Raw genomic sequence first — 56042 nt, forward strand, 5'->3', positions numbered from 1 at the left:
GCGAAATAAAGGAGGAGGCCGCAGGCCGGGGGACATTCGCGGAGAAAGGTACCCCGTCGGCGGGTGCGCCGCCCCGAACAGACAGCGCAAAAAAGGGCGCCTCTCGATCGAGGCGCCCTGAAGGAAAACTCAGCGCTCGATAGTCAGCGCCACACCCATGCCACCGCCGATACACAGCGACGCAATGCCCTTCTTGGCGTTCTGCCGCTGCATTTCGTGCAGCAGCGTCACAAGAATGCGGCAACCCGACGCGCCGATGGGGTGACCGATGGCAATGGCGCCGCCGTTCACGTTCACCTTGTTCACGTCCCAGCCCATTTCCTTGTTCACAGCGCAGGCCTGCGCGGCAAAGGCTTCGTTGATTTCGAGCAGGTCGAGGTCGGCCGCCTTCCAGCCGGCACGCTGCAGCGCCTTGGTCGACGCGGGCACCGGGCCCATGCCCATGATGGCCGGGTCGAGGCCCGCGGTGGCATAGCTTGCGATGCGGCCCAGCGGCTTCAGGCCCAGGGCGGCGGCCTTCTTGGCCGTCATCACCATCACGGCGGCGGCGCCGTCGTTCAGGCCCGAGGCATTGCCGGCGGTCACGCCGCCGGCCTTGTCGAACGCGGGGCGCAGGCCCGCCAGGCCTTCGGCGCTCGTCTTGCGGTTGATGAACTCGTCCTTGTCGAAGACGAGCGGGTCGCCCTTCTTCTGCGGAATGCTCACCGGCACGATTTCGTCCTTGAACTTGCCGGCATCTTGCGCAGCCGCAGCCTTGGTCTGGCTGCCGAGGGCGAGCTCATCCTGCGCGGAGCGGTCGATGCCGAACTTCTTGGCCACGTTCTCGGCCGTGATGCCCATGTGGTACTGGTTGTACACGTCCCACAGGCCGTCGACGATCATGGTGTCGACCATTTTCCAGTCGCCCATGCGCTGGCCGTTGCGAGAGTTTGGCAACACGTGCGGCGCCATGCTCATGTTCTCTTGCCCGCCGGCAATCACGATTTCGCTGTCGCCCGTGGCCACGGCCTGTGCTGCGAGCATGACCGCCTTCAGGCCCGAGCCGCACACCGCATTGATGGTGAGCGCGGGGGTTTCCTTGGCGCCGCCGCTCTTGAGCCACGCCTGCCGCGCGGGGTTCTGGCCCGCGCCGGCTGCCAGCACCTGGCCCATGATGGCCTCGCCGACCTGCTCGGCCGTGAGGTTCGCGCGTGCAATCACTTCCTTGATCACGAGGGCGCCCAGCTCCGTGGCCGCAATGCCGGCGAGCGAGCCGCCGAACTTGCCGACCGCCGTGCGTGCAGCCGAAACGATGACGATGTCTTCCATGAGGTTCTCCGTTGAAGTGATTTGAATGAAGCGGGTGCGTGGGATTGTGCGTGCGGCTGTCGGCTGCTGCTTTGGGCCATGTCAGGCGCGGGCCTTGACGTAGCGCCCCGGCGCCGGCTCGATGGCCTTGTAGGCCTTGCCGTTGCCGTAGGTCTTCGGCGCGGGAACCTGCTTGCCCGCATGGCCCTTGAGCCACTGGGCCCAGTCGGTCCACCAGCTGCCGGGGTGCTCGGTGGCGCCGGCCAGCCATTCGGCCTGCGTCTTGGGAAACTTGCCGTCCTCGCGAATCCAGTGGCTGCGCTTTTTCTTGGCGGGCGGGTTGATCACGCCGGCAATGTGGCCTGAAGCGCCCATGACGAAGCGCTTCTTGCCGGGCAGCAGCTGCGTCGATGCATAAGCCCCGCCAATCGGCACGATGTGGTCTTCGCGCGAGCCGTAGATATAGGCCGGGATGTCGATCTTGCTCAAGTCCACCTTCTGGCCGCACACCGTGAGCGCATTGGGCTTGGCGAGCTTGTTCTCGTGGTACGTGTTGCGCAGGTACCAGGTGTAGAACGGGCCCGGCAGGTTGGTGGCGTCGCTGTTCCAGTAAAGCAGGTCGAACGGGGGCGGCGTTTCGCCCTTCAGGTAGTTGCCGACCACGTAGTTCCACACAAGGTCGTTCGGGCGCAAAAAGCTGAAGGTCGAGGCCAGGTCGCCGCCCGGCAGCAGCCCGCCCTTGCCGAGCTGCATTTCGCGGTACTGCACCATCGGCTCGTCGACAAAGATGTCGAGAATGCCCGTGTCGCTGAAGTCGAGGAACGTGGTGAGCAGCGTGACCGAGGCCGCCGGCTTTTCGCCGCGTGCCGCAAGCACGGCCAGCGCGGTGCTCAGGATGGTGCCGCCCACGCAGAAGCCGAGCGCATTGACTTGCTTGCTGCCGCTGATTTCCTGCACCGTGTGAATCGCCTTGATTGCGGCGTTCTCGATGTAGTCGTCCCAGGTGGCGTTGGCCAACGATTCGTCGGGGTTGCGCCAGCTGACCACGAACACGCGGTGGCCCTGCTCGTTCGCATAGCGGATCAGCGAGTTCTCGGGCTGCAGGTCGAGTATGTAGAACTTGTTGATGCAGGGCGGCACCAGCAAGAAGGGCCGCTCGTACACCTTGGCCGTGAGCGGCTTGTATTCGAGCAGCTGGAACAGCTCGTTCTCGAACACCACGGCGCCTTCGGTGGTGGCCACGTTGCGCCCCACTTCGAAGGCGCTCTCGTCGGTCATGCTGAGGTGGCCCTGCTTGATGTCGTGCAGCAGGTTCTGAATGCCCTTGGCAATGCTCTCGCCCTGGGTTTCGATGGCTTTTTTCTGCGCCTCGGCGTTCAGCGCCAGCGAATTGCTCGGCGACGAGGCCGCCATCCACTGCTCCACGGCAAAGCGCAGGCGGGCCTTGGTTTTTTCGTCGGCGTCGATGGCGTCGGCCATGTTCAGCATGGTGCGGCCATTGAGCAGGTACACGGCCGCCGAAAAGGCAGCGAGCGGATTGCCGCCCCAGGCGTCGGACGCAAAGCGCTTGTCGCCCTCGGGCTTGGCGGCGAAGCCCTGGCGCCAGAGCTCGGTCGCCTCGGCAACATATTGCTGCTGGATGGATTGAAGCTTTTCGGGGTCGATGGAGATCTTGGGCAGCTCGGGCATCTTGGCCGACTGCGGCATTTGCCACAGCGGCGTGCCGCCGACGAAGGCCGAGGCCCCCTGCGCGGCGGATTGCTGGAACGATTCCAGCGCCTTGTTCCATCCCTCTGACAGTGCCTGCTGGAAGGGCGCGAACGCATCGGCCCCCGTGGCTTGTTGCTTCATGGTGTCTCCTGGTCCTCGCCTGAGTCGGTACGGATGGCTGCTCGTGTTTTGAGTATGCTGCATTTCACAAGGCCTTCATAACGCCGCCCACCTACTTACCGACTGAAACTTGTTGTGTTCATCCACCTGATCGTGATCGGCTGGCTCTACGTTGCCGTGATGATGGCCGTCGCCGAAGCCACCAGCACCACGGGCACCGTGCTGGGTGCCATCTTCACATTTCTTTTGTACGGATTGGCGCCCGTGGCCTTGGTGGTTTACCTGATGGGAACCCCCGGCCGCCGCCGCGCGATCAGGCAGCGCGAGGCCGAGGCGCAGGAGGCCGCACGCCGCGCCGCAGCGGCGGAAGCGAGCAAGGATTCAGGCCTTCCAGACCAGGGCGGCGAAGCGCCCGCTGACGCCGTCCCGCCGGTGCGAAAAGAACCGTGAGGGGTTGCCGACGGTGCACCAGCCGTCGGAGCCGTCATTGCCATACACGGCTTCCACGCCGGCCGCGCGCAAGCGCTGGCGTGCAAGCGCCGGCAGGTCGGCCAGCCATTTGCCGGCTGATTGGGAGGGCTGAAAGCACCCCGCCGCCTCCGGCGCATGCGCCTCGAATGCGGCCTTGACCTCGGCGCCCACCTCGAAGGCCTTGGGCCCGATGCAGGGGCCGAGCCATGCCAGCACCTTGCCCTGCTCCGGGGCAAAACCCCCGGCCGTTGCTTCGAGCACGCCGCCGGCAAGGCCGCGCCAGCCCGCATGCGCGGCGGCCACGCGGCGCCCTGAGGTATCGGTGAAAAGTACGGGCAGGCAATCCGCCACCATGATCGTGCAGGCCAGGCCGCTATCGCCGGTGGTGCAGGCGTCGGCGGCGGCGCCATCGGGCAAGGCACTGTCGACGCCCTCGAGCTCCACGACCTCGCTGCCATGCACCTGCTGCAGGAAGACCGGCCGCACGCCGATGGCCTGCCGCAGACGCGTGCGGTTGGCCGCAACGTGCGCCGGCTCGTCGCCCACGTGGTCGCCGAGGTTCAGGCTTTCATAACGCCCGGCCGATACGCCGCCAGCGCGCGTCGTGCACAGCGCCCGCACGTTCTGCGGCGCCGACCAGTCGGGCACGAGCCAGCGCGGGTCCATGCCGGCGTCCATGCCGCTCAGGCTTCCGCGTCGGGCGCCTGCGAAGGCTGGGCACGCTGGAACGCGTCGAGTTCCATGCAGGCCTCGAAGGCGGCCATGGTGCGCGGCAGCCCGCTGAAGTCGCAGTCGAAACGCCTGCCGTTGAAAATCTGCGGGACCAGGCAGCAGTCGGCCAGCGTGGGCGTGTTGCCGTAGCAGAAGGTGCTGCCGGGGTGCTGCGCAAGCTGCCGCTCGAAGGCCAGCATGCCGTCGCGAACCCAGTGGCGGTACCAGGTGTTCTTGGCCTCGTCGTCGAGCTTGAGCTCCTTCACCAGGTACTTGAGCACGCGCAGGTTGTTCAGCGGGTGGATCTCGCAGGCAATCGACTGGGCCAGCGCCCGCACGTGCGCCCGGCCGACCGGATCGTGCGGCAGCAGCGGCGGCTCGGGGTGGGTCTCGTCCAGGTATTCGATGATGGCCATCGACTGCGAAAAGCGCTCGCCCTCGTCTTCGAGCAGCGGCACCAGCATGTCGGCCGAAATGGCCGAATAGGGGCCCGTGCGATGGTCGCCGCGGGCAATGTGCACCGGCACGTAGTCGTAGTCCAGGCCCTTCAGGTTGAGCGCAATGCGCACCCGGAAGGACGACGAGGAGCGGAAGTAGTTATGCAGCTTCATCATTGCGCAAGCATAGCGCTCGCGAACAACCCTGGCCTGCCTCTGGCACACTGCCGTTTTTCTCCGTTCCGCTGAAAAGGACAGACGCAATGGCTTCCGAGTTTGTTTTCGCCCCGCCCGCGACCGTTTCGGTTCCGGTGGTCGGGCAGCCCGCCCGTTTTCCGGTGCACCGCATCTACTGCGTGGGCCGCAACTATGAAGATCACGCCAAGGAAATGGGCTTTACCGGCCGCGAGCCGCCGTTCTTCTTCATGAAGCCGGCCGACGCGCTCGTGGTGGTCGATGCGGGCCAGACCGGCACCATGGCCTACCCCACGCTCACCAAGAACCTGCACCACGAGATCGAACTCGTGGTGGCCATTGGCACCGGCGGCAAGAACATCTTGGCCGCCGACGCGCACAAGCACATCTACGGCTACGCTGTGGGCCTGGACATGACCCGCCGCGACCTGCAGGGCGAGATGAAGAAGCAGGGCCGCCCATGGGACATCGGCAAGGGCTTCGAGCAGAGCGCGCCCATCGGCCCCATCGTGCCGGTGGCGCAGGCCGGCGATGCCGAGAACGCCGAAATCTCGCTGCAGGTCAACGGCACCGACCGCCAGCGCAGCACCGTGAGCAAGCTGATCTGGAACGTGGCCGAAACCATCGAGCATCTTTCGGCCGCCTGGGAGCTGCAGCCCGGCGACCTGATCTACAGCGGCACGCCCGAAGGCGTGGCGGCGGTGGTGGCGGGCGACACGCTGGTCGGCGAAGTGGCCGGCCTGCCCAAGCTGACGGTCAAGATCGTCTGAAGCCCTGCGCTCACGCTTCATGATCCTGCGCGTCCCGATCAAGCACTGCAAGAACTGCGGCACCGCGGTGGTCTACCGCATTCCGGACGATGGCGACACCAAGGAACGCGCCGTCTGCCCCGCCTGCAGCACCATCCACTATGAGAACCCGCTGAACGTGGTGGGCACCATCCCCGTGCTCGGCGACAAGGTGCTGCTGTGCAAGCGCAACATCGAGCCGCGCTGGGGCAAATGGACGTTGCCCGCGGGCTTCATGGAGCTTGGCGAAACCGCCGCCCAGGGGGCGGCGCGCGAAACCGACGAAGAGGCCGGCGCCCACTACGAGATGCAGGGCCTCTTCGCGGTGATCAGCGTGGTGCGCGTGGGGCAGGTGCACCTGTTCTACCGCGCCCGCCTGCTGGACGACCGCTTCGACCCGGGCCACGAAACCATCGAGGCCCGGCTTTTCACCGAGGAAGAAATTCCCTGGGAAGAGATCGCTTTTCGCACTGTGCGCGAGGCGCTGGAACACTTCTTCGAAGACCGGCGGCGCGGCAGCTTCGACCGCGTGCACGAACTCAGCATCGTTTGAAACACATGACCATCCAGGCATTGCGGGCCACCGCCCTCTTCCGTGCGGCGCTCGCGTCCACCGTTGCCGTCGGCCTGGGCCTCGCGCTGGCCTCGGCGGCGCAGGCAGAAGTAGTGGGCGACGTCGACACCGCGTTCAAGCTCATCGGGCCGGACCACAAGATCGTGGTCGAGGCGTATGACGACCCCAAGGTCAACGGCGTGACCTGCTATGTCTCGCGCGCCAAGACGGGCGGCCTGGCCGGGGCCTTCGGCGTGGCGGAAGACAAGTCAGAAGCTTCCATTGCCTGCCGCCAGGTCGGCCCGGTCAGCATCACGCAGCCGCTGCCCAAGCGCGAAGAGGTCTACACCGAGCGGCTGTCGATTCTCTTCAAGCGGCTGCGCGTGGTGCGCATGGTCGACCCCCGGCGCAATACGCTCGTCTACCTTACCTACTCCGACCTGCTGATCGACGGTTCGCCGAAGAACAGCGTGACGGCGGTGCCGATCGACCGCGGCACGCCCATTCCGCTCAAGTAACAAAAAGCAGGCACCGCCAGCCCTTCACTCCTTCTCCCGCGGCCCGCACCTGCCGGCCCTGCGAGTTTGCTAGCATGCCGGCGGTAACTCGCCCGGCGTGCCGAGCCGAAGGAACCCTCAGCAACGAATTCGTTCCAACAGAGAACCATGCAGCACCTTCAGACTTTTGTTTCCCGTACCGGCGCCGCGCTACTCGTAGCGGCCGGCCTTGCAGCCTGCACCACGCCCGCACCGCCTCCCCGGGCCGGCGTGAACGTGCCACCGCCCGTCCAGCAGCCGCAGGCCATGTTCATCCGGCCCGCCAGCGGCACCACCATTGCCCGCTTCGACGGCGTGCGCAACAAGGGACTGGACATCGCCGGCAACCTTGGCGATCCGGTCGTGGCTTCGGCCGACGGGCGCGTGGTGTACGTGGGCGGCGAACTGCGCGGCTACGGCAACATGGTCATCGTCAAGCACAACGACACCTTCCTCACCGCATACGCCCACGCTGAAAACATCGTCGTCAAGGAAAACGCGGTGGTGCGCCAGGGCCAGAAAATTGCCGAAATGGGCAAGAGCGGCACCGACCGCGTGAAGGTGCATTTCGAAATCCGCAAGAACGGCACCGCCGTCGACCCCGAGCCCTACCTGAGCGGGCGCCTGCAGCACTAGGCACCCGGTGGCGGCGCAGGCGCGCCGCTAAAGCAGGCTCTCGGGCACCAGCGGGGCAAACAGCTCCAGCTTCCAGCGCGACCAGAAATCGGTTTCGGGCTCCACGTGCAGGATGGTGTCGGCGCCGTCGCCCGAGGCCGGGCTCACCCATTCGATGCCGCCGCGCGGCCCCAGCTGCAGCTGGTAGGCACCGTCGAGCCGCATGAAGCCGATCAGGCTGGTGAGCTGCTGCGCGATCTGCGGGCTGAAGATGAAAATGCCGACCTCGGTGTTGTGCAGCATCGAGCGCGGATCGAAGTTCATCGAACCGATGAAGACGATGTTGCGGTCGATCACGGCCGACTTGCCGTGCAGCCTTCCGCTCGCCGAACCGTAGATGCCGAAGCGCTTGGTTTCTTCCACGCGCTTGGGGCTCAGTTCGTACAGCGCCACCCCCAGCCGCAGCATCTCAGGCCGGTAGCGCCGGTAGCCGATGTGCACCAGTGATTCGTCGGTGGCCGCGAGCGAATTGGTCACGATGGTGTAGCTCACGCCCTTCTGCCGCACGATGCGCATCGACTCCATGCCGCCGCGGCCTGGAATGAGGTATGGCGTGGTCTGCAGGATCTCGTGCTCCGCGCCGCGTATGTAGCGCCGCACGTTGTAGAGCACGCTGTCGGTCGACTCGTCGGCGGGCAGCCCGCGGGCCTCCTCCGTGGGGCCGAGCGCCTTGGCGGGCGCGTCGGCGTAGGCTTCTGCGCGCGCCCACACGAGCGAAAGCGCGCCTTCGTCCAGGTCCTTGGCCAGCGCGTTGTTGCCCAGCAGGTCGGTGGAAGCGAGCGGATCGGGGTGCAGCGTGTCCGGCCCGCCGGTCAGCTGCTCGAAGCGGTCGCGCAACTGCTGCGGCGTGGCCCCGCCGGTCGACACCAGCGACTCAACGGGGTACACGTAGGGGCTGTTCCAGTACATGTCGAACAGCGACGAAAGCCGCGGCACCACGGTGCCGGCCACCAGCGTGTCGATGTCGATGAAGTTGGAGCCGCCGTCGCGCAGGAAGTACTCGTTGGCGATGTTGCGCCCGCCCATCACCGCCATCACGTTGTCCACCACGAAGAGCTTGTTGTGCATGCGGCGGTGCACGCGGTCGAAGTCGAGCAGCGACGAGGCCCAGCGCGTGCCCAGGCGTTCGCGCCCGGCGGGAAACGGATTGAACATCCGCACCTCGGCATTGGGATGCGCCGCCAGGCCAGCGAACAGTGGGTCGGCACCCGCGGTGTAGAGGTCGTCCACCAGAAGGCGCACGCGCACGCCGCGCTCCGCCGCGTCGCGCAATGTGCGAAGCAGGTAGCGGCCCGTTTCGTCGTTCTGCACCAGGTAGTACTGAACATCTATGGAGCGCTGCGCGCGCTTTGCCAGCTCGATACGTGCATGCAGCGAAAACTGCGCCATGGGCAGCAGCCGAAAGCCGCTCAAGCCCCGCTCCGGTGGTGAAGCCGCCGTGACAAGGCGCCCGAGCATCGTGTCCGTGCCGTTGGTGATGGCCATCGACGGCTTGCGTTCCACACCCGACGGCAGGCCCGCGCAGCCGCCCAGGAGCAGCAACGCCATGCCCAGCACCAGCCAAAGCGGCCAGGCGTTGCGCACGCCGGTGCCGGCTGGCTTGTCGGAAATTCCTGAAATTCTGGGGTTGGAGTTTTCTGCCATCGGACGGTGCGATGCGCGATGCGCGCAGGGTGGCCGGTTTCTACCATGAGCCGGCGGAAAACGACCGTTTATGGAGTCCTCCTACACCATCGGCAAAGGCAAGCTGACGCGTGGACGCAACCGGTGGCACCACATTTTTTGAACACGAACGGAAAACCAGGTAGCAGTCAGCCCGGCGGCCAGCGCCGGTGCCACTCAGCGAGGTTGTGGATGACCAAGAAGAATGAATTGCTGGCGCGTTTCGACGGCAGGCTCACGATGGTCGGCTTCGGCTCCATCGGCCAGGCGCTGCTGCCGCTGCTGTTGCGCCATTTCGGCCTGAAGGCCTCCGACATCAGGATCGTGAAGCCGGGCGAAGACCGAAGCGGCCTCGCAAAGGAACTGGGCGTCGAAGTCATTCCTGCCCGCCTCGAAGAAGGCAATTTCGCCGCCGTGCTCGAGCCCCTGCTGGGCAAGGGCGACTTCCTGGTCAACCTGTCGGTCGATGTTTCGAGCCTTGCGCTCGTCAAGCTCTGCCGCGAACGCGGCGCCTTCTATCTGGACACCTGCAACGAGCCCTGGCCCGGGCGCTACGACGACCCCGGCGTGCCGCCTTCCCGCCGCTCGAACTACAGCCTGCGCGAAGAAGTGCTGGCCTGGCGCCTCGACAAGCGCAGCGGGCCCACGGCCGTGATCACGCAAGGCGCCAATCCGGGGCTGGTGTCCGCGCTACTCAAGCAGGCGTTGCTCAACATCGCGGCCGACACGCATGCGCAGCTCGAATCGATGCCCACGAGCTACGAGGACTGGGCCGCGCTCGCCAAGCAGCTGGAGATCAAGGTCATTCACATTGCCGAGCGCGACACCCAGGCGCCAAGGCAGCGCAAGCAGCGGAACGAATTCGTCAACACCTGGTCGGTGCGGGGCTTCGTCGACGAGGGCCTGCAACCCGCCGAGCTGGGATGGGGCACGCACGAGCGGCACTGGCCGGCCGATGCGGCGCGCCACGGCTTCGGCAGCGACGCGGCCATCTATCTCGGCCGACCCGGCATCGGCACGCGGGTGCGCAGCTGGACCCCGCTCGAAGGGCCCTACCACGGCTTTCTGGTGACGCATGCCGAATCGATTTCCATCGCCGACCACCTGACGCTGCGCAAGGACGGCGAGGTGGTGTACCGCCCCACGGTGCACTACGCCTACCACCCCTGCGACGACGCCGTGCTCTCGCTGCACGAAGTGGCCGGAAAGAACTGGCGCCTGCAGCACCGCCAGAAAATCATCCGCGACGAAATCGCCGAAGGCATGGACGAACTCGGCGTGCTGCTGATGGGCAATCCCAAGGGGGTCTACTGGTACGGCTCCCGCCTGACCATCGATCAGGCGCGCGAACTGGCGCCCGCCAACAGCGCCACCAGCCTGCAGGTGGTGGCCGGCATCCTGGGCGGCATGCTCTGGGCGTTGCGCAACCCCGATGCCGGGCTGGTGGAGCCCGACGACCTCGATCACCGCGTGGTTCTGGAAGCCGCAACGCCCTACCTGGGAGAGGTGGCGGGCGTGTATGGCGACTGGACGCCGCTCAAAGACCGCAGCCCGCTCTTCGATGAAGAAAAGGATGAAGAAGACCCCTGGCAGTTTCTCAACTTCCGGGTGGCCTGATTGCTGCTGCGAAAAGAACTCGGCGTCGTCGAGAACTCCTACTACGAAGCGAGCGTGCAGCGCGCCGAGCGGTTCGAAGCTGCGCGCCCGCTCGAAGGCATTGCCACCGCCGATGTCTGCGTGGTGGGTGGCGGCCTCGCGGGCCTTTCCGCGGCGCTGGAGCTGGCTTCTCGCGGCTATGCCGTGGTGCTGCTCGAAGCGCAGCGCGTCGGCTGGGGCGCCTCGGGCCGCAATGGCGGGCAGGCCATCGTCGGCTTCGGCTCCGAGGGCGAAGCGGCTATCGAGAAGCAATTCACACCCGAGGACGCGCGCCGCGCCTGGAATGTTTCGGTCGAAGGGCTGAACCTGCTGCGCGACCGCATGGCCCGCCATGCCATCGATTGCGACTGGCAGCCCGGCTACCTGAATCTTTCGGTCAAGCCGTCGAAGTCGCGCGCACTTCGCGAATGGATGGAGCATGTAGGCCGCGTTTATGGTTATCCGCTGCAATGGCTGGGGCCCGCGGAAATCGCGCAATGGGTCGACAGCAAGCGCTTCGACGCCGGCACCTTCGATGCGTTTTCGGGCCACCTGCATCCGCTCAAGTATTCGCTGGGCCTGGCTTCCGCGGCGCGGGCGGCCGGTGCGCAGCTGCACGAGAACTCGGCCGCCCAGGTCATCGAGCGCGGAACGCGGCCCGTGGTGAAAACCGCGCAGGGCGAGGTGCGGTGCAGCTTCGTGGTGCTGGCGGGCAACGTCTACCTTGCGGAATATGGCGACGACGTGGCGCCCGAAGTGTCGTCGCGCATCATGCCCGTGGGCACCTACATGATCGCGACCGAGCCGATGGGCAAGGCGCGCGCGGATGCGCTCATGCGCGGCAGGCCGGCCGCGTCGGACACGAACTTCGTGCTCGACTATTTCCGCCTGAGCGCCGACGACCGGCTGCTGTTCGGCTCGGGCGACAGCTACAGCGCCCGAACCCCGCGCAACCTGATCGAGAAAATCCGCAAGAGCATGCTCACGGTGTTTCCGCAGCTCTCCGACCTGGGCATCGACCATGCATGGGGCGGCTTCGTCGACATCACCATGAACAAGGCGCCTGACTTCGGGCGCATCGGCAGCAACATCTACTACCTGCAAGGCTTCTCCGGCCATGGCCTGGCGCTGACCGGCATGGCGGGCAAGCTGGCGGCCGAGGCCATTGCGGGGCAGGCGGAGCGCTTCGACCTGTTCGCCCGCATCGGGCACCTGGCCTTTCCCGGCGGCACACTGCTTCGCACCCCCGCGCTCGTGCTGGGGATGATGTACTACCGAATGCGCGACCTGCTGTAGATCCAACCAGGCGGGTGCCCGGGGTGCCCGGCTACGAAGCCTCGCGCCCGCGCGGAACCTTGCCCTCGGCGGCAAGCTGCAACACGCCTTCGGCGAACTTCATGAGCTCGTCCGAGAGCGGTGCCCCGGGCGCAAGCACTCCCACGCGCTCGGCCAAAGCCTGGAAAGCAGCGCGCGATGACTCGGGCGCGGACGGCAACGGAATATTGGTGTCTTCTGGCATGAAGCCGTGTTCCCCAGGTCAGGCGCGCGCGTGCCAGCGCAGATGGCCGGAACGCCGTGCCAGCAGAAGCCCCGCCGCGGCCAGGCCGACCACGGCAATGGCCGCGGTGTTGCCCGAAGCGGCCCGCCCCATGTCGAGCGCAATTTCGCCCGTGCGCGGGCCTGCGAGCTGCAGCCTGCGCTTGGTCATTTGCGCCCCCAGGTCACCCAGCTTGTCTGCCAGGTGCTTTTCGGCCGCGGGCAGCAAGATGGTTTCCTCGTCGGCCACGTGATGCATCACGTCGCGCATCAGCGCCGACAGGGTTTCGTCATAGTCGCGCGCCTCGGGCTCCATGGTGCGAAGCAGGCCGATGAGCCTGCGCATTTCGGAATGCTCGTGGATGGCTTCGGTAATGCGTTCATCGTCGATCTTGCGCATCTCGGGGTAGAAGATTTCTTCCTCGAGCTGCGCGTGAATTTCGAGCGCCGTGCAGATGGTGTTGACCAGCCCCTTTTTCACGCGGCTCGGCGCGCTCGCCTTGTACTGGTGAAAGGTGGAAAGCACGTGCGTGTGATCCAGGCGAATCATGTTGGTCGCCGTGGGAAAAAGCCGGGAGACTAAATTTGTCATGGGTGACCTCCAAGGCCGATCGAAAAAGCGTGGCACCCGGCCGGCGGGCGGCCGGGTGCCGTTGAGGTGGCTAGGCAGCCTGCAACCCTGGCGGGTCAGGCGGTTGCGCCGGTGAGTTCTTCCATCAGCTCTTCCTTGCGGGCCGCAAGCTGGTCGCGCATGGCCACGAGGTCGAGCCCCTTGGCGGCGCGCGCCTTGACGAAGATCTCGTTGCGCTCTTCCTTCACGTGGTGGTCGATGTATTCACCCAGCACGATGACCTTGGCGTCGAACTTGTCGTCCACATCGGCGGCTGATTCGATCTGCGCAATCAGTTCCTTGGCGCTGGCGTGCTCGACTTCGGCTTCGTCCAGGAGATCGGTCTCGCTGAGCGCTTCGCGCAAGGCGGGGTAGAAAATTTCTTCTTCGATCTGCGCATGCACGGTCAGCTCGGTGCAGATCTGGGTTGCGAGTTCGCGCTTCTTCTGCTGCGCGCTGGCGGCCCGCGAATGGGTCAGTTCCTCGTACTCCTTGAACAACTTCTTGACGTTGCGGTGGTCGGTATCGAGAAGGCTGCATGCATCGGGTGCTGCTCGCTTGGTAGAGGTGGGCATCGTGGGGCTCCGAATAAGGTTGGTGGAAGCTGAACGATGGGGGGGCTCGAAACACCGCGACGTAGGAAAGCTGCCTGTGTGCGCGTAGCAGCGCCCACTACTCGCGCCCGCGCTGCGCAAGAAGGCACCCGGCTGCCAGCCCCACTGCAAAGAGGCCGTAGACCACGGCCATGGAGCCTTTCGAAAGATGGTGCTCGAAGCCGGGCGTGAGCCGGCGCGGCGTGATCGTGTAGTCGATCGTGCAGGCCACCGCCGTTGCGGCGCCGGCACTGGCCAGCGCGGCAGGCACCGATTGCGGCGGGCGCCGCTCGGCATGCAGCCAGGCGTAGAGCACCGCCCAGAAGATAGCGCTCGCATGGTGGGTGGCATAGCCCAGGGCCGTGTGCCGCAGCGTGGGCCGGTACACCTGCAGGGCCTGATCGCCCCAGAGCCAATGGCTGGTGGCATTGGTGGGCGCCACGGCGCTGCCGGCCTCGCGCCGGCCGCACAGCATGAGCGCGACGGTCGAGGCAAGGCTGGCGAAGGTTCCGGCAATCAGGCCGGTACGCAGCACCGGCACGAGTCGTTTGCTTGTGTTCATGTGGAAACCTCTATGCAGGGCTTTCTGAAACAGCCCGCGTCATGGCGCCGGTGGCTCTGGCGCCAAGCGTCATTTCCGTCATCCAGGACACCAGGAGCTGCCCGTAGGCCTGGCGGGACGACTGCTTCGACAACGCATGGTCGGCGCCCGAAATGACGCGGTAGGTGGCGGAACGCACGCGCTTGAACGCGCCCAGGTAGTTCTCGATGACGGGGTGCGGCACGATCTGGTCGTGCTCCGATTCGACGATCAGCACGTCGCCGGTGAAGGCCTCGCAGGCGGCCAGTGCGCGGTTGTCGCGCGGCCCCACCAGCGTGCGGCGGTAGGCCACCAGGTCGGACCTGCTCAGCTGCCCCTTGGGCGCCAGCCACTCGCGGTCCCGATAAAGCGCCGGCGCGCGCAGTGCGAGCCAGCGCACCGGCCGCATGGCGCTGACCAGCGCCGCCAGGTAGCCCCCGTAGCTGCTGCCGACGATGGCAATTGCGTTCGGATCGACCGTGGGGTGGCTCACCAGCGTGTCGTAGGCTGCGAGCACGTCGCGCAGGTTGTCTTCCCGCGTAACCTCCTTGCGCAGCGCCGCGTGGCGCGCGTGGCCGCGCAGGTCGAAGGTGAGGCATACGCAGCCGAGCGCGGCAATGTCGTGCGCGCGCGCAATGTATTGCTCCTGGCTGCCATCCCAGCCGTGCACGAGCAGGACGCCGGGCACCATCGTCGAAGCGGCGACCAGCGTTCCGGCAATGTGCTGGCCGTCTACGGGAATATCGATAACGTTATGTCGTGTCGCTGGCATACGGTTGGATCAATGCGTACTTGGTCAGGGCGCCGATCTGGCTGTCGATGCCACGATAGTGCACCGCCGCATCCGAAGGAATGGACGCCGCCGCGCCATACGCCTCAAAGCACGAGACGCGCAGGCGCTCCAGCGCCGGGTCGCGCCAGAAGCTCTCGAGCGCCATCATCTCGGCGCCGGTTGCGCCCCCCACCCGCCACGACTGCTCCAGCACACCCGAGCGCCACGCGCCCCCGGCGCCCACGCCCTGCGCCACGTCGTAGTTCACGCGCGACGCAAGAAAGCCGGGAAAGCAGTCGATCACCGCCTGGTGGTAGCGCCGCGCCTGCTCGATGGCCAGGCACAGCGCCGGGCTGGGGCTGGTCTTGGCAAGCAGCGCGTCGAAGTTGCCGCGCACCAGCGTCAGGTCGGAACCGCCGTATACGCTCTGGCCTGCGTTGTCGGTCGTCATGCGCTGGCGGCCGAAATAGCTCACGATCATGTGGTCGACCATCACCTGCCCCACGCTGAAGGTGTCGGGCCGCTCGAGGTTCTCTTCGATCACCACGCCGTGCAGCGCGATCTCGCTCTCGTCCATGGCGGCCAGGCTGCGGTCCAGCGCATCGGCGCCGGTGACCATCGTCTGCCCCCGTCCGCCGGTGGCGCATACCGGCTTCACCCGCACCGGGCTGTTCTCGAGCAGGCGGCGCCCGGCCCATCGCGCATCCTCGGCAGAGAAGGCCGAGAACCCGTCGAGCGCCGCATGCGAGATGTCGGCGGCAAATCCGGGCGCCCACCCTTCAGGGCAGGCTGCGGCCCGTCCGACCAGCGGATGCGTGATGGCCTTGGTGGCCACGAAAGGGTATGGAACCACGCCCCCGAACAGGTCGTGCAGCGTCGAGATGCCGAGCGACCGCGCCTGCTGCGTGCTGGGCACGGTGTCGCTCGGCACAAAGTACAACGGCGTGTTCTCGTGCGCGCGCGAGGCGTCGTATTCGCCGGCAAAGCGAAACTGCTTCAGCGCCGCAAGGCGCTGGGCGAAGTTGCTGCGCGTGGCGCGTTCGTGTTCGCTGCCGTAGGCCTGCGGATCGGCGCTCCACACCACCACGCTGCCGCCGGTGCTCTTGAGGACGGTGTCCACGAGGGCGACTCCCGAGCTGAAAGAAGTGTCCATGGCTTGCGCTCCCGGCCTAGCGTGGGTCCGCCGTTCCGGGTTCGGCCATCCTGCGGTGCTGCTTGGCCAGCAACGCCGATGGCGTGACGTTGGCAACCGCGACCTGGAGCTTGTTCTTCCACCCCGCGACCACGTCGCCTTCGCCGTTCATCATCGCTTCGAAGCCGATCTTCGCCACCTTGGACGGGTCGGCCTTCTTGTCGTCCTGGCCCACCTTGGTGTCGAGCATGTCGGCACGGTCGAAAAACTCGGTGTCGGTCGGCCCGGGCATCAGGCAGCTCACCGTCACGCCGCTGTCCTTCAGCTCTTCGCGCAGCGCAAAGGAGAACGAGTCCAGGAAGGCCTTGGTGCCGTTGTAGACCGCCTGGAAGCTGCCGGGCATGAAGCCCGCAATGGAGCCGGTGATGAGAATGCGCCCCTGCCCGCGCGCGCGCATCCCGCCGCCTATGGCATGAATCAGGTACAGCGTGCCGGTGATGTTGGTGTCGAGCACGTGCCGCGCGTCGGCAAAATTCTGGTCGAGAAAGGCATGGCCGAGCCCTCGCCCGGCATTGGCGAGCAGCGCATTGACCGGACGCTGCCCAGCCGCCGCCAGCAGGCGGTCGACCCCCTCGGTGGTGGAAAGATCGGCAAGCACGGGCTGCACCTCCACGCCCAGGCGGCGCAGTTGAACCGCGGCGTCCTCGATTTCGGGCTCATCGGCCGCAATCAGCAGATCGAAACCCTCGTTGGCGCAGCAGCGCGCCAGTTCCAGCCCTATGCCGGACGAAGCGCCGGTCACGATGGCGAAGGGCCGCGTGAAAGCGGAAGTGCTCGTCGGGGAAGTGTTCATCGGAATAACTCCTTGTGAACGATTGGCGGGGGCGCACGGAAGCAAAACCGTGCATGGCGACAGCTCCAGCCCATGGTCGAACACCTTGCGATCCGGCGGAGCGGGATAACGCGCGTCGTTGTGAAAGAGGCCTCCTACGCGCCCGCCCAAGCACCGGAGAACTCGGCGGCGACTTTCGCGGCCACGCGCAGCTTTCCTACGGGCTCGGCCATGCGCTTTGGGAAATGGTGAGGCCTCCCGCTGACTGGAGTTTTGCCGGCCCATGGCCTCATCCGCTTCCTCCCCGCCCCCCGCCCTCGCCTCCGCGCCCGCCGCCGGTCACACCGCCCTGCTGATCATCGACATGATCAGCTGCTGGGATTTTCCCGATGCGGAAAAATTATTGCCCGGCGCGCACGCCATTGCCGGACGCATCGCTGCCCTGAAGGCGCGATGCACCCGCGCCGGGGTGCCCACCATCTACGTCAACGACAACCGCGGACGCTGGCGCTCCGACTTTCCGAAACTGGTGGAGATGTCGCTCGCCTCCGGCGGGGCCGGCGCCGAAATCACATCGGCGCTGCTGCCGGGCGAAAAAGACTACTTTGTGCTCAAGCCCAAGCAGTCCGCCTTCTTCGCGACCCCGCTCGAGTTGCTGCTCGCCTACCTGAAGGCAAGGCGGCTGATCGTGACCGGCGTGGCCAGCGACCAGTGCATCTGGGCCACGCTGGCCGATGCGGGCATGCGCGACCTGGAAGCACTGGCACCCCGCGATTGCGTTGCTTCGCAAACACCGGAGCGCAACCAACGGTTTCTGCGCCAGGCGGAAGAAGCGCTGTTGGTTCGCACCACACCCGGCCCGCGCATCCGCCTGCCTGCGAAGCGTTGAGCGGGCCGGCGTCAGAAGTTCAAGACGCGCCGCCGCCGCTGGGCCCGCTCGCGGCGGACTGCTTGGAGCGGTCCGGCTCGGCCGGCTGCGAAATGATGTTGAGCGTATCGCCCGCCTTGCCGATGTCGCCCTTGGCGGCCGTGTCGCCAAGCGACAGCATGCCCACGAGCCGCCGGTCGCGGTCCACCACCGGCATGCGGCGCACCTGGTAACCGGCCATTTCATTCATCACCGTTTCGACATTGTCGCTTTCGGTGCACCACTTGACGTCCTTCGTCATCACCTCTGACAGTGAAGTGTCCAGGGGGCGCTCCTGCGCCACCACGCGCAGCACGATGTCGCGGTCGGTCACCATGCCCAGCAGGCGCTGGCCGTCGCACACCGGAATGGCGCCGATGTCCAGCTCGTCCATCGCCTGGGCGGCCAGTGCCACCGAATCGGCGGGCGAAAGGGCTCGTACGCCGCGGGTCATCAGTTCGGAAACTCGGGTCATTGCGGATCTCCTTGATTGCCTGGGGTCAGCCGCTGCGGTGCTCGGCGTTGCGCTTGCGCGTTGCAGCGGCCTTCTTGGCGGATGCGGAACGTTCGGCGGCGGTTCGCGATGCTGCCGCAGCGCCGCCCTTGTGGCCGCCCTTGCGCGACGGGGCGTGGTTCTCGGCCTTGCCGCGGCCGCTGCCGCTCTTCTTGCCGCCGCCGGTCTCGGCGTTGACGGTGGCCCAGGCACGCTTTTCGGCCTCGGCCTTGCCGACACCGCGGTGCTCGTAGCTTTCCTCGATGTGCTCGGCCTTACGCTTCTGCTTGTCCGTGTAGGACGACTTGTCACCTCGTGGCATTGCTTTCTCCTGAAGGGTGAAGATGCCTTGCATCGTGCGCCTGCCCTCTGCGCCGTGGGTCGGAGGACGCAGGACCTGCGCGTGGGAGCAGTCTGGCGGCGGCGCAACGCCATGCCGCTGTGGGATTGCGCCGACGCCTCCTGAAGCCGATTGCACGACACCCGCTGCGCCCGCACGCGCAGAACATGGGGTGGTGGTGGCCGCCCCTCGCCACCGAAGGGCGCATCGATGATGAACCTGTCCGATCTTTTCTCCCCCGACCAGCCGCTGCTTGAAATGGTGATCCGAGGCAGCGCGATCTACTGGTTTCTCCTGATCGTCTTTCGCTTCGTGCTGCGGCGCGACGTGGGCTCGATGAGCATGGCCGACCTGCTGTTCATCGTGCTCGTGGCCGACGCGTCGAGCAATGCGATGCAGGGCGAATACAGGTCTGTCACCAACGGTGTGACGCTGCTGGCCACATTGATCGGATGGAACTACCTGCTCGACCTGCTCGGCTACCGCTACGAGTGGGTGGCAAGGGTGCTGGCTCCCCCCGCCCGAGCCGCTGGTGCGCCACGGGCGGCTGGTAACACGCACGCTGCGCAAGGAGCGCATCAGCGTCGACGAACTGATGGCCAAGCTGCGGGAACACGGCATCGACGATCTCGGCTTGGTCCGGGTCGCGCTGCTCGAGGCCGACGGAAAGATCAGCGTCATCCGCAAGCGATAGAGCAACCCACCGCATCCACAGCAACCGACAAACGCCGGCGCGTCCGGCAGATGGAGTTTCAATGAAGCAGACAGTCAGCGATTTCGTGGTGCAACGCCTGTACGACTGGGGCGTGCGGCGCATTTACGGCTACCCCGGCGATGGCATCAACGGCCTGATGGGCGCGCTCGACCGGGCCGACGGCTCCATCGAATTCGTTCAAAGCCGTCATGAGGAGCTTGCCGCCTTCATGGCCTGCGCGCACGCCAAGTTCTCGGGCGAGGTGGGTGTGTGCCTGGCCACATCGGGGCCCGGCGCAATCCACCTCCTGAACGGGCTCTACGACGCGAAGCTGGACCACCAGCCCGTGGTCGCCATCGTCGGCCAGCAGAAACGCAGCGCCCTGGGCGGCGACTACCAGCAGGAGGTGGACCTTGTCTCGCTGTTCAAGGACGTGGCGCACGAGTTCGTGCAGATGGCCTCCAGCGCGGAGCAGGCCCGCCACCTGATCGACCGCGCAATGCGCATCGCGCGCGACCGGCGCGCGGTGACCTGCGTGATTTTTCCCAACGACGTGCAGGACCTGCCCGCCGTGCCGGTGCCGCCGCGCGAGCACGGCACCGTGCACAGCGGCATCGGCGCCACGGCCACCGCGGTGGTGCCCGAGGCACACGCGTTGCAGCGCGCGGCGGAAATCATCAATGCCGGAAGCAAGGTCGCCATCCTCGCGGGTGCGGGTGCCCTGCACGCCACCGACGAATTGATCCACGTGGCCGAGCGCCTTGGCGCGGGCGTTGCCAAGGCCTTGCTGGGCAAGGCCGCGGTGCCTGACGACCTCCCCTTCGTGACCGGCGCCATCGGCGTGCTGGGCACGCGGCCGAGCTCGCGAATGATGGAAGACTGCGACACGCTGCTGATGGTTGGCTCGTCGTTTCCGTATGCGGAGTTTCTGCCGCCCGAGGGTCGGGCGCGCTGCGTGCAGATCGACACCGACCCGCGTGCCATCGGCCTGCGATACCCGGCGGAACTGGGCCTGGTCGGAGACAGCCGCGCCACGCTTGCCGCCCTGCTGCCGCTGCTGGAGCACAAGGAACACGGCCCGTGGCGCCGCGGCATCGAGGCCGAGGTGGGCAAATGGTGGCGGGTGCTCGAGGCACGCGCCCATGTGGAGGCATCGCCGCTCAACCCGCAGCGCGTGTTCTGGGAACTCTCCCCGCGGCTGCCCGAACAGGCGGTGCTCACGTGCGACAGCGGCACGGCCGCCAACTGGTATGCCCGCGATGTCAAGCTGCGCCGCGGCATGAAGGCCAGCCTTTCGGGCGGCCTGGCCACCATGGGGCCCGCCGTTCCCTACGCCATCGCGGCCAAGCTGGTTCACCCGGACCGGCCGGTGGTTGCCATGCTGGGCGACGGTGCCATGCAGATGAACGGCCTGAACGCGCTCATCACCCTCGCGCGCATGTGGCGCGATTGGGCCGACCCGCGCCTGGTGGTGATGGTGCTCAACAACCGCGACCTCAACCTCGTGACCTGGGAGCAGCGCGTGCTCGGCGGCGATCCGAAGTTCGAGGCCTCGCAGGTGCTGCCTGATTTTCCGTACGCGCGCTTCGCGGAAATGCTCGGCCTGGGCGCCTTGCGTGTCGACACGCCCGAAGCGATCGGCCCCGCATGGGATGCCGCCTTTTCGGCCGACCGCCCCATGCTGCTCGAGATGGTGACCGACGCGGCCGTGCCGCCGCTGCCGCCCGATGTGTCGCTGGCGCAGGCCAAGGCCTACCTCTCGGCGCTTTGGCATGGCGACCCCGAGGCGATGCGCACCATCAAGGCCGCCGCGCGGGAATACTGGGCCAGCGCAACGGCCTGAGCCGCTGCGCCGCTAACCCACTACCCGCTGGTCCGGATGCCCGCCCTCGCCTTCGATTCTTCTTCGCTGGCGCGCGAGAGGCATGCGGCCTTGTCGCCGCCCTGACGCTGGTTGCACTTCTCCCTGGCCACCTCGTAGTTCACCGCCACTCTGGTTTCGGCAAGGCGGCGGGCACTCGCATCGCTGGGACTGCGTTGATGGTCGAGCTCGGCCGTCGCGATCTTCTCGCGGCCCTGGGCTTCCTTGATGCAGACGGTTCGTGCGGATTCGGCCTGCGTCTCGCACTGGCCCAGCGCCGCCTTGAGGTTGGCACCGATGCGTTCGCGTGCGGCGCCGTATTCCACGATGGCCGGATCTATCTCGGCCGGGTGCGGCCGGGTGTCTTGCGCACTTGCCGCGGCTGCGACAACCCACAGCAGTGCGGCAGCGAACAACGCGTAAAGCTCGTGTTGCATGATTTGCATGGCAATCTCCTGTACGTTCGCGTTCAGCCAGTGTGGGCGCCGCATCGGGCGAGCCGGTAGGACGTGCGCCCAAGCGTTCCGGGGGCCCCGCCGACGCGCAGCACCCTCGGCAGTTCCGCCCGTGGAGCGTCAGCATGTGCTTACGGATGCTTCGCGACGCGTCCTACCGATGCCGCGCAGGCGACTTCTATATTGATTTCAGACGCCGAATCCTTTCTTGCAGAACAACCACCGGCGTCAAGGAGATCATCATGAAGAAGCTGTTAATGATTTGCGCCGCGGCATCGTGCCTTGGAATGGTCCAGGTGCACGCGCAAGTGAACACCACCCCCTCGGCGGCAACCGATCCGGCCATGGCCGAATTCAAGGCGGCCCGCGACAAGATTTCGGCCGACTACAAGGCCGACAAGGCGGCCTGCGACGCCATGAAGGACAACGCCAAGGACGTCTGCATGGAAGAAGCCAAGGGCAAGGAAAAGATTGCCAAGGCCGAACTAGACCAGAAGCAGAAACCCAGTGACGGCAATGCCCGCAAGGTGGCCGAAGCCAAGGTGGAAGTAGCTTATGAGGTTGCCAAGGAAAAGTGCGACGACCAGAAGGGCGACGCCAAGGACGCTTGCGTGAAGCAAGCCAAGGCCGACCAGGAAAAGGGCAAGGCCGAAATCAAGGCCATGAAGAAGTGACACCCAAGTGACGGGAGTCATTCCACCAGCCCGCGCCGGGACGACGAAGTGGTGAAGCCCGTGCAAACGCTCGCCATTTCCGAGACCCTGCGCACGCAGCTGTCCGCCGAAAATCTCCTGGCCATCAATTCGCATGGCCAGGAGGTTCTTCATGGGCTGGACTTCGACGAGTCGCAGCTCCTTGTGGACTGCAGGGAGCAACCGCCGGCCGATGCCTCCATGCAGGAGCGATGCGCCGAGCTCGTCATCAAGCACGAGCGCGCGCGCTTGCGCATCGCCACGGTCGACGACGAACGCACTGCCGCGAAGTTCTAGCCTGGCAGCCGCCCTCAACGCAACGTTGCAAGGTACGCTGCGATGTCGCGCGCGTCCTGTTCGGTCACCCCCAGTTCCGGCATGGCCGTCAGCGGATCGACCTCTCTCGTATGCCGCAGCCAGCGCACCATGTTGTCGGGCGTGTTGGCCAGCTTTCCGGCAATGAGGGTGCGCCCCCCTATTCCCGCCAGCGGTGGGCCGACGTGTGGAGACGAACTGGTGACGCCCGGAATGGTGTGGCAGGCGCTGCAGGCGTACTGGTGAAGCGCCCGCTTGCCGCGGTCGGCATCGCCCACGCGAACCGATGCGCCATCCGGAGCCGCGCCGCACGCCGAACCCGTTGATGCGCCCTGCGCGCCGGTCGCGTCGAAGCGCGTGGCTTCGGCATATTGCTGCGGCGTCAAATCGGGAAGCTTGGCAAGAAACGCCACCACCGACCACAGCTCGTCCTCGGACAGCCTGTATTCCCAGGCCGGCATGCCGCTCATCTTGATGCCGTGCTTGGTGAGCCAATACAGCTCGCGCGGCTTCCAGTGGTGCCGTGCGTCCACCAGCGGGCCGGGCAGCGGCTGCATGCTCTTTCCGATGTCGCCCTGCGCCACGCCCGGCGCGCCGTGGCACTGAACGCACTTGTCGCGAAAGCACGCCGCGCCGCGCATCACCAGCCGCTCATCGTCGAGCTTCGGCGTCTCGATGTTGCGGGCCCGCAGCTTGACCGACTGGTGCATGGCGGTTTCGAGCAGCGAATACACAGGCTGCGTGTGCTGCACCGTGGCGGCCACGTTGTACAGCCCGCCGTACACCACCAGCGCGCCCGCCGCCGCGCCTGCAAGGCCCAGCGCGGCAATGGTGAGAAGAACGGTCTTGGGTGCACCCATCGGCAACATTCAATTGGCGGCATTGTCCGACGCGCACCGGCGCCGCCGTGTCGGCGCAAGCCGCGTTCCTGTCCGCACAATCTCGGCATGCTGGCCGCCCTGCCGTACCGCGCCGTGCTCGCGTTTGCCGTACACCCGTTCGCCTTGCTGTTGCTGGCGCTGCTCTCGAGCGCATGCACGTCGCAGGAGAGCGGCCCTTCGTTCGACCACGCGCCGTGGGCGCAGGTGGAAAGAGGAAGGCTTCTGCTCGCGCAATACCAGTGCGGCAGCTGCCACGCCATTCCCGACGTGCAGGCGGCCCGCGGACGCATGGGGCCCACGCTGGCCTCGTTCGGGCGCCGCAGCTACATCGCGGGACATGTGCCGAACGGACCCGAGCACCTCGTCCGCTGGATCGTCGCACCGGGAGCGCTGGTGCCGGGTACCGTGATGCCGGCAATGGGCGTTTCGCCCGATGATGCGCGCGACATGGCGGCCTACCTGCTCTCACTCGAATGAGCGAAGGCCTGCCGCAATCCGCACTCCGGGCCGCTGGGCCGGTCGCCGAGACGCTGCTCGAGGTGAGCGGCGTGCTGGTGGTGGGCGGCACGCTGATCTTCGCCGGCGTGATGCTGCTGCTGGTGCTAGCCATGCGACGCCGCAAGGGCACCGTGAACGCGCGCTGGTGGCTGATTGGCGGCGGCCTGGTGTTTCCGACGGTGGTACTCACCGCGCTCTTCTTCTACAGCGAATGGCACCGGCCGCCATGGCGGCCGATTCCACCGCCCGGCGCGCTGATCGTGGGCGTGACCGGCCACATGTGGTGGTGGGAGGTGCGCTACCGCGACCCGGCCACCGGCGCCGAAGTGGTCACGGCAAACGAAATCCGCATTCCGGTGGGGCGGCCCGTCTACTTCGGGCTTGGCAGCGCCGACGTGATCCACAGCTTCTGGGTGCCTTCGCTCGGCGGCAAGATGGACATGGTGCCGGGCCGCGTGCAGCACCTGCAGCTGCAGGCCGACCGGCCCGGCACCTGGCGCGGCCAGTGCGCCGAATATTGCGGCGAGCAGCACGCGCGCATGGCGCTGCACGTGGTGGCTGAGGAGCCCGCGGCCTTCGATGCCTGGCTTGCGGCGCAGGCAAAACCCGCGGCCACTTCAGCCACTTCGCCCGCGTTGCCGCGCGAGGTCGAGCGCGGCCGCGAAGCCTTTCTTGCGCACCGTTGCAACGCCTGCCACACCGTGCGCGGCGTGAGCGAAGAAAGCCGCCTTGGCCCCGACCTCACCCACGTCGGCAGCCGGCTGCACCTGGGCGCCGGCACCGTGCCCAACGACCCCGCCCAGCTGGCCGCGTGGGTGGCCCACACGCAGCAGCTCAAGCCGGGTGCACGCATGCCTTCGTCCGGCAATCGCATCGGCGAGGCCGACCTTCAACTGATCGCGGCCTGGCTCGCGCAACTGAAATGACCCACGCCGCGAACGACCTTGCAGACCTGCCGCCGCGCCCCGAGGGAGAGCGCGAGGCGCTGGAGCGTGCCTGGGAGCCGCCCACCGGCTGGCGCCAGCTTTCGGCCGTCAACAACACGCGCATCGGCGTGTTCTACATTGCCGCGGCCATGCTGTTCTTTGTGCTGGCCGGCATCCTGGCGCTGCTGATGCGCACGCAGCTGGCCGTGCCCAACAACGGCCTTGTCGACGCCAACACCTACAACCAGCTCTTCACGATGCACGGCACCGTGATGATGTTCCTGTTTGCGGTGCCCATCGTCGAGGCCGTGGCCATCTACTTGCTGCCCGGCATGCTCGGTGCGCGCGACCTGCCGTTTCCGCTGCTCTCGGCCTATGCGTTCTGGGCCTACTTCATCGGCGGCCTGGCCTTCTTCTGCACCATTTTCTTCGGCGAATCTCCGGACGGCGGCTGGTTCATGTATCCGCCGCTCACCGGCAAGGAGTTTTCTCCCGGGCGCGGCGCAGACTGGTGGCTGCTGGGCATCGGGTTCATCGAAATCTCGGCCATTGCGGGCGCCATCGAATTGATAGTGGGCATTCTGTTCACACGCGCGCCGGGCATGAAGCTGATGCGCATGCCCATCTTTGCCTGGGCCATGCTGGTGAGCGCGCTGATGATCGTCATCGCGTTTCCGGCCGTGATTGCCGCCACCATGCTGCTGGAGCTGGAGCGCGCGTTCGACTGGCCCTTTTTCATTCCCGCGCGCGGCGGCGATCCGCTGCTGTGGCAACACCTGTTCTGGTTCTTCGGCCACCCGGAGGTCTACATCATCTTCCTGCCAGCAGCGGGCATGGTCTCGATGATGGTGGCCACGCTGGCGGGCACGCCGCTGGTGGGCCACCGGGCCGTGGTGCTGGCGCTCATCGGCGTGGGCGTGGTGAGCTTCGCGCTGTGGGCGCACCACATGTTCACCGCGGGCCTGGGCAACCTCTCGCTGCTGATCGTGTCGGCAGCGAGCTTCATCGTTGCCATACCGAGCGGCGTGCAGGTGTTCGCATGGATTGCCACCTTCTGGCGCGGCCGCGTGGCGCTGAACGCGCCCACGCTGTTTTTGCTCGGCTTTCATTTCATCTTTGTGCTGGGCGGCCTCACCGGGGTGATGGTGGCGGTGCTGCCCTTCGACTGGCAGGCGCACGACAGTTACTTCATCGTTGCGCACCTGCATTACGTGCTGATCGGCGGCATGGTGTTTCCGGTGTTCGCGGGGTTTTACTACTGGGCGCCGCTCTTCAACGGCCACTGCCTCTCGGAGCGCTGGGGCCGCTGGGTGTTCGGGCTCATGTTCGGCGGCTTCAACCTCACGTTCTTTCCGATGCACATCGCGGGCATGCTCGGTATGCCGCGGCGCGTGTACACCTATGACGGCAGCCTGGGCTGGAACGCGCTCAACATGCTGTCGACCGTGGGCGCCTACATCCTGGCCGCCGGCGTGCTGCTCTTTTTCATCGATGCGTTCCGCACGCTGCGGCGGCCGTCCACCGACCACGGCAATCCCTGGCGCGCGGGCACGCTCGAATGGCTGCCGCCGCGCGAATACGGCGCGCGCAGCATTCCGCAGATCGATTCGGCCTATCCGCTCTGGAAGAACCCCGCGCTCCCGCAGGAGGTCGAGGCCGGCCATCACTGGCTGCCCGGCACGGTGTTCGGCGGCCGGGAAACGCTGATGACCAGCCTGCGCGACGCACGGCCGCTGCACCTGCTGCGCCTGCCCACGGACAGCTGGTGGCCGCTGGGAGCGGCCGCGGGCACGGCGGGCTTCTTTCTTCTGTTGACGGTTTCGCAGCCCATCCCTGCGTTTGCATGCGGCGTGCTCGCGGTGGCGTTCATCCTGCGCTGGTTGTGGGATTCGGATCTTCCGCCGCCGGTTGCGACGGTGGACGTGGGCCGCGGCGTGCGCCTGCCGGTCGGCGCGCATGGCAGCACGTCGCATTCATGGTGGGCGATGATCGTTCTGATCGCGGTGGACATGACGATCTTCGTCTCGCTGCTCTACACCCACGTGCACCTGGCTATGGCAAGCGATGTGTGCCCGCCTCCCGGTGCCGCGCTGCCGGCCATGCGCTGGCCGCTGGCCTCGGCCCTGCTGCTCGCGGCCAGTTCGGGCGCCATGCTGGCGGCCACGCGCATGGTTCGCACCTCGCAGGCACGCGGCCAGCGCTGGCTGCGCGTGCTCGTGGCGCTGGCCATGGCCGGCGCTGCAGCCTCGGCCGCGCTCGACATCGGCGGCCATCTGCTGGCGGCGCTCGACCCGCGTGCGCAAGGCTGGAGTGCATCGGTCAGCATGCTGCTGGGCTACCAAGCCTTTCACATCGCCGTGCTGATGCTGATGGGCGGCTACGTGCTGGTGCGCTCCTGGGCAGGCCGGCTGCTGCCCACGGCGCGCGCGACCATCGACAACACCGGGCTCATGTGGCACTGCGTCACAGCGCAGGGAATCATCGGTGTGCTGACTGTGCAACTGGTGCCGCGGCTGCTGGGTTGAGCCGCTACGCAGCCGGCGCCTCTGCACCAATCATCCAGCAGGCCGCGGTGAAGCGAACCTCGCTGCCGCGCACATAGGGCTCGAACGCCGCGCGCACGGTCGCTACAACCTGCGCCCGCCTGCGCTCGTCCGTCTCGTCCTGAAGCACCAGGCCGACCGGGCCGAGCCGCGTGATGTAGCCCATCAGATCGCTCTCGGGCAAAGTGCATTCCACGTCGATGGGTCGGATGTCGATGCCGGCCCAGCCGCTCTCTTCCAGGATGGAAGCGATCCGGTCCCGGTCCGCGAAGGCGAACTGCCCCGGCGCACCCGGCTTGCGGGCCGGAAGGTTCGGCAGCAACGGTGCCGCGGCGCGCTCGGCCGCGGTCATGAACGGGTTCTCCGCGGCGCTGCGCCATGCAATGGCCCGAAGCTTCGCGCCGCCCCTGGCCGCATTCAGCAGGTTGGAGAACGCCTGGACCGGGCTGTCGAAGAACATCACGCCGAAGCGCGAAACGATCATGTCGAAGCTCGCCGGCTCGAACGGGTGCCTCTGCACATCGCCGCACACAAAGCTTGCCGGTGCGCCTTCGCGCCCGGCGCGTGCCCGCGCGACGGCAATCATCGGCTCTGAAATATCGGCGCCGGTGCAGCCACCCTCCGTGCCGAGCGCACGTGCAATGGCCAGCGTTGTCGCACCTGTGCCGCAGCCTACGTCGAGTACCCGGCGCCCGTGCGCGGCGCGCACCTCATTCACGAGCAGGTGTTCGAACGGGGTGAACAACCGGTCGAGCGACTCCTGCGCATCGACCCAGGCGCGCCCCGCGCGACCGTTCCAGAGTGCGGCTTGCTCGTTGTCTTCCGTGTGCTGCTTGATGTTCATGATCGTCTTCCTTGCATGCCCGAACGGGCGGAAGCTAGACTTTGCAACTTCAAGTCGACTTGAGGTCAAGTGGTGGCAGCAACTCATCTGGACATTGCCGAAGTGGCGCAGCAATCCGGCGTTCCCGCATCGACGCTGCGCTTCTACGAAGAGAAAGGGCTCATCGCCTCCACCGGCCGGCGCGGCTTGCGCCGCCTGTTCGATGCGGGCGTGCTCGAGCGGCTGGCGCTGATCGCGGTGGGTCGCTCCGCCGGCTTTTCGCTCGAAGAGATCGGCCGCATGTTCGCGCCCGGGGGAATGCCGCGCATCGACAGGCAGATGCTCGCGGCCAAGGCCGACGAGCTCGACAAGACCATTCGCAAGCTCAGCGCCATGCGGGACGGCCTGCGCCATGCCGCCGCCTGCCCCGCGCCCAGCCATATGGAATGCCCGACGTTCCAGCGCATCTTGCGGGCTGCGGCGTCCGGGGCGGCCAAGCGTTCGCCCAAGGCAAGTGCACTAAGATCCGCCCGCTCCTGAACTCGGCCACTGGCCTTGCATTGCCCATGACGCATTACCTGCGCCGCGTTCTCTGTGTCTTGCTGTGCCTGCCGGTGTGGGCCTTGGCCTCGGAGCCGTCCCGATTTGCCACCGCCCTGCGCGAAACAACGGTGGGCGACAACGCAGCGCAGGCTTTCTTCCTCGTCGGCCAGTTGCGTAGCGCGGGGGCGCCCCCCGCCGACATCGAAGCCTTGCGCCGCGAACTCCTGCATGCGTACGTGGCGCAGGTCACCAGCCCCGCCGCGCCACCCGCGCCCCGGCCTGGCGCGTGGGAATCCTTCAAGCGCCGCTTGCCCTGGATGGCGTTCGCTCCTGAAGACACCGTGGCCGCCGCAATTGCACGCGGCCACACGCGAAGCGACGTGCTCGACGCTTCCTTTCGCACTGCTTGGCAAGGGGCGCTCAACCACGGGCTGATTCCACGCTGGGAGACTGGCGCCGCGCGCGCGCCCTTCTTCACCATCATGATGCGCGACATGGAACCCGTCGCACCCGGCCTATGGGCCGCACCGACGAGTGGCGGCAGGGTTCGCCTGATGCTGGCGCTGCGCCTGGCCAACACCTCCACGCGGCCGCTCCCCGTCTTCCGGCCCGACATCGTTCTAGGCGGCCTGGCGTTTGCGTGCACCTGGGATCGCCCGGAACAAAACCTGAGCGAAATGCAGGCCAACGCTGTGACCATGGTGCAGCCCGGCGCGGTGTCCGAACCGCTGGCCTGCGAGGCGCAGCCAGCCCCCATGCATTGGCGCGAGCAGTTGCCGGCGCTAATGACGGCCGGCGGCGATGCCGCCGCAAAGCCGCTGCTGGTGCCGCACGACATGGACAACGCCCGGCGCGTGTACCACCTGGAACTCGCGCTGAGGGACCTTGCGCCGCAAGACGAAACCTGGGGCCGGCGGCGGCTAATTGCGCAGCAGGAACCGGCGCGGCAATGGGCGCCCGGCGCAAACCCGCTGGAGCCACCCGTGTCCAGCCATTGGGCCGCGGGCCCACACAAGGGCTGGAAGTCGTCTGCAGAGGCGCTGAAGAATTTCATGGCCGCCACCGTGCTCGCGCTTGGCCTGTTTGCCGCAGGTCGCGGCCTGCTGCGCGTCGGCATGCCGAAGTTCGCCGTGGCCGCGGGTACGTTGCTGGCCGGCCTTGGCATGACGGCACTGGCCGCCGCCAGCCTGGGCCGCGGTGGCACGGGCTATGCGCATCCGCTGTACACCGGCATCGGCATATGGAGTGTCTACTTCGGCCCTGTTCTGCTCTGCGTGCTGGCGCTGCACGGCCTGCACAAGCTGGTGGACGACGAAGGAACCACCTGGTGGGAGACCGTGGTCAAAGGATGGCGCAAGACGCTCGACCTGGGCTCCGCCACCAGCCGCGCCGAGTTCTGGGGCTTTGTCGCGCACTGCGCCTGGTTGTGGGCCCTTGCACGCATCTGCCTCGTGCCGCTGGACCGCTGGATCGGCCTTGTGCTCTTGCTGCCGCTGACCACCATCAGCGTTCGGCGGCTGCGCAGCATGTCCCCAGCCGAGATGCTCGGCCTGGGCTTGACCGCCGTCGGCTTGGCGCTGCTGATCTTGATCTGACCTGCGCCCTTGCGCGGGCGGACTCCTACAGCACGATCATCGCCTGGCCGATGCGCCGGAATTTTTGCAGGCCGAAAGTTGCAGCTCTGGGCATTGCAACATTCAACGCCGTCATCCCCAGAAATGCCGGCCGGAGACATCCTTCCATGACAAGCGCCAATCCGGTTATTTCTTCAGAGCGTGTCGAGGGGACTGCCGTCTACAACGCGGCGGGCGACAAACTCGGCACCATCGACGACCTCATGATCGACAAGGTTTCAGGCCAGGTCCGCTACGCCGTGATGGAGTTCGGCGGCTTCCTGGGCATGGGCACCGACCGCTATCCAATTCCCTGGCCCATGCTGAAGTACGACACCGCGCAAGATGGGTATGTGGTGCCGCTGGACAAGGCACAGCTCGAGGGCGCGCCCAAGTATGCGAGCGACCGCGTGCCTGACTACGACGACAAATACAGCGGCACGGTGGACAAGTACTACGGGCTGTAAAGAGCTAGAGGGGTTCGGCGGGCGCACCCGCCGAACCATCGAGGGGCAAACAGAAGCCCCTCAATCGACCTTCGATGCCTGGAAGTAAGGCTGCGAAGACTCCATGAACGCGTGATGCAGGCGGGCAAGCTCGCGTGCGAGTTGCTGAGCCTCAGATCGGCCTTGCTCCGAGCCTGCTTTCATCTCGCGAACGGCGGCCTCGAAACGGACAGTCGCGTCCTTCCACTCTTCATAGCGCGCCAGGAACTCGTCCCAATCGAGAGCATTTTCCGCCCGGCTGCCTTCGAGCGGTGTTTCTCCGCGCGCGGCTTGGAGCTCCCAAGGACTTGCCTCGACGTTCGGCCCCTCGGTGAATTCGTCGGCGGCTTGTTTCAAGTCTGCCGGCGAAGGCGCGGGGTGACCGGGGCTATGAGATCCGCTCTTGTCGACTGGTTGGTGAGATTCAGCCATGAGATTCTCCTGAAAGTTTCTTCATGGCACGGTCTGCGATTTGGGGCAGAGACGATGTCGGACAGATGCCGGGAAGGTGGTCGGTTCATTGGGAGTCTGCAAGTCGCGCGGTTGTCGGAACTAGGTTGCTCAGCCTCTGAACGCAGCCCAAGGCATCCGGGCAAACGCCTCGTCGAGCACAACCACATTGCCGTTCACCGCCAGCGACTCGCCGCTCAACACGTTCTCCAACCCCGCACTTCCAAACCCCTCAGGCAACACAACCTTCGTCCCGCGCCACGCATCCGCCCCGGGAAGCACCGGTGCGCCACCCCGCCCCTCACCCCCCGCAACCGCAGCAAACAACCGCCCCGCAATCACCACCAGCGTGCGCCCTTCATGCCTCCGCGCGAAGGCCACCACATGCCGGGCCAGCGGCCCTTCGACCGCGAGCCCTTCATAGCTTCCGTCGCGAAAAAGCTCCGCATGCTCACGCCGCAGCGACAGCATCCGCCAGATGAACCAGAGCTTTGCGCTCCCATCGTGCGGCGCCTCGGCGAGCGATTGCACCCGTGTCGGCAGATCGGCTTCGCCGGCCATCGCCTGAAGCTGATCGAGCCGCTTGCTGCGCAGTTCATAGTCCACCGGGCGCCGGTTGTCGGGGTCGACCAAACTCAGGTCGATGAGCTCACTGCCCTGATACAGATCGGGCACGCCGGGCGAGGCGTACTTCAGCAGCGTCAGCGTCAGGCCGTTCCATGCGCCGAACCATGAGAGGCGATCGGCCATGCGCTGGATGTCGGCAAGGCAGCCGCCTTGCGAACGATCGGAAAGAATCTTTCGTACCAAGGCCTCCAGCGCCTCTTCGTACTGCGCGTCGGGCTGGGTCCAGCGCGTGTGCGACTTGGATTCGCGTGCGGCCTTTTGCATGTACTGCAGCACGCGCTGTTCATACGCCGGCGCGGCTTCGGCGCTGAGTCCGCCGAAGGGCAAGGTGCCGAGCAGGGTCTGGTAGAGCAGGTACTCGTCCGCGCGCGAAGGCGCAGCGGCCTCGTGCCCTTCACGGCAGAGCGCGTGCCAGCGCACGAGCGCATCGCGCCACTCGTCCGGCATTTCAGAAAGCACGTCGATGCGGTTGCGCACGTCTTCCGAGCGCTTGTTGTCGTGCGTGGAAGTGGCCAGCATGGTGTGCGGCCAGTGGCGCGCGCGGTCGGCGCTGAGCGCATGAAACTCATCCACATCGAAGCCGAACTGATCGGGTTCGCCGCCCACCTCGTTGAGCGCACTGAGCGGAAAGTAGCGGTAGAACGCGGTGTCTTCCACGCCCTTGGCCGCGACGGGTGCGCTGAACTGCTGAAAGCGCACCGCGAACCGGCGCACGCGCTCGGCCAGTGCGGGCGTCGCACGCTCGGCGGCCTCGCCGCGCAACGAGCGGCGCACAAAGGCGAAGATGGAACGGTCGGCATCGAGGCTCTGGCGTTCGGCTGCGTCGGTGGCGGCATCGATGAAATGCGCGTCCTGCACGGAGGGCGCATCGACAATGTAGGTACGGTACACCGGCATGCATGCCGCCACGCCGGCCAGTGCGCGGCGCAACGCATTCAGCGTGTAGTCGCGCGTGGTGCGGTCGGCGCGCGCAATTCGCAGCAGCTCGGTGGAGAGCACGTTCAGTTCCGACGCGAGCGCGCTGCGCATGACCTCGTGCTTGCCTGCGCGGGCCACGGCATCGAAATCTTGCGCATCGGCGGTGAAGCGGTGCCAGGTTTGCCGCAGCGCGTCAGCCGCGGCCGTGTCCACAAGCACGCCGTTGGCCACATTGGCAAAACGGTAGCCGGTAGTGCCGTGCACGTGCCATTCAACGGGCACTTCTTCTTCGGAGGCGGCGATTTTCTCGGCGACCACATACAGCGGGCGCTGGGGCCTGCCGTCGGGCCCCGGGGCCGGCAGCACGATGCCGGCGCGGCGCGCGTAGCCTTCCTGCAGTTGCCTGAAGTAGCGCGCGGGGTCGTACAGGCCGTCGGGGTGGTCGATGCGCAGGCCGTCCACCACGCCGGCCGCGGCCAGGTCCAGCGCAAAGGACTGCGTGGCCTCGAAGACCTCGTCGCGCTCCATGCGCACCGCCGCCAGGTCGTTGATGTCGAAGAAGCGCCGGTAGTTGATTTCGTCTGCCGCCACACGCCAGTACGCAAGCCGGTAGGCCTGCACCTCGATGAGCCGGTGCAGCTCGTCGCGCGCGCTGTCCGATGCCAGGTTGAGTTCGGCCACCGCAGCGAGCACGGCGCGCGCCAGCGCGGGATGCGCCTGCACCAGCTGCGCGAGACGGATCTTGAACAGCTCCTTGTCGCGCACGCGCTCCGTGCGCTCTGAAGGCGCTTGCGCATGACGGGCCGGCAGGTGGCCGAAGGCTGTCGCAAGACTGGCGAGCTCCGCCGCAAGCGCCGGGTCTCTGAGGTGCGGCAGCGCGCGGCCCAGCACCACCGGATAGCTTTCGGGCGCGAGCGGAAACCGGTGGTCGAAGTAGCGCAGCGCAAAGCTGCCCTGCGCCGCTTCGAAATGCAGCACCAGGTCGCCGCTGGAGAGCACCTCGCCGTAGTGGCCGCCGAGCACCGGCAGCAGCACCTTGCCGGTCAGCTCCTCGTTGAGCGGCTGCCAGTCGATGTCGAAATACTGCGCGAAGAGCGAGGCCGGGCCGTTCTCCAGCACGTCCATCCACCACGCGTTGTCGGCGCCGAGCACGCCCATGTGGTTGGGCACCATGTCGAGCAGCTGCCCGAGGCCGTTGGCCTGCAGCGCCTCGACAAAGCGCGCGAAGCCTTCGGCGCCGCCAAGCTCGGGGTTGATCTCCGCATGGGCCACCACGTCGTAGCCGTGGGTGCTGCCCGCGCGGGCCCGCTGAATGGGCGAGCAGTACACATGGCTCACGCCAAGCTGCGCCAGGTAAGGCAGCACGCGAATGGCATCGTCGAAGCTGAAGCCCTTGTGGAACTGCAGGCGGTAGGTGGCCCGCGGCACGCGCGCCTGCAGAAGCGGCGCCGGCTCCGCGCTTGCGCTGCGTCTAGGCCGCGCCGCGCGCAGGTGCCCGGCCAGGCCTTGCATGGCGTCGCTCGCGGCCAGCGCCTCCACCGGCGACGAAAGCTTGCGCCGCCAGTTGGGATGCGTATCGACCGTGCCGGGCATGTTGGCCTGCTCGACTTCGCCGGCCACGTCTTCCAGCTGGAACACCATCAGCGCCGAAGGCGCCGCCGCCAGGAACGCATGAATCGCCTGCATGGCCCGGGGCGAAGGCGTTGCGAGTGCCAGTGCCTGCGCGGCCTCGTCGTCCGACAGCAGCCCCGCCTCGCGCACCGCCAGCATCAGCCGGATGCGTTCCTGCGCCCGGTCGAGCAGTTGCTTGTCGAACAGCCGGGGGTCGGGAAAAAGGCCCAACGCCAGCCGCAGCCGAAGGTCGTGCCCCGACCACCAGCCTGTGAGCGTGGCAAGGTCGTGCGTGCTGATGGCAACCAATGCCGCGGGCGGGTATGCCGCGGGCGGCGTGAACCCGCTGCCCTGCTTTTCGAAATAGAGCAGCCGGTAAGACAGCACATCGGCACGCGCGAGCGCATCGCGCATCGCGTCTTCGACCGTGCCCAAATCTTCACCCACGACCATGCAGCGGTGCCGATGGCTCTCCAGGGCCACGATGGCGAGCATCTCATCGACCGCGTAGCGCACGTACGCGCCGTCGTGGGCGGTGCGGCCTGGTGGAATCCAGAACAGGCGCATCAACCCCATGACGTGGTCGATGCGCAGCGCGCCCGCATGGCGCATGTTCTCGCGCAGCATCTGCACGAAGGGCTGGTAGTGGTTGGCGCGCAGGCGGTCCGGCCGCAGCGGCGGCAGGCCCCAGTTCTGCCCGGCCGGGTTGAACTCGTCCGGCGGTGCGCCGATGCTGGCGCCCACCGCAAAGCAATGCTGCGCGCCCCACGCGTCGGAGCCGCCGCGATCTACTGAAACGGCCAGGTCCAGGTACAGGCCGATGCCCATGCCCAGCGCCTCGCAGCGAGCGCCCGCGCGCGCAAGCTGGCGCTCGGCCAACCATTGCAGGTACTGGTGGTACTGCAGGCGGTCCGCATGCTGAGCCGCAAACTCTTGCACCGCGGGCGAGTCGATGTCACGGTAGGCCTCCGGCCACACGAGCCAACCCCAGCATTGCGGGTCTGCCGCCGCAAAGTGGGCCTGCAGCGCTTCGAACAGCGCATGGCGACGAAGCGGCTCGCCTTGCTCGGCAACGAAGTCGAGAAGGGCCTTGCCCGCTGCGTCCGGGCCACCGGTGCGCAAAAGATGGTGCGTTCTGAAGTGATCGAAAAGCAGCTCGAGCACTTCGAACTTGGCAGCGGCCACGCCGGCATGGTCCACAAGCGGCGCCTCTCGCAGCGCGGCCAGCCTTGCCTGGAACTCGGGCGATTCGACGCGGCGGCGCGCGGGCTCGCAAGCAGCAAAGTCGTCCACCGCCTCGACGTCGATGTACAGCACGTTGAGCCGCTGCCGGGACGAAGGGCTGTAGGGGCTGGCGCGTTGCGGGTCTGTAGGGAACAGCCCATGCAGCGGGTTCAGCCCGACCACATCGGCGCCCTGCCCGGCCATGCTGTCGATGAGCGTGTCCAGGTCCGTGAAATCGCCGATGCCCCAATTGCGCGGCGAGCGCAGCGCATACAGCTGCACCGCCGGCCCCCACACACGGCCGCCGTCGCGCACAGCCGGCGGGCGGTAGCAGCGCCCGGGAGACGCGACGACCATGGTTTCGCCGTCCAGGCCATCGATCCGCAGCCAGTGGTAGCCGGGCGCGAGCGACTCGCCCAGGTGCAGGACGCAGCCGCCATCGTGCAGTGCGTGCGCATCGGCTTCGCCATCACGCAGGCGGCCTTCTTCATCGCGCAAGTGCCAGCGAAGCTTGCCGGCAAGATGGCCTTGCCGCGGCAGGTGCACGCTCCAGTGCGGCGCCTGCGCCGCGACAACCAGCACCGGCGGTATGGCCGGCTCGGTCACATCGCCCGGTGCCGCACCCGCCTGCACACCAAACTCGGCCAGCAATGCGGCAAGGTTCTCGGGCGTGGCGTGGCGCTGCGTTCCAAAAGCGTCGAAATAGGTGGCGGAGATGCCGTAGTGCCTGCAAAGGCGTTCCAGCGCATCGGCGGACCACTGGGTCGAATCAACCACCGGCCACGTCCTCCAGCGTTGCGTGCACGGCGCCGCGCTCCAGCCGCAGGCCCGTCGCCTCCGCAGCAGCCCCTGAGCTGTAGACCGCCGCGCCGGGCGGTGCCGCTGCTTGCGTGGCGGCTTCCGCACCAAAGTTGGCCAGCAGATGAAGGCGCTTGGCTTCGTCGCCGGCCGCGGTGCCCGACAACTCCCATTGCACCTGCACCACGCCGTTGTCGCAGCGGTAGCTTCCGCCGCGTCGGGCGCCGGCCAGGTGCGGCACCAGCATGCGGTGGCGCACCTCGAGCAGTTGCTGCATTTCGCACAGCCGCGCAAAGTGCGGTTGCGTGCCACGCTCGCGCCACCGGAGCTTCGAGGCGGCGAAGGTCTCTTCGGCGTTCGGGTCTGGAATGCGGGCACGCGCCGCTTCGTCGGCAAACGCGGCAAAGCCGCCGAACTCCGAGCGCCGCCCTTCGGCAACGGCCGAGGCCAGCTCGGGCCCGAAGTCGCAGAAGTACAAGAACGGCGACGACGCCGCAAATTCGTCGCCCATGAAAAGCATGGGCACATGCGGCGATAGCAGCACGCAGGCAAACGCGGCACGCACCTGCGCCGGGTCGCCCATGGCATGAATGCGTTCGCCGAATGCACGGTTGCCGACCTGGTCGTGGGTCTGCAGGTAAGACACGAAAGCGGTCGAGGGCAACTGCGTGCTGGGTTCGCCGCGCAGCTCCCCGCCGCGGAAGGCCGATGGCTGGCCCTGGTAGATGAAGCCTTCGGCCAGCGCGCGCGCAAGGCGGCACGCGGGGTCGTCGGCATAGTCCGCGTAGTAGCCGTCGCGCTCGCCGGTCGTCAGCACATGCGCCGCATGGTGAAGGTCGTCGTTCCATTGCGCGGTGCCCGCCACCGGCAGGCCAGCGCTGTCGCGCGCCAGCAGCGAGGCCAGGTTGGCGTCGTTCTCCAGCACCAGGTGCACATGCCTTTCGCGTGCGGGGCCGTTGTTCAGCGCCTCGCGGATTTCCTGGACGATGTGCTTTTCGGACGAATCGCGAATGGCGTGGATCGCGTCCATGCGCAGGCCGTCGATGTGGAACTCTTCAATCCAATACAACGCGTTGTGGATGAAGAAGTCGCGCACGGTGCGCGACTCGTCGCCGTCGAAGTTGATGGCGGCCCCCCAGGGGGTGCGCTCCGCCGCGTTGAAGAACTCGGGGCAGCACGCGTGCAGGTAGTTGCCCTCAGGCCCGAAGTGGTTGTAGACCACGTCGACCAGCACCATGAGGCCGAGCCCGTGCGCGGCATTGACCAGCGCCTTGAGGTCGTCCGGCGTTCCGTAGCTTGCGTCGGGCGCGAACTGCAGCACGCCGTCATAGCCCCAGTTGCGCGCGCCCGGAAAATCCGCCAGCGGCATGAGCTCGATGGCGGTGATGCCAAGTTCGGCCAGCTCGCCGATGCGCTCGCGCGCAGCCTGGAAGGTGCCCTCTTCGGTAAAGGTGCCCACGTGCAGTTCGTAGACCACGGCTTCATGCCAGGGCCGGCCGCGCCAGTCCGTGTCGGTCCATTCGAAGCGGCCCGGGTCGACGATGCGGCTCGGGCCATGAACGTCGTCCGGGTTGTAGCGCGAGGCCGGATCGGGAATGGTCAGGCCGTCGGCGAGCCGGTAGGCGTAGCTGTCGCCGTGGCGCGCATCGGCCAGCGTGAGGCGGTGCCAGCCGTCCGCATCGCGCTGCATCGCGTGCGAAGCGGCCGCGCCTTCGGCCGGCGTGTGCACCAGCGTGATGCCGTCCGCCGAGGGTGCCCAAAGCGCAAAGTCGACGCCGCGGTCGCTGCTTACGGTGGCCCCGAAGGGCATGCGATGAGCGCGCTTCATGGCCGCACATCCGGCCGGCTCAGCACCACGAGCGAGCGGCACTGCAGCGGGTAAGCGGGCTCCGACCACGCGGGCGCGAGCGCGGCCACGTCTTCGGTGGCGGGCGGCGGCGAACCGCTGGCGGTGTCCAGCAGCAACCGCCATGCGCCGTAGGGCGCGGGCGGCAGCGTGAACCTGATCTCGTCGTGATGCGCGTTGAACAGCACCAGAAAGTCGTCGTCGTGCTGCGCCTCGCCGCGCGGCCCGCGGTCGACGATGCCGCCGCCCGACATGTACATGGCAAAGCACCTGGCGTTGGCGTCGCCCCAGTCTTCGGGGCGCATCTCTGCGCCGTCGGGCCTGAGCCAGAGCACGTCGGTCACGCTCTCGGCCTCGCTCGGCTTGCCTGCGAAAAAGCTGCGCCTGCGAAACGAGGGATGCGCGCGCCTGAGTGCGATGGCGCGCTCCACGAAGGTGACCAGCGCTTGCCGCTCGGGCGTGGGGGTCCAGTCGATCCAGCCGAGTTCGTTGTCCTGGCAGTAGACGTTGTTGTTGCCGTTCTGCGTGTGGCCGCGCTCGTCGCCGGCCAGCAGCATGGGCACGCCCTGTGAGAGCAGCAGCGTGGCCAGCATGTTGCGCTTTTGCCGCTCGCGCAGCGCCACGATCTCGGGGTCGTCGGTCGGCCCTTCCGCGCCGCAGTTCCACGAGATGTTGTGGCTGTTGCCGTCGCGGTTGTCTTCGCCGTTCGCTTCGTTGTGCTTGTCGTTGTAAGAGACCAGGTCGTTGAGCGTGAAGCCGTCGTGCGCGGTGATGAAGTTGATGCTTGCCGTGGGCTGCTTGCCCGACCAGCCATACAGGTCTTCGGAGCCGGTGAGCCGCTTGCCCACCTCGCCGATCAAGCCTGCGTCGCCCTTCCAGAAGCCGCGCATGCCGTCGCGGTAGCGGTCGTTCCACTCGGCCCAGCCCAGCGGAAAGTTGCCGACTTGGTAGCCGCCGTGGCCAAGGTCCCATGGCTCCGCAATGAGCTTGACCCGGTTGAGCGTCGGGTCTTGCCGTATCGCATCGAAGAAACCGCCCAGGTTCTCGACCTTGCCCGACTCGCGTGCCAGCGCAGAAGCCAGGTCGAAGCGGAACCCGTCGACGTGCATTTCCTCGGCCCAGTAGCGCAGCGAATCCATCACCAGCTGCAGCGCATGCGGATGCTCCAGGTTGACGGTGTTGCCGCAGCCGGTGAAGTCGTCGTAGTAGCGCCGGTTCTCGGCGTTGACGATGTAGTAAGAGGAGTTGTCCACGCCCCGCATCGAAAGCGTCGGCCCCAGCTGGTTGCCTTCGCAGGTGTGGTTGTAGACCACGTCGAGAATCACCTCGATGCCTGCAGAGTGCAGCGTCTTCACCATGGTCTTGAACTCCTTCACCTTGCCCGAGGCGCTATAGCGCATTTCGGGTGCGAAGTAGGCCAGCGAGTTGTAGCCCCAGTAGTTCTGCAGGCCCTTTTCGGCCAGGTGCCTGTCGTTCAGGAAACTGTGCACCGGCAAGAGCTCCACGGTGGTCACGCCCAGCCGCTTCAGGTAGTCGACCACCGGCGCGCAGCACAGGCCGCCGTAGGTGCCGCGCAGTTCGGTCGGCACGTCGGGGTGGCGCATGGTGAAGCCGCGCACGTGCAGCTCGTAGATGACCATGTCCTGCCAGGGGACCGATGGGCGGCGGTCGTCGCCCCAGGTAAAGGCGGTTTCGAGCACACGGCCCTTGGGCACCAGCGGTGCGCTGTCGCGGCGATCGAACGACAGGTCTTCGCGCTTGCTGCCCACGGTGTAGCCGTAGAGCGCATCGCCCCAGCGCAGCTCGCCGACCAGGTCCTTCGCGTAGGGGTCGACCAGCAGCTTGTGCGCGTTGAAGCGGTGTCCTTCTTCGGGCTTGTACGGCCCATGCACGCGGTAGCCGTAGGCAAGGCCTGGGCGGGCCTCGGGCAGGTAGCAGTGCCAGATGCCGTCGGTGCGCTCGCGGATCGGGATGCGCTGGATTTCGTGGCGGCCCTTCTCGTCGAAAAGGCACAGGTCAACGCCCTGTGCATGCTGGGAGAAGAGCGCGAAGTTGACGCCCTCCCCGTCCCAGTTGGCGCCGCGCGGATAAGGGCGGCCCGGCCACACGGCCGTGATGGAAGGTCGTTTGCTGCGTGTCATCAATTCGAATGTGGGAGAAAGAGGCGAAGGAGAAAAACGAGGTGCGAGAAATGCTCAGCGCGGCGGCCGCTCGCCCGGCGAGCTGCCTTTGCTGGGCTCGACGACGATCGTCGGTGTTGTCGTGGTGGTGGTGCTCTTGCCCTGGGGCTCGCGCGGCCACCAGCGCTCGATCTGCGCCGCGGCCCAGTCCTTGCCCGCGAGTCCGAAGGCCAGCGCCAGGGCAAACACCACGCCCGCCAGCACCACCAGGAAGCTCTCGCGCACGATGTCGCCGCCCACCTTGATCTGGTCCAGCGCAATCAAGATGACGAAGGCCATCACCGCATAGCGCGCAATCTGCCCCAGCAGCACGGCATCGCGCATCTGCGCACCGCGAAAGTAGCTCGACACCGCCTCTCCCACGAAGCGGGCGAAATACGATCCGAAGGCCAGCACCAGCAAGGCGACGAACAGGTTCGGCACAAACCACACCACGCGCCCGAGCAGGTCGGCGATGTAGCTCAGCCCCAGGCCGTTGAACGCCACCAGCAGTGCCGCAAGAATGACGAGCCAGTAGGCCAGCACGCCGAAGAGGCTGCTGGTGTCGCCGCCCCACCCGCCCTGGCGCAAGAAGTTGTCCAGCCCGGCACGTTCTGTCAGCACGTTGAAGTTGATGGCGCGCAATGCCTTGGTAACGGCAAAGCGCACCGTTTTGGCGATCAGCCAGCCGGCGAGCACCACGACGAGTGCAATGGCCAGGCGAGGCACGAAGGCCCCAACCTGGTAGAGCATTGCGTTCAGCGGCTCCAGGTGAATGCCAAATCGGTCCATGAGTCTCTCCGGTGCGTGAATGCGGTTGCGGACAAAAGCGGCGAATGCGATGCAAGCATCAACCGGGCCGCTCTGCCTGCAGGAGCGCCAGCACGCCGTTCAGCGGCACCTGGGCCCAGTCGGCGCGGTTGTTGAGCTCGTAGCGCAGCTCGTACAGCGCCTTTTCCAGTTCGAACAGCGCGAGCAGTTCGGTATCGATCTGCGCGTTGCCGTCGCCTGCCGCCTGCGAATAGCCGTCCATGAAGGCCTGGCGCGTGGCCTGCTCCCATGCGGCGGCGGGCGGTGCCAGGTAGGCGGCTTCTTCCACGCTCTGCGCCACGCGGCGCAGGGCCGACCAGCGCGCGTAGTTGAAGGAGCGCAGCATGCCGGCCACGTCGCGCAGCGGCGAGCCCTTGGCCCGGCGCTCGTCGAAGCTGCGGGCCGGCTCGCCCTCGAAATCGATGATGACAAAATCGTTGTCGCGCACCAGCACCTGGCCCAGGTGAAAGTCGCCGTGGTAGCGGCTCTTGATGCCGCCCTGCGTTTGCGGCTTGCGCGCCGCAATCGAAGCCTGCAGTGCGTCTTCCATGGTGAGAAGCGCCTGGCCGTCGATCTGCGCCGGCGCCGGCAGTTGGCCCAGCCGGTCGCGCAACAGCGAAAGCGTGGTCGCAACGTCGGCCCGGGCTTGCGCCGTGTAGCGGGCAATGTCTTCGGCCAGCAGCGGCTCGGGCTCGAAGGCCGCGGCGCCCGTGCGCATTGCCAGGGCCTTGTGCAGCTCGGCGGTGCGTCGCCCCAATGTGGCCATGAGCGCAAGAAAGCCGCCGTGCGCGGCCAGCGGGTCGGGCAGCGCGCCGTTGGTGGTGGCAAAGTCGCGCAAAAAACGCTCCAGATAGCCCAGCGTGTGGTCCCAGCCGTCGCCCTGGTTCGACACATACGACTGCACCATGGCCAGCGTCATGGTGCGGCCGTCGTTGGCCGTGTATTCGAGCGCGCCCAGCACCGGGACGCAGTGCGGGTAGTGCGCCACTTCGGTCAGGAAGCGGCCCATCTCCAGCTCGGGGTTCAGGCCTTCGCGCAGGTGGCGGTAGCCCTTGAGGAACAGGGTTTCGTTCACCGTCACCACCGTGTTGCTGCTCACGCCGCTCGGCCGCCCGACCGGCAGGCTGTCGATGTCTGCCTTGACGGCCGCGAATGCCGCAGTGGGGCGGAAACGCATCCGCCCGTGTGCGGTGTCCAGGTCCATGCCGTTGCGAATGGCGTGCAGCAGCGCCCGGCAAAAAGCTTCGTCGTAGAAGGCGTCGCCCATCAGGCCTACTTGCGCCTGCTGCCGCACCTTGGCCACCGCGGCCTGCGCCACGCCGGCCATGCGCTCTTCATCGCGCTCTTCCCAGGCCAGTGCCAGCGGCATGAAATAGGTGGCGCCGCCGTGAGGGCCGTCGAGTTCGAGCAGAGGCAGCATCCAGCTTTGCGAGCCGGATTCCCACACCGCATGGTCCGCCAGCCGCGCCCGCTCGATGGTGGTTCCCTTCGATGCATACCAGCGCTGGATTTCTATGTGCCGCGGCAGTACCTCCTGCTCGAACTGCGCGCGCATGCGCTCCGACATGCCGATGCGCCACGGCATCACCCTGTCTCGGAAGAAGCTGGTCCAGCCGTCGAACAGCACCAGCGTGGGCCACTCCTGCAGCGCCACGCCTTCCTGGTGCCAGCTGGGCATCTCGGCGTCGGACGTGAGCCTGAACCAGTAGAACCCGTACGACGACAGCGTGAGCAGGTACGGCAGCTCGCCAATCGGCGGAAACGGCGCGCGGCCCAGCATCTCGATGGGCACCCGGCCCTTGAACGCGGAAAGGTCGAGCTCCACCGGCTGCGCGGCGCGCGAGAGGTTGAACACCGTCAGGATGATGTCGTCGCCGTACTCGCTCAGGTAGGCCAGGATCTTGCGGTTGCCCGGCTTCAGGAAGCGCCGCTTGCCGCGGCCGAAGGCGTGGCTGGTCTTGCGCACGGCCAGCATGCGCTTGGTCCAGTTGAGGAGCGAACTGCTGTCGCGCGCCTGCGCCTCCACGTTCAGCGCCTCGTAGCCGAACATCGGGTCCATGATGGGCTGCAGGTACAGGCGCTGCGGGTCGGCGCGCGAGAAGCCGGCGTTGCGGTCGGGGCTCCACTGCATGGGCGTGCGCACGCCGTTGCGGTCGCCCACGAACACGTTGTCGCCCATGCCGATCTCGTCGCCGTAGTAGATGATGGGCGAGCCCGGCATCGACAGCAGCATGCCGTTCATGAGCTTCACGCGGTCGATGTCGTTTTCCATCAGCGGCGCAAGGCGGCGCCGAATACCCAGGTTGATGCGCGCGCGCAGGTCGGCGGCGTACATGGTGTACATGTAGTCGCGCTCCTTGCTGGTCACCATCTCGAGCGTGAGCTCGTCGTGGTTGCGCAGGAAGATCGCCCACTGGCAGCCCTCCGGAATGTCCGGCGTCTGCTGCATGATTTCGACGATGGGGTGCCGGTCTTCCTGCGCAATGGCCATGTACATGCGCGGCATCAGCGGAAAGTGGTACGCCATGTGGCATTCGTCGCCGTCGCCGAAATACTCGCGCACGTCTTCCGGCCACATGTTGGCCTCTGCCAGCAGAAAGCGGTTCTTGTACTGCGCGTCGATGGCGGCGCGCAGCTTCTTGATCACCGCATGCGTCTCGGGCAGGTTCTCGTTGCTGGTGCCGTCGCGCTCCACCAGGTAGGGAATGGCGTCGAGCCGGAAGCCGTCCACCCCCATGTCGAGCCAGAAGCGCATCACCTTGAAGATCGCTTCCAGCACGGCCGGGTTGTCGAAGTTCAGGTCCGGCTGGTGGCTGAAGAAACGGTGCCAGTAGTAGGCCTTGGCCACCGGGTCCCACGCCCAATTCGACGTCTCGGTGTCGGTGAAGATGATGCGCGTGCCCTGGTAGATCTGGTCGGTGTCGCTCCACACGTAGAAGTCGCGCTCGGGCGAGCCGGCGGGCGCACGGCGCGCCGCCTGAAACCAGGGGTGGTCGCTCGATGTGTGGTTGATGACCAGCTCGGTGATCACGCGCAGCCCGCGCTCGTGCGCGGCGTCGAGCATCTCGCGAAAGTCGTCCAGCGTGCCGTACTGCGGGTTCACGTCTTCGTAGGCCGAGATGTCGTAGCCGTCGTCGCGCAGCGGCGATGGATAGAACGGCATCAGCCAGATGGTGTTGACGCCCAGCTCCTTCACGTAGTCGAGCTTGGCGGTCACGCCCTTGAAGTCGCCGATGCCGTCGTTGTTGGAGTCGAAGAAGGCCTTGACGTTGAGCTGGTAGATCACCGCGTCCCGGTACCACAGCGGGTCGTCGCTGATGTCGATCTCGACCGTTTCAAGCGCAATGTGGGAGACAGGTGCATTCATGGTGGCGCGGCCTCACAGAAAGTAGTCGAAGTCGCGCTCGTCGCCATGGCGCCGCCGGACGACGAAGATGTGCGCGGGCACGCTGTGCGGATCGAGGCGTATGTAGTGCCATCCACCCTGCCAGGTAAACCTCTGCCCACTCAGCAGGTCATGCATCTGGAACGCGCGCGAACTGTCGATGCCGGCGCTTTGCGGATCGAACTGGAGCCAGCCCGACTGCACGTTGTGCGGGTCCAGGTTCACCACGGTCACGATCACGTTGTCGCCGCTCTCGGACACCTTGGCATAGGCCAGCAGCTGGTCGTTGTCGATCTGCAGAAAGCGCAGGCTCCGGTCCCATTGCAGCGCCGGGTTCTCGCGGCGGATGCGGTTCACCCGGGCGATGAAGGGCGCCAGGCTGCCGGGGTCGTCGTGGTTCCAGTGCCGCAGCTGGTATTTCTCGGAGTCGAGGTATTCCTCGCTGCCGGGCGAGCGCGGCAGGTGCTCGCGCAGTTCGAAAGCCGGCCCGTAGATGCCGTAGTTGGCCGACAGCGTGGCGGCCAGCACCAGCCGCGCCATGTACACCGAGGGCTCTCCGCCCTGCAATTGCTCGTGCAGGATGTCGGGTGTGTTCGGCCACACGTTGGGCCTGAAGTAGTCGACGCCCGGCGCGGTCGAAAGCTCGGTGAAATATTCGGTGAGCTCCTGCTTGGTGTTGCGCCAGGTGAAGTAGGTGTACGACTGCGAAAAGCCCAGCTTTGCCAGCCGGTGCATCACCTTGGGCCGCGTGAAAGCCTCGGCAAGGAAGATCACCTCGGGGTGCTCGCGCCGTATCTCGCCGATGGCCCATTCCCAGAACGGGAAGGCCTTGGTGTGCGGGTTGTCCACCCGGAAGATGCGCACGCCCTCGCCGATCCAGTGCTCAATCACGCTGCGCAGCTCCACCCACAGGCCGCGCCAGTCTTCGCTCTCGAAGTTGAAGGGATAGATGTCCTGGTACTTCTTGGGCGGGTTCTCCGCGTATTGCACGCTGCCGTCGGGCCGCCACCGGAACCAGTCGGGGTGCGCCTTCACATAGGGGTGGTCGGGCGCGCACTGGAACGCGATGTCCAGTGCAATCTCCAGCCCGTGCGCGGTGGCCTGCGCATACAGGTGGCGAAAATCTTCCGCCGTGCCAAGGGCCGGAAGAATCGACTTGTGCCCACCCTCCGCGGCGCCGATGGCCCAGGGGCTGCCCACGTCGTCGGGGCCACTGGTCAGTGCATTGTTGGGGCCCTTGCGCTGCACGCGGCCGATCGGATGAATCGGCGGAAAGTAGAGCACGTCGAAGCCCATGGCCGCGATGGCCGGCAGGCGGGCCTCCACGTCCTTGAAGGTGCCGTGCACGCCGGGCGTGGTGCCGGCGGAGCGAGGGAACAGCTCGTACCAGGTGCTGAAGCGCGCGCGCTCGCGCTCGGCCTCCAGCGGCAGCTCGACCGCATAGCGCACCTGGTGGCGGCGGTCGGGGTGGCGGCGCGCGAGCATGGCCAGCTCTTCGTCCAGCGCCAGCGCCTTCAGGGTCGACACCTCCGTGGCCGGGTGGGCGGCCACGGCATCGAGCTCGGTGGCCCAGCGCGCAAGCGCCTGGCGGTCCGCGCCCTCGGCCCGCTCGGCGGCCGCGGCCACCTCGAGCGCGCCCACCTGCGATGCGATGCGCACGTCTTCGGCGTCCACACGCCGCGCCATTTCGCTGCGCCACGATTCGAAGGGGTCGACCCATGCAACCACGGTGTAGAAGTAGCGCCCCAGCGCGGGCGGCGAAAACGCGGCCTCCCACACGTCGTTGACGAGCGGCTTCATCGGCACTTCGCGGAACTCGGTCTTGTCGTGCGGCCGCCAGCAAAGCACCACGCGCAGCACGTCGTGGCCGTCGGTAAAGCAGTGCGCCTTCACGTGCACCATTTCGCCCACGATGCATTTCACCGGGAAGCGGCCGTTGTCCACCGCCGGCAAGACGGCATCGACCACGGCGCGGCGGTTGCCGTCGCTCATCTCGGGCATTCTCGAAGCTGCGGGCGTCTGCGGGGTTGCGAACAGTTTTTTCATGATGGCCGGTGCTCGAGAATCAGCGTGGAAAGCGGCGGCAAGGTCATGCACACCGACTGCATGCGGCCGTGCGAGCGCACCGGTGCGGACTCCACGCCGCCCAGGTTGCCCCAGCCCGATCCGCCGAACTCCACCGCGTCGGTGTTGATGAGTTCGCGCCAGTAGCCGCCTTGCGGCACGCCCAGCACGTAGTTGGTGCGCGGTACCGGGGTCAGGTTGCTGACCACCAGCAGCGGCGGATGGCCATCGCGCGCCTTGCGTACGAACGCGAACACGCTGCGCTCGGCGTCGTCCGCCACCACCCACTCGAAGCCCGATGGCGTGAAGTCCTGCTGGTAGAGCGCGGGCGCGCCGCGGTACACCCGGTTGAGCTGCGACACCAGCCGCTGCAGGCCCGAGTGCCCTTCGAGGTCGCAGACCCACCATTCGAGCTCGCCGTCATGCGTCCATTCGCGCCGCTGGCCGAACTCGCCGCCCATGAACAGCAGCTTCTTGCCCGGGTGCGCCCACATGAAGCCGAACAGCGCGCGCAGGTTGGCAAACTGCTGCCACGGATCGCCGGGCATCTTGTTCAGCAAAGAGCCCTTGCCGTGCACCACCTCGTCGTGCGAGAGCGGGAGCACGAAGTTCTCGTGGAAGGCATACACCAGCGAGAACGTCATCTTGTGATGGTGGTACTTGCGGTGGACCGGCTCTTCCTTCATGTAGGCGAGCACGTCGTGCATCCAGCCCATGTTCCACTTCTCGCCGAAGCCCAGGCCGTCCATGTCGGTGGGGCGCGAAACGCGCGGCCATGCGGTCGATTCCTCGGCCACGGTAATGGTGTCGGGGTGCTCGCGGTACACGGCGCGGTTCAGCGTCTGCAAGAAGTCGATCGCCTCGAGGTTCTCGCGGCCGCCGTGGCGGTTGGGAATCCATTCGCCGTGCTTGCGCGCGTAGTCGAGGTAGAGCATCGACGCCACCGCGTCCACCCGCAGCCCGTCCAGGTGGTACCGGTCGAGCCAGAAGAGCCCCGACGACACCAGGAAGCTGCGCACCTCCGCGCGGCCGTAGTTGAAGATGCTCGAATTCCACTCCGGGTGAAAGCCCTGGCGCGGATCGGCATGCTCATACAGGTGCGTGCCGTCGAAGAACGCAAGGCCGTGCTCGTCGGTGGGAAAGTGCGAAGGCACCCAGTCCAGCAGCACGCCGATGCCGTTCTGGTGCAGGTGGTCGACCAGGTACATGAAATCCTGCGGAGACCCGAAGCGCGCGGTGGGTGCAAAGTAGCCGGTGGTCTGGTAGCCCCAGGAGCCGTAGAACGGGTGCTCCGTCACGGGCATGAGCTCCACGTGCGTGAAGCCCATGTGCTTCACATACTCCGCAAGCTCATGCGCGATTTCGCGGTAGCCCATGAAGTGCCCGTCTCGCCGCCGCCACGAGCCCAGGTGCACCTCGTAGACAGACATGGGCGCGTCCAGCGCGTTGTGCGCGGCGCGCGTGGCCATCCATTCGCCGTCGTTCCATTCATACGAAAGATCGCATATGCGCGAGGCCGTGGCGGGCGGATGCTCGGCGCAAAAGGCAAAGGGGTCGGCCTTGTCGACCGTGTAGCCGCCAAAGCGCGAGCGGATGCGGTACTTGTAGGTCTGGCCGAGCGCCGCATTGGGCGCATGGCCCAGCCAGATGCCCGTGCCGTCCGGCGAGGGTGACAGCGGGTCGGCGTCGCCGGACCAGTGGTTCCAGTCGCCGACCACGGCAACGGACTCCGCATTGGGCGCCCACACCGCAAAGCGGGCACCGCCCTCTTCGGAGAGGTGGCAACCCATCAGGTCGTACAAGCGGGAATGCGTTCCTTCGCGGAACAGGTAGGCGTCTTGCGCCTCGGGCTCGGGTAGCTGCTGAGTCACTGGCACCGGTGTTCCTTGCTTGCTTGAAGGCCAGCGACCGGGTGTTCAAAGGAACACGCTCTCGTCAACCCAACGGCCTGAGCTCACAATTTGCAAAGAATTCGGGCCCGGCGGGTAAGGCTGAAGCCTCCTTGCCGTGTCGGAGAGTTCCCCATAACGCGATGAGGGACGAAAAATGGCCGCGCCGCTCGCGCGGCTATTTCAGGCCGCGAGCGAGGCTGCCGGCCATGCGCCCTGCACTCCCGCGGCGCGCGGAAGAATGCGCCGGGAGAAGTCGTCCACGGTCAGGTTGATGGCCTGGTTGGGGTTGGCCCGGTACCGCTTGAGCGCGGCGGCGCCGATGTCGTCGAAGTGGGTCCTGCAGGTGTCGAGCAACTGGTCGCCGAGGTTCCTGGTGCCGAACACGTCGTGCAGGGTTTCTTCTGAAATTTGCGCAATGATCCGCGCGCCCTCGGGACCGTCCGGATAAATCGCGAAGCGGACGCTCGCAGTGTCAAAGCAGTAGATGCCTTCGAAGTCCATGTCTGTCTCCTGTTCTCGCTTGTCTCTTGTGTAGTGGCGAAACGGATTCAGCGCGGAAGCACGCATGCGCTGTCATGGACTTCCGCGCATGTTCAGGAAGGATGCGGCCTACAAGCTTTGCGAAGGCCGTGAATCGTGGCTTTGGTGCAGCAAACCTTGCTGCAATCCGCGCCCGTGGCGCCCGGCGGCGAGCCAGTTCTTCAGGCCCATGTGGCGCGGTTTGCTGCGCCCCGGCGCTTCGCCCGGATAGCGCACCCGCGCCAGTTCCTCACGCCCTTTTTCGGTAATGGCAAGCACCTGTGCCGCAGGCTCCGCGCCCGACAGTTTCAGCGGGTCGGCGGGAGCCGGAACAAAGGCGATCACGAGCCCGGCCTGGCGAAGAATCCTGACCTCGTCGATCTCCTTGGGCGTCCGGAAAGACATGGGAAGGCGGGATGCGGCAATCTGCTTGAGCAGGTCTATCGACATGACAAATCTCCTCTAGGTTTGGAATGACGACTGACGATTTCAACGACGTTCGAGTTAGGTCCGCCTTGCCGCGCTTCAAGGGGACTGCCGGAAGGTCTTTTTTATCGCGCGGGGCAGGTTCATAGCATCGGTTCCTGCCGCTGCGGCAGCTGAAAAAGGGCTCTTGAAAAAAGCATGGCCGCGCCTATTTCGCTGATCGGAAGCGCTGGAGAGGCCTCCGGCGCCCTGTTCAACTTTCGAATGGAGGTTTTCGCCATGTACCGATCCTTGTTTCCGCGCGACATGTTCGCCGAGATGGATCGCCTGCAGCGCGAGATGCAGCAGGCCTTCGATCTGTCGCCCACCATCCGCGGCTTCGGCCGCAACGGCTTCCCTGCCCTGAACGTCGGCGGCACGCCGCAGACCGTGGAGATCTACGCGTTTGCGCCGGGTGTCGACCCGTCCAGCCTGGAAGTCAACCTGGAGCGCGGCCTGCTCAGCATCGCCGGTACGCGCAGCAACACGCTGCCCCAGGGCGATGCCAAGGCGGCCGTTCACATCAACGAGCGCTTCGAGGGCAGCTTCCGCAGGGTGCTGACCTTGCCCGACGATGCCGACCCCGACGCCGTGCAGGCCAAGTACCGCGACGGCGTGCTGCACATCACGGTGCAGCGGCGCGCCTCGTCGCAGCCCCGGCGCATCACCGTTCAGTGACAAGCAGAGAAAGGAGAGACGACCATGAACAGCAACACATCGCCTCGTGTCGCCGAATCGAAGGAGCTCGCCCGCAAGGAGGGCGCGCGCTACAGCGACGCCGCCCTGACGCCGCCGGTCGACGTGATCGAGGACAGCGGCGGCATCACGCTCTTTGCCGACCTGCCCGGCGTTTCGCGCGAGAAGCTCGGCCTGCACGTGGCCTCCGACACGCTGACCATCGAGGCGGAGTCCGACCTGGCCGTTCCGGAGGGGCTGGAATCCAGTCACACGGAGGTGGGCCTCGGCCGCTTCCGCCGCGTGTTCACGCTGAGCAAGGAGCTGGACACGGCCGCGATCTCGGCGGAACTGAAGCAGGGTGTGCTGAAGCTGCGCATTCCGAAGGCCGAGCACGCCCAGCCGCGGCGCATCGAGATCCAGGCCGCATGAGAGCAGCCCGCCATGAGCACATGCTCCGGAGGTGAGGAATGAGCGGTACCGAGTGCCTGGCGCGTTTGCGCGCCGACGCCGAAGCCCTGAGCCCGCGCGCGGCCCACATCGCGCTGGCGCTCCTGCCCGCCGTCGATCACCTGCCGGATGCATGGAAGGCGGGCTTGCGCAAGACGCTGACCCACCGCGCCAGCGCAACGCAGCCGCTCCCTCCGACCGAATTCGATGCGATCCGCGTGACGGCCTCCAGCCTTCCGCACGCGTACCCGGAATGGGTGGTGACAGACCCCGAGCACCCGAAGGCCCGTGCGTTGATCGTCGAGGCCTGGGAGGCGGCGCAGCGCTATCGCTCCGGGCCGGGGCAGAGCACGCCTACGCGGATGTGAGCATCCCCCTACAGCGCCGGCGCTCGAGCAAACCTAAGGTGGCCACAAGGACACCGAAATGGGATTCGAGTATTTCAGGAACCGGCAGCACGCAGGCCGCGTGCTCGCCCAGGAGCTGGCCATCTATGCCGTAAGGCCTGACGTGATCGTGCTGGCCCTGCCGCGCGGCGGCACGCCGGTGGCGTACGAGGTGGCCCAGGCGCTGCAGGCGCCGCTGGACGTTCTGGTGGTGCGCAAGCTGGGCGTACCGGGCCACGAGGAATACGCCATGGGCGCCATTGCAAGCGGCGGCGAGCAGGTGCTCGACGGCGATCTTGTCCGAGAGCTCGGCATCGGCGCCGAGGCGGTCGATGAAGTGGTTCGCAACGAACAGCATGAGCTCGAGCGGCGCGAGCGTACCTACCGCGGCAACCGCCCCGCGCCCGACCTGGCCGGCCGCATCGTCATATTGGTCGACGACGGGCTTGCCACCGGTGCCACCATGCGCGTGGCCGTGCGCGCGGTACGCAGGCAGGAACCGGCCCGCGTGGTCGTTGCGGCGCCCGTCGCATCGCCCGAAGCCTGCGCGCTCTTGCACGGCGAGGCGGACGACGTCGTTTGCGCCGAGATTCCGGATTCCTTTCTCGGCGTCGGCCGCTGGTACCTCGATTTTTCGCAGACCAGCGACGAGGAGGTGTGCCGCCTGCTCGACGAAGCGAACCGCCCCCGCCGCGCGCACCAGCCCGAGGACCCTGCACGATGAAGCCATCCGATATTTCGAAAGAAGCGGAGGCGCTGCGCTCGGCGGCGCACCCGATGGAAGGAAACCCCTGCGACCACGACGCCCTGCTGGACCTGATCGGCGATGCGCACTACGTGCTGCTTGGCGAGGCCTCGCACGGCACGCAGGAGTTCTATGCCGAGCGCGCCAGCATCACGCGGCGCCTGCTGGCCGAAAAGGGCTTCAACGCCGTGGCCATCGAAGGCGACTGGCCCGACGCCTACCGCGTGAACCGCTACGTCAGGGCGGCCAGCGATGACGCCAGCGCGGCCGAGGCACTCTCCGGCTTTCGGCGATTTCCCACCTGGATGTGGCGCAACGAAGAGGTGGCGCGCTTCGTCGAATGGCAGCGCGCCTTCAACGACTCCGCACCGCCGCAAGGAAAAACGGGCTTCTACGGGCTCGACCTGTACAGCCTCTCGGGCTCCATGGAAGCCGTGCTCGCGTACTTCGAGCGGACCGACCCCGAGGCGGCCCGCCTCGCGCGCGAACGCTACGGCTGCTTCGACCGCTTCGGCGACCGCGGCCAGATGTACGGGCTGATGGCCGGCGTCGGCAACACGGCTTCTTGCCAGCAGGCGGTGGTCGACATGCTGCTCGAGATGCGGCGGGCCGCCGGCGAGGCCTGGCGCAGCGGCAACACGGCCAACGAGGAAGACGCGTTCAATGCCGAGCAGAACGCGCGCCTCGTGAAAAATGCCGAGGCGTATTACCGCTCGCTGTACCTGAGCGACGTTTCATCGTGGAACCTGCGCGACCGGCACATGGTCGAGACGCTGGGCGAAGTGGAGCGGCACCTCTGGCGCGGCAGCGAGCGCCCGAAGATCGTGGTGTGGGCCCACAACTCGCACCTGGGCGATGCGCGGGCGACCGAAATGGGCGAGGAACGCGGCGAGCTCAACGTCGGCCAACTGGTGCGTGAACGCCAGGGCCGCGACGCGGTGCTGGTGGGCTTTACCACCCACACCGGCACCGTGATGGCGGCCTCCGACTGGGGCGCCGCCGGCGAGCGCAAACACGTTCTGCCTTCGCGGCCGGACAGCTACGAGGCCTTGATGCACGAGACCGGACTCGAGCGCTTCATGCTGCCCTTGCGCGGCGAAGGCAGCCACTATTTCGCGCTGCGGGAGCAGCGGCTCGAACGCGCCATCGGCGTCATCTACCGGCCCGACACCGAGCGGCAGAGCCACTACTTCTTCGCGCGGCTGCCGGTGCAGTTCGATGCGCTGCTGCACATCGACCGTACCCAGGCGGTGGTTCCGCTGGACAGCCCTGTCCCGCCAGACGACGTGGGCGTGCCCGAAACCTATCCATCCGGCAAATAGCCTCCTAGCCCCCGGGCCGCATGCTCGCTACTGGGCGACGATCACGCCCTCCAGCGGCTGCAGCGTCAGCGCGCCCTTCACCGCGCCGGTCCGGTCGGCATGGGTCGAAGCCAGCACCACGACTTCGTGCGGCAGCAGGTCGGTGCGAACCCGCGTTTCCGTGATGCCGAAGTTCAGCAGCACCACCAGCCGCCTCGTGCCCGAGGTTCTTGCATAGGCCAGCACGTCGGCGCCGGCATCGAGCTGCTCGTGGCTGCCCTCGTGCAGCGCGGGCTCATGGCGGCGCAGCGCAATCAGCCGCTTGTAGAGCTGCAGCATCGAGGCGGGATCGGCCAGTTGCACTTCCACGTTGCGCATGTGCCAGTCGCCGCCGAGCCGCAGCCAGGGCGTGCCGTCGGTAAAGCCCGCCGCGTGCGCGCGGCTCCACTGCATGGGCGTGCGCTGCGGGTCGCGCCCCAGGCCCTTTCCGGGCTCGTTCTTCTCGAAGGGGTCTTGCACTTCCTCGGGCGGAATGGGAACGTCGGTCAGGCCGATCTCGTCGCCGTAGTAGAGCGTGGGCGTGCCGCGCAGCGTGAGCAGCAGCATGGCCGCGAGCCGCGCCCTCTCCTGCCCCACGCGGCTCGCGATGCGCGGCTTGTCGTGGTTGCCCAGCACCCAGTTGGGCGCCGCGCCGTGCGGCAGCGCCGCTTCGTAGTTGCGCACGATGCGGTCGATTTCGGACGCATGCCACGGCGCCGTGATGAGCTGGAAGTTGAAGGGCAGCTGCACGCCCTGCAGCAGGCCCTCGGAGGTTGCGCCGTAGTAGGCCATGAGCCGTTCGAGCGGCAGATAAAGCTCGCCGATCAATACGCGCGCCGAGCTTTCATCGCTGAACTCATCCGCCACCCGGCGCAACTCGGCGACGATGTCCTGCATCTCCGGGCGGTCGGTGGTGTAGAGCGCGAGCAGGCGGTGCGAAGGGTCCTGCCCCGGCTGGAAGGCCGGGTTCGGCGGGTTGTCGCGGAACAGCTCGTCCTTGATGAGGTGGTAGAGCACGTCGATGCGAAAACCATCCACCCCGCGCCGCAGCCAGAAGCGCAGCACCTCGTACATGGCTTTGCGCACTTCGGGGTTGCGCCAGTTCAGGTCGGGCTGCTCCTTCAGGAACGAATGGCAGTAGTACTGCCCGCTGGCCTCGTCGAAGGTCCATGCCGGCCCGCCGAAATTGCTGAGCCAGTTGTTGGGCGGGCCGCCGCCCGGAGCCGGGTCGCGCCACAGGTACCAGTCGCGCCGGGGGGTGTTGCGCGAGGCCCGGCTTTGCACAAACCACGGGTGCTGGTCCGACGTATGGTTGGGCACGAAGTCCAGCACCAGCTTGAGGCCCCGCGCCTTGCACTCGGCGGCCAGCGCATCGAAGTCCTGCAGCGTGCCAAAGCGCGAATCGATGTTGCAGTAGTCGGAAATGTCGTACCCGAAGTCGGCCATTGGTGAGGGGTAGATAGGCGATATCCAGACAGCGTCCACGCCGAGCTCGACCAGATAATCAAGCCGCTTCTGTATGCCCCGCAAGTCGCCGATGCCGTCTCCGTCGCTGTCCTGGAACGAACGCGGATAGATCTGATAAACGATTCCGTTCTTCCACCAAGCATCGGCCGACATCGAGTTTCCTTTCGTGTTCTGTGTTGCGAGGCTTCCATTTTTAGGAGGTTCCCCGGGCATGATCAACGACCTTGGTACAAGAACGCCGTGGTGTATTGCCTCTCGGTGGGAACCTTCATGGATTCCAACGGAGACGGCTGCGGCGACTTCGAGGGCCTGACGCGGCGGCTGGAGTACCTTCACGGCCTTGGCGTGACCACGCTGTGGTTGATGCCGTTCCACCCTTCGCCGGGGCGTGACGACGGCTACGATGTTTCGGACTATTACAACGTAGACCCTCGCTTCGGCACGCTCGGCGACTTCGTCGAGTTCACGCATTCGGCCGAGCAACTCGGCATGCGCGTGCTGATGGACCTGGTGGTCAACCACACCTCGACCCAGCACCCCTGGTTTCAGGAAGCGCGCAAGAGCCGGAAATCAAAATACCACGACTGGTATGTGTGGTCAGACAAGAAGCCGCCCCGCTCCACCGACGGTGTGGTCTTTCCGGGCGTGCAGAAGTCGACCTGGACTTTCGACAAGGTCGCCAGGCGCTGGTACTTTCATCGCTTCTACGAGTTCCAGGCCGACTTGAACACGGCCAACCCGCATGTGCAGGCCGAGATCCTGAAGATCATGGGCTTCTGGACGCAGCTGGGTGTGTCGGGCTTTCGCATGGACGCGGTGCCCTTCGTCATCGGCGCGAAGGGGCCGAAGGTCGTGTACCCCACGGAGCGGTTCGACATGCTGCGGCAGTTCCGCGAACTGCTTCAATGGCGACGGGGCGACGCCATCATCCTGGCCGAAGCCAACGTGCTGCCCAAGACCAACATGGCGTACTTCGGCGATGAGGGCGAGCGGCTGCACATGATGTTCAACTTCCAGGTCAACCAGAACCTGTTCTATGCCATGGCCGTGGGCGACACCCGGCCGCTGGTCAAGGCGCTGGAGGCCACGCGGGAGCGCCCCGCCACTTCGCAGTGGGTCATGTTCCTGCGCAACCACGACGAGCTCGACCTCGGGCGCCTGCGGCCCGCACAGCGCAAGCGCGTGTTCGAGGCCTTCGGGCCCGACAAGGACATGCAGCTCTATGACCGCGGCATACGCCGCCGCCTGGCGCCGATGCTCGGCGGCAACCGGCGGCGGCTCGAGCTGGCCTACAGCCTGATGCTCAC

The 56042-nt window shown here is 66.7% G+C and carries 51 protein-coding genes and 1 pseudogene (1 of these 52 running past the window's edge); 24 read left to right on the forward strand and 28 right to left on the reverse strand.

The features are described from left to right. Positions 1 to 129 precede the first annotated feature (129 nt). Both V9K97_RS13850 and phaC read right to left on the reverse strand, forming a co-directional pair. Positions 130 to 1308 carry an acetyl-CoA C-acetyltransferase gene (locus V9K97_RS13850; protein WP_157613354.1) on the reverse strand — a complete coding sequence of 393 codons (1179 nt, stop codon included), beginning with the start codon at positions 1306 to 1308 and terminating at the stop codon, positions 130 to 132. An 81-nt stretch (positions 1309 to 1389) separates the two neighbouring features. Then, a complete protein-coding gene (phaC, locus tag V9K97_RS13855; RefSeq protein WP_337318680.1) occupies positions 1390 to 3138 on the reverse strand; it encodes a class I poly(R)-hydroxyalkanoic acid synthase in 1749 nt (582 codons plus the stop codon). A gap of 114 nt (positions 3139 to 3252) precedes the next feature. On the opposite strand from phaC, the gene V9K97_RS13860 reads away from it, so the two are divergent. After that, positions 3253 to 3567, forward strand: a complete 315-nt coding sequence (locus V9K97_RS13860) for a hypothetical protein (protein WP_126748624.1) — start codon at positions 3253 to 3255, stop codon at positions 3565 to 3567. Here the strand turns inward: V9K97_RS13860 and pgeF are convergent. Both pgeF and maiA read right to left on the reverse strand, forming a co-directional pair. Beyond that, positions 3499 to 4254 (reverse strand): peptidoglycan editing factor PgeF, encoded by a 756-nt coding sequence (pgeF, locus tag V9K97_RS13865; RefSeq protein ID WP_443303400.1) that lies wholly within the window; start codon positions 4252 to 4254, stop codon positions 3499 to 3501. The genes V9K97_RS13860 and pgeF overlap by 69 nt on opposite strands. 17 nt (positions 4255 to 4271) lie before the next feature. Further along, positions 4272 to 4910, reverse strand: coding sequence for a maleylacetoacetate isomerase (maiA, locus tag V9K97_RS13870; RefSeq protein WP_337318946.1), 639 nt, complete (start codon positions 4908 to 4910; stop codon positions 4272 to 4274). Positions 4911 to 4999: 89 nt separating this feature from the next. On the opposite strand from maiA, the gene V9K97_RS13875 reads away from it, so the two are divergent. From V9K97_RS13875 to V9K97_RS13890, 4 genes are all read left to right on the forward strand, one after another. Next, positions 5000 to 5701, forward strand: a complete 702-nt coding sequence (locus V9K97_RS13875; protein ID WP_126748625.1) for a fumarylacetoacetate hydrolase family protein — start codon at positions 5000 to 5002, stop codon at positions 5699 to 5701. Between the two features lie 19 nt (positions 5702 to 5720). Next, on the forward strand, positions 5721 to 6272 hold the full coding sequence (locus V9K97_RS13880; RefSeq protein ID WP_337295027.1) for an NUDIX hydrolase: 552 nt from the start codon (positions 5721 to 5723) through the stop codon (positions 6270 to 6272). 5 nt (positions 6273 to 6277) lie between these two features. Beyond that, the gene (locus tag V9K97_RS13885) at positions 6278 to 6790 is read left to right on the forward strand and encodes a CreA family protein (RefSeq protein ID WP_337318684.1); all 513 of its coding nucleotides are present in this window, start codon (positions 6278 to 6280) and stop codon (positions 6788 to 6790) included. A 147-nt stretch (positions 6791 to 6937) separates the two neighbouring features. Further along, positions 6938 to 7444, forward strand: a complete 507-nt coding sequence (locus V9K97_RS13890) for a murein hydrolase activator EnvC family protein (protein WP_157613350.1) — start codon at positions 6938 to 6940, stop codon at positions 7442 to 7444. A 27-nt stretch (positions 7445 to 7471) separates the two neighbouring features. Here V9K97_RS13890 and V9K97_RS13895 read toward each other — a convergent pair whose 3' ends face one another. After that, positions 7472 to 9127, reverse strand: a complete 1656-nt coding sequence (locus tag V9K97_RS13895) for a phospholipase D family protein (RefSeq protein ID WP_337295029.1) — start codon at positions 9125 to 9127, stop codon at positions 7472 to 7474. Positions 9128 to 9337: 210 nt separating this feature from the next. Between V9K97_RS13895 and V9K97_RS13900 the strand changes: the two genes are divergently transcribed. After that, the gene (locus V9K97_RS13900) at positions 9338 to 10762 is read left to right on the forward strand and encodes a homospermidine synthase (RefSeq protein ID WP_337318686.1); all 1425 of its coding nucleotides are present in this window, start codon (positions 9338 to 9340) and stop codon (positions 10760 to 10762) included. Continuing rightward, positions 10763 to 12076, forward strand: a complete 1314-nt coding sequence (locus V9K97_RS13905) for an NAD(P)/FAD-dependent oxidoreductase (protein ID WP_337318688.1) — start codon at positions 10763 to 10765, stop codon at positions 12074 to 12076. It abuts the gene before it with no gap. A gap of 31 nt (positions 12077 to 12107) precedes the next feature. On the opposite strand, the gene V9K97_RS13910 is transcribed toward V9K97_RS13905, so the two are convergent. From V9K97_RS13910 to V9K97_RS13940, 7 genes are all read right to left on the reverse strand, one after another. Continuing rightward, on the reverse strand, positions 12108 to 12299 hold the full coding sequence (locus tag V9K97_RS13910) for an aminoglycoside phosphotransferase (RefSeq protein WP_258505641.1): 192 nt from the start codon (positions 12297 to 12299) through the stop codon (positions 12108 to 12110). Positions 12300 to 12317: 18 nt separating this feature from the next. Further along, the gene (locus tag V9K97_RS13915; RefSeq protein ID WP_258505640.1) at positions 12318 to 12908 is read right to left on the reverse strand and encodes a hemerythrin domain-containing protein; all 591 of its coding nucleotides are present in this window, start codon (positions 12906 to 12908) and stop codon (positions 12318 to 12320) included. A 95-nt stretch (positions 12909 to 13003) separates the two neighbouring features. After that, complete coding sequence (locus V9K97_RS13920) at positions 13004 to 13501, reverse strand: hemerythrin domain-containing protein (protein WP_258505639.1); 498 nt, start codon at positions 13499 to 13501, stop codon at positions 13004 to 13006. A 97-nt stretch (positions 13502 to 13598) separates the two neighbouring features. After that, positions 13599 to 14081: a hypothetical protein gene (locus V9K97_RS13925; protein WP_337318691.1), complete on the reverse strand. Its 483-nt coding sequence runs from the start codon at positions 14079 to 14081 to the stop codon at positions 13599 to 13601. Between the two features lie 10 nt (positions 14082 to 14091). After that, positions 14092 to 14871 (reverse strand): alpha/beta hydrolase family protein, encoded by a 780-nt coding sequence (locus V9K97_RS13930; RefSeq protein WP_157613341.1) that lies wholly within the window; start codon positions 14869 to 14871, stop codon positions 14092 to 14094. Next, positions 14852 to 16024, reverse strand: coding sequence for a DUF3182 family protein (locus V9K97_RS13935; protein ID WP_337318692.1), 1173 nt, complete (start codon positions 16022 to 16024; stop codon positions 14852 to 14854). Before V9K97_RS13935 ends, V9K97_RS13930 begins: the two co-directional genes overlap by 20 nt. A 16-nt stretch (positions 16025 to 16040) precedes the next feature. After that, positions 16041 to 16856 (reverse strand): SDR family NAD(P)-dependent oxidoreductase, encoded by an 816-nt coding sequence (locus tag V9K97_RS13940; protein ID WP_337318694.1) that lies wholly within the window; start codon positions 16854 to 16856, stop codon positions 16041 to 16043. Between the two features lie 262 nt (positions 16857 to 17118). Here V9K97_RS13940 and V9K97_RS13945 point away from each other — a divergent pair, with 262 nt between their 5' ends. After that, positions 17119 to 17724 carry an isochorismatase family cysteine hydrolase gene (locus V9K97_RS13945; protein WP_337318696.1) on the forward strand — a complete coding sequence of 202 codons (606 nt, stop codon included), beginning with the start codon at positions 17119 to 17121 and terminating at the stop codon, positions 17722 to 17724. Between the two features lie 19 nt (positions 17725 to 17743). Here V9K97_RS13945 and V9K97_RS13950 read toward each other — a convergent pair whose 3' ends face one another. Next, positions 17744 to 18217 (reverse strand): CBS domain-containing protein, encoded by a 474-nt coding sequence (locus tag V9K97_RS13950; RefSeq protein WP_337318698.1) that lies wholly within the window; start codon positions 18215 to 18217, stop codon positions 17744 to 17746. A 25-nt stretch (positions 18218 to 18242) separates the two neighbouring features. Then, entirely contained in the window at positions 18243 to 18557 is a 315-nt protein-coding gene (locus V9K97_RS13955; RefSeq protein WP_157613337.1) for a plasmid stabilization protein, read from the reverse strand. A gap of 228 nt (positions 18558 to 18785) precedes the next feature. Between V9K97_RS13955 and V9K97_RS27295 the strand changes: the two genes are divergently transcribed. Beyond that, entirely contained in the window at positions 18786 to 19334 is a 549-nt protein-coding gene (locus V9K97_RS27295) for a hypothetical protein (RefSeq protein WP_443303336.1), read from the forward strand. Next, complete coding sequence (locus V9K97_RS13965; protein ID WP_337318702.1) at positions 19331 to 21112, forward strand: thiamine pyrophosphate-requiring protein; 1782 nt, start codon at positions 19331 to 19333, stop codon at positions 21110 to 21112. Before V9K97_RS27295 ends, V9K97_RS13965 begins: the two co-directional genes overlap by 4 nt. Positions 21113 to 21132: 20 nt before the next feature. Here the strand turns inward: V9K97_RS13965 and V9K97_RS13970 are convergent, their stop codons facing one another. Next, positions 21133 to 21576, reverse strand: coding sequence for a hypothetical protein (locus V9K97_RS13970; protein ID WP_337318704.1), 444 nt, complete (start codon positions 21574 to 21576; stop codon positions 21133 to 21135). 251 nt (positions 21577 to 21827) lie between these two features. On the opposite strand from V9K97_RS13970, the gene V9K97_RS13975 reads away from it, so the two are divergent. Together V9K97_RS13975 and V9K97_RS13980 are read left to right on the forward strand one after the other, a co-directional pair. Further along, positions 21828 to 22259 (forward strand): hypothetical protein, encoded by a 432-nt coding sequence (locus V9K97_RS13975; RefSeq protein WP_337295041.1) that lies wholly within the window; start codon positions 21828 to 21830, stop codon positions 22257 to 22259. Between the two features lie 51 nt (positions 22260 to 22310). Beyond that, complete coding sequence (locus tag V9K97_RS13980) at positions 22311 to 22574, forward strand: hypothetical protein (protein ID WP_126748642.1); 264 nt, start codon at positions 22311 to 22313, stop codon at positions 22572 to 22574. Positions 22575 to 22588: 14 nt separating this feature from the next. Here the strand turns inward: V9K97_RS13980 and V9K97_RS13985 are convergent, their stop codons facing one another. After that, positions 22589 to 23452, reverse strand: coding sequence for a c-type cytochrome (locus V9K97_RS13985; RefSeq protein ID WP_337318706.1), 864 nt, complete (start codon positions 23450 to 23452; stop codon positions 22589 to 22591). Between the two features lie 87 nt (positions 23453 to 23539). Here V9K97_RS13985 and V9K97_RS13990 point away from each other — a divergent pair, with 87 nt between their 5' ends. From V9K97_RS13990 to ctaD, 3 genes are read left to right on the forward strand one after another with little or no spacing between them, the layout of a single operon-like run. Then, a complete protein-coding gene (locus V9K97_RS13990; protein ID WP_337295043.1) occupies positions 23540 to 23950 on the forward strand; it encodes a c-type cytochrome in 411 nt (136 codons plus the stop codon). Beyond that, a complete protein-coding gene (locus V9K97_RS13995) occupies positions 23947 to 24897 on the forward strand; it encodes a cytochrome c oxidase subunit II (RefSeq protein WP_337318708.1) in 951 nt (316 codons plus the stop codon). Before V9K97_RS13990 ends, V9K97_RS13995 begins: the two co-directional genes overlap by 4 nt. After that, positions 24894 to 27422: a cytochrome c oxidase subunit I gene (gene ctaD / locus V9K97_RS14000; protein ID WP_337318710.1), complete on the forward strand. Its 2529-nt coding sequence runs from the start codon at positions 24894 to 24896 to the stop codon at positions 27420 to 27422. The genes V9K97_RS13995 and ctaD overlap by 4 nt, the downstream gene beginning before the upstream one ends. A gap of 4 nt (positions 27423 to 27426) precedes the next feature. Here ctaD and V9K97_RS14005 read toward each other — a convergent pair whose 3' ends face one another. Then, positions 27427 to 28284: a class I SAM-dependent methyltransferase gene (locus V9K97_RS14005; RefSeq protein ID WP_337318712.1), complete on the reverse strand. Its 858-nt coding sequence runs from the start codon at positions 28282 to 28284 to the stop codon at positions 27427 to 27429. A 72-nt stretch (positions 28285 to 28356) separates the two neighbouring features. Between V9K97_RS14005 and V9K97_RS14010 the strand changes: the two genes are divergently transcribed. The 3 genes from V9K97_RS14010 (at position 28357) to V9K97_RS14020 (ending at position 30886) form a co-directional block, all read left to right on the forward strand. Beyond that, complete coding sequence (locus V9K97_RS14010; protein ID WP_337318715.1) at positions 28357 to 28803, forward strand: helix-turn-helix domain-containing protein; 447 nt, start codon at positions 28357 to 28359, stop codon at positions 28801 to 28803. 26 nt (positions 28804 to 28829) lie between these two features. Continuing rightward, positions 28830 to 30401, forward strand: coding sequence for a hypothetical protein (locus tag V9K97_RS14015; protein WP_337318718.1), 1572 nt, complete (start codon positions 28830 to 28832; stop codon positions 30399 to 30401). A gap of 146 nt (positions 30402 to 30547) precedes the next feature. Further along, entirely contained in the window at positions 30548 to 30886 is a 339-nt protein-coding gene (locus V9K97_RS14020; RefSeq protein ID WP_258505623.1) for a PRC-barrel domain-containing protein, read from the forward strand. A 60-nt stretch (positions 30887 to 30946) separates the two neighbouring features. Here V9K97_RS14020 and V9K97_RS14025 read toward each other — a convergent pair whose 3' ends face one another. The 10 genes from V9K97_RS14025 to V9K97_RS14070 all read right to left on the reverse strand — a co-directional run bounded on the left by V9K97_RS14025 (position 30947) and on the right by V9K97_RS14070 (position 49657). Continuing rightward, positions 30947 to 31336 carry a hypothetical protein gene (locus V9K97_RS14025; protein WP_337318721.1) on the reverse strand — a complete coding sequence of 130 codons (390 nt, stop codon included), beginning with the start codon at positions 31334 to 31336 and terminating at the stop codon, positions 30947 to 30949. 129 nt (positions 31337 to 31465) lie between these two features. After that, positions 31466 to 36511 (reverse strand): malto-oligosyltrehalose synthase, encoded by a 5046-nt coding sequence (locus tag V9K97_RS14030; protein WP_337318723.1) that lies wholly within the window; start codon positions 36509 to 36511, stop codon positions 31466 to 31468. Next, entirely contained in the window at positions 36504 to 38360 is a 1857-nt protein-coding gene (treZ, locus tag V9K97_RS14035) for a malto-oligosyltrehalose trehalohydrolase (protein ID WP_337318725.1), read from the reverse strand. The genes V9K97_RS14030 and treZ overlap by 8 nt, the downstream gene beginning before the upstream one ends. Then, entirely contained in the window at positions 38357 to 40519 is a 2163-nt protein-coding gene (gene glgX, locus V9K97_RS14040; protein ID WP_337295067.1) for a glycogen debranching protein GlgX, read from the reverse strand. The genes treZ and glgX overlap by 4 nt, the downstream gene beginning before the upstream one ends. A gap of 54 nt (positions 40520 to 40573) precedes the next feature. Beyond that, positions 40574 to 41329, reverse strand: a complete 756-nt coding sequence (locus tag V9K97_RS14045; protein WP_337295068.1) for a mechanosensitive ion channel family protein — start codon at positions 41327 to 41329, stop codon at positions 40574 to 40576. A 58-nt stretch (positions 41330 to 41387) separates the two neighbouring features. Beyond that, positions 41388 to 44714 (reverse strand): maltose alpha-D-glucosyltransferase, encoded by a 3327-nt coding sequence (treS, locus tag V9K97_RS14050; protein ID WP_337318727.1) that lies wholly within the window; start codon positions 44712 to 44714, stop codon positions 41388 to 41390. A gap of 12 nt (positions 44715 to 44726) precedes the next feature. Further along, on the reverse strand, positions 44727 to 46778 hold the full coding sequence (locus V9K97_RS14055; RefSeq protein ID WP_337318728.1) for an alpha-1,4-glucan--maltose-1-phosphate maltosyltransferase: 2052 nt from the start codon (positions 46776 to 46778) through the stop codon (positions 44727 to 44729). After that, positions 46775 to 48673: a 1,4-alpha-glucan branching protein GlgB gene (gene glgB, locus V9K97_RS14060; protein WP_337318730.1), complete on the reverse strand. Its 1899-nt coding sequence runs from the start codon at positions 48671 to 48673 to the stop codon at positions 46775 to 46777. The genes V9K97_RS14055 and glgB overlap by 4 nt, the downstream gene beginning before the upstream one ends. Positions 48674 to 48868: 195 nt before the next feature. After that, positions 48869 to 49189 (reverse strand): hypothetical protein, encoded by a 321-nt coding sequence (locus tag V9K97_RS14065; protein WP_337318732.1) that lies wholly within the window; start codon positions 49187 to 49189, stop codon positions 48869 to 48871. A gap of 108 nt (positions 49190 to 49297) precedes the next feature. Next, positions 49298 to 49657, reverse strand: coding sequence for a hypothetical protein (locus V9K97_RS14070; protein WP_337318734.1), 360 nt, complete (start codon positions 49655 to 49657; stop codon positions 49298 to 49300). Between the two features lie 255 nt (positions 49658 to 49912). On the opposite strand from V9K97_RS14070, the gene V9K97_RS14075 reads away from it, so the two are divergent. Genes V9K97_RS14075 through V9K97_RS14095 form a run of 5 tightly spaced genes read left to right on the forward strand, consistent with a single transcriptional unit; the run spans position 49913 to position 53250 of the window. Next, complete coding sequence (locus V9K97_RS14075; protein WP_258505612.1) at positions 49913 to 50350, forward strand: Hsp20/alpha crystallin family protein; 438 nt, start codon at positions 49913 to 49915, stop codon at positions 50348 to 50350. A 24-nt stretch (positions 50351 to 50374) separates the two neighbouring features. Next, positions 50375 to 50779, forward strand: coding sequence for an Hsp20/alpha crystallin family protein (locus tag V9K97_RS14080; protein WP_126748660.1), 405 nt, complete (start codon positions 50375 to 50377; stop codon positions 50777 to 50779). Between the two features lie 38 nt (positions 50780 to 50817). Then, positions 50818 to 51165, forward strand: coding sequence for a hypothetical protein (locus tag V9K97_RS14085; RefSeq protein WP_258505611.1), 348 nt, complete (start codon positions 50818 to 50820; stop codon positions 51163 to 51165). Positions 51166 to 51223: 58 nt separating this feature from the next. After that, on the forward strand, positions 51224 to 51907 hold the full coding sequence (locus V9K97_RS14090) for a phosphoribosyltransferase (RefSeq protein ID WP_337318737.1): 684 nt from the start codon (positions 51224 to 51226) through the stop codon (positions 51905 to 51907). Next, entirely contained in the window at positions 51904 to 53250 is a 1347-nt protein-coding gene (locus tag V9K97_RS14095; protein WP_337318739.1) for an erythromycin esterase family protein, read from the forward strand. Before V9K97_RS14090 ends, V9K97_RS14095 begins: the two co-directional genes overlap by 4 nt. A gap of 27 nt (positions 53251 to 53277) precedes the next feature. On the opposite strand, the gene V9K97_RS14100 is transcribed toward V9K97_RS14095, so the two are convergent. Then, positions 53278 to 54888, reverse strand: coding sequence for an alpha-amylase family glycosyl hydrolase (locus V9K97_RS14100; protein WP_337318741.1), 1611 nt, complete (start codon positions 54886 to 54888; stop codon positions 53278 to 53280). Between the two features lie 58 nt (positions 54889 to 54946). On the opposite strand from V9K97_RS14100, the pseudogene V9K97_RS14105 reads away from it, so the two are divergent. Next, positions 54947 to 56042 (forward strand): annotated as a pseudogene (locus V9K97_RS14105) (alpha-amylase family protein) (it continues 568 nt past the right edge of the window).

This window comes from Variovorax sp. CCNWLW186, from assembly GCF_037203865.1.
Lineage (GTDB): Bacteria > Pseudomonadota > Gammaproteobacteria > Burkholderiales > Burkholderiaceae_C > Variovorax.

Bases quoted from the DNA above. Each gene is read 5' to 3' on its own strand.
- V9K97_RS14075 (WP_258505612.1), top strand. From the start codon at position 49,913: ATGTACCGATCCTTGTTTCCGCGCGACATGTTCGCCGAGATGGATCGC.
- V9K97_RS13940 (WP_337318694.1), bottom strand. From the start codon at position 16,856: ATGAACACTTCCCCGACGAGCACTTCCGCTTTCACGCGGCCCTTCGCC.
- V9K97_RS14100 (WP_337318741.1), bottom strand. From the start codon at position 54,888: ATGTCGGCCGATGCTTGGTGGAAGAACGGAATCGTTTATCAGATCTAT.
- V9K97_RS13885 (WP_337318684.1), top strand. From the start codon at position 6,278: ATGACCATCCAGGCATTGCGGGCCACCGCCCTCTTCCGTGCGGCGCTC.
- phaC (WP_337318680.1), bottom strand. From the start codon at position 3,138: ATGAAGCAACAAGCCACGGGGGCCGATGCGTTCGCGCCCTTCCAGCAG.
- V9K97_RS14025 (WP_337318721.1), bottom strand. From the start codon at position 31,336: ATGGCTGAATCTCACCAACCAGTCGACAAGAGCGGATCTCATAGCCCC.
- V9K97_RS13925 (WP_337318691.1), bottom strand. From the start codon at position 14,081: ATGAACACAAGCAAACGACTCGTGCCGGTGCTGCGTACCGGCCTGATT.
- glgX (WP_337295067.1), bottom strand. From the start codon at position 40,519: ATGACACGCAGCAAACGACCTTCCATCACGGCCGTGTGGCCGGGCCGC.
- V9K97_RS13970 (WP_337318704.1), bottom strand. From the start codon at position 21,576: ATGCAAATCATGCAACACGAGCTTTACGCGTTGTTCGCTGCCGCACTG.
- treZ (WP_337318725.1), bottom strand. From the start codon at position 38,360: ATGAAGCGCGCTCATCGCATGCCCTTCGGGGCCACCGTAAGCAGCGAC.
- V9K97_RS14070 (WP_337318734.1), bottom strand. From the start codon at position 49,657: ATGTCGATAGACCTGCTCAAGCAGATTGCCGCATCCCGCCTTCCCATG.
- V9K97_RS14020 (WP_258505623.1), top strand. From the start codon at position 30,548: ATGACAAGCGCCAATCCGGTTATTTCTTCAGAGCGTGTCGAGGGGACT.
- V9K97_RS13995 (WP_337318708.1), top strand. From the start codon at position 23,947: ATGAGCGAAGGCCTGCCGCAATCCGCACTCCGGGCCGCTGGGCCGGTC.
- V9K97_RS13875 (WP_126748625.1), top strand. From the start codon at position 5,000: ATGGCTTCCGAGTTTGTTTTCGCCCCGCCCGCGACCGTTTCGGTTCCG.
- V9K97_RS13910 (WP_258505641.1), bottom strand. From the start codon at position 12,299: ATGCCAGAAGACACCAATATTCCGTTGCCGTCCGCGCCCGAGTCATCG.
- V9K97_RS13850 (WP_157613354.1), bottom strand. From the start codon at position 1,308: ATGGAAGACATCGTCATCGTTTCGGCTGCACGCACGGCGGTCGGCAAG.
- V9K97_RS13930 (WP_157613341.1), bottom strand. From the start codon at position 14,871: ATGCCAGCGACACGACATAACGTTATCGATATTCCCGTAGACGGCCAG.
- V9K97_RS14045 (WP_337295068.1), bottom strand. From the start codon at position 41,329: ATGGACCGATTTGGCATTCACCTGGAGCCGCTGAACGCAATGCTCTAC.
- V9K97_RS14090 (WP_337318737.1), top strand. From the start codon at position 51,224: ATGGGATTCGAGTATTTCAGGAACCGGCAGCACGCAGGCCGCGTGCTC.
- V9K97_RS13975 (WP_337295041.1), top strand. From the start codon at position 21,828: ATGAAGAAGCTGTTAATGATTTGCGCCGCGGCATCGTGCCTTGGAATG.
- V9K97_RS14085 (WP_258505611.1), top strand. From the start codon at position 50,818: ATGAGCGGTACCGAGTGCCTGGCGCGTTTGCGCGCCGACGCCGAAGCC.
- V9K97_RS13920 (WP_258505639.1), bottom strand. From the start codon at position 13,501: ATGCCCACCTCTACCAAGCGAGCAGCACCCGATGCATGCAGCCTTCTC.
- pgeF (WP_443303400.1), bottom strand. From the start codon at position 4,254: ATGGACCCGCGCTGGCTCGTGCCCGACTGGTCGGCGCCGCAGAACGTG.
- maiA (WP_337318946.1), bottom strand. From the start codon at position 4,910: ATGAAGCTGCATAACTACTTCCGCTCCTCGTCGTCCTTCCGGGTGCGC.
- V9K97_RS13990 (WP_337295043.1), top strand. From the start codon at position 23,540: ATGCTGGCCGCCCTGCCGTACCGCGCCGTGCTCGCGTTTGCCGTACAC.
- V9K97_RS14005 (WP_337318712.1), bottom strand. From the start codon at position 28,284: ATGAACATCAAGCAGCACACGGAAGACAACGAGCAAGCCGCACTCTGG.
- ctaD (WP_337318710.1), top strand. From the start codon at position 24,894: ATGACCCACGCCGCGAACGACCTTGCAGACCTGCCGCCGCGCCCCGAG.
- V9K97_RS13900 (WP_337318686.1), top strand. From the start codon at position 9,338: ATGACCAAGAAGAATGAATTGCTGGCGCGTTTCGACGGCAGGCTCACG.
- V9K97_RS13965 (WP_337318702.1), top strand. From the start codon at position 19,331: ATGAAGCAGACAGTCAGCGATTTCGTGGTGCAACGCCTGTACGACTGG.
- V9K97_RS13985 (WP_337318706.1), bottom strand. From the start codon at position 23,452: ATGGGTGCACCCAAGACCGTTCTTCTCACCATTGCCGCGCTGGGCCTT.
- V9K97_RS13895 (WP_337295029.1), bottom strand. From the start codon at position 9,127: ATGGCAGAAAACTCCAACCCCAGAATTTCAGGAATTTCCGACAAGCCA.
- V9K97_RS14055 (WP_337318728.1), bottom strand. From the start codon at position 46,778: ATGAAAAAACTGTTCGCAACCCCGCAGACGCCCGCAGCTTCGAGAATG.
- V9K97_RS14080 (WP_126748660.1), top strand. From the start codon at position 50,375: ATGAACAGCAACACATCGCCTCGTGTCGCCGAATCGAAGGAGCTCGCC.
- V9K97_RS13890 (WP_157613350.1), top strand. From the start codon at position 6,938: ATGCAGCACCTTCAGACTTTTGTTTCCCGTACCGGCGCCGCGCTACTC.
- V9K97_RS14095 (WP_337318739.1), top strand. From the start codon at position 51,904: ATGAAGCCATCCGATATTTCGAAAGAAGCGGAGGCGCTGCGCTCGGCG.
- V9K97_RS13935 (WP_337318692.1), bottom strand. From the start codon at position 16,024: ATGGACACTTCTTTCAGCTCGGGAGTCGCCCTCGTGGACACCGTCCTC.
- V9K97_RS13880 (WP_337295027.1), top strand. From the start codon at position 5,721: ATGATCCTGCGCGTCCCGATCAAGCACTGCAAGAACTGCGGCACCGCG.
- V9K97_RS14015 (WP_337318718.1), top strand. From the start codon at position 28,830: ATGACGCATTACCTGCGCCGCGTTCTCTGTGTCTTGCTGTGCCTGCCG.
- V9K97_RS13950 (WP_337318698.1), bottom strand. From the start codon at position 18,217: ATGACCCGAGTTTCCGAACTGATGACCCGCGGCGTACGAGCCCTTTCG.
- V9K97_RS13955 (WP_157613337.1), bottom strand. From the start codon at position 18,557: ATGCCACGAGGTGACAAGTCGTCCTACACGGACAAGCAGAAGCGTAAG.
- V9K97_RS14065 (WP_337318732.1), bottom strand. From the start codon at position 49,189: ATGGACTTCGAAGGCATCTACTGCTTTGACACTGCGAGCGTCCGCTTC.
- V9K97_RS27295 (WP_443303336.1), top strand. From the start codon at position 18,786: ATGATGAACCTGTCCGATCTTTTCTCCCCCGACCAGCCGCTGCTTGAA.
- treS (WP_337318727.1), bottom strand. From the start codon at position 44,714: ATGAATGCACCTGTCTCCCACATTGCGCTTGAAACGGTCGAGATCGAC.
- V9K97_RS13945 (WP_337318696.1), top strand. From the start codon at position 17,119: ATGGCCTCATCCGCTTCCTCCCCGCCCCCCGCCCTCGCCTCCGCGCCC.
- V9K97_RS13915 (WP_258505640.1), bottom strand. From the start codon at position 12,908: ATGACAAATTTAGTCTCCCGGCTTTTTCCCACGGCGACCAACATGATT.